Annotated in this window: 58 protein-coding genes (2 of these 58 only partly in view); 32 read left to right on the top strand and 26 right to left on the bottom strand. The window is 72.9% G+C overall.

What is annotated here, in order from left to right:
* Window positions 1–1164 carry the 3' portion of a PP2C family protein-serine/threonine phosphatase gene (locus ACZ68P_RS12860; protein WP_471005440.1) on the top strand. Its footprint begins 129 nt before the window's first position, so only the last 1164 of its 1293 coding nucleotides appear in the window; the start codon falls outside the window, past its left edge; it ends in the stop codon at window positions 1162–1164.
* On the opposite strand, the gene ACZ68P_RS12855 is transcribed toward ACZ68P_RS12860, so the two are convergent.
* Complete coding sequence (locus ACZ68P_RS12855) at window positions 1092–2057, bottom strand: pirin family protein (protein ID WP_471005437.1); 966 nt, start codon at window positions 2055–2057, stop codon at window positions 1092–1094. The genes ACZ68P_RS12860 and ACZ68P_RS12855 overlap by 73 nt on opposite strands.
* 139 nt (window positions 2058–2196) lie before the next feature.
* Here ACZ68P_RS12855 and ACZ68P_RS12850 point away from each other — a divergent pair, with 139 nt between their 5' ends.
* The 3 genes from ACZ68P_RS12850 (at window position 2197) to ACZ68P_RS12840 (ending at window position 3838) form a co-directional block, all read left to right on the top strand.
* Window positions 2197–2541: a tetratricopeptide repeat protein gene (locus ACZ68P_RS12850; protein WP_471005435.1), complete on the top strand. Its 345-nt coding sequence runs from the start codon at window positions 2197–2199 to the stop codon at window positions 2539–2541.
* Between the two features lie 78 nt (window positions 2542–2619).
* A complete protein-coding gene (locus ACZ68P_RS12845; RefSeq protein WP_471005434.1) occupies window positions 2620–3072 on the top strand; it encodes a DUF6153 family protein in 453 nt (150 codons plus the stop codon).
* 109 nt (window positions 3073–3181) lie between these two features.
* Complete coding sequence (locus tag ACZ68P_RS12840; RefSeq protein WP_471005433.1) at window positions 3182–3838, top strand: DUF305 domain-containing protein; 657 nt, start codon at window positions 3182–3184, stop codon at window positions 3836–3838.
* Window positions 3839–3904: 66 nt separating this feature from the next.
* Here ACZ68P_RS12840 and ACZ68P_RS12835 read toward each other — a convergent pair whose 3' ends face one another.
* Window positions 3905–5566: an amidohydrolase gene (locus ACZ68P_RS12835; RefSeq protein WP_471005431.1), complete on the bottom strand. Its 1662-nt coding sequence runs from the start codon at window positions 5564–5566 to the stop codon at window positions 3905–3907.
* 128 nt (window positions 5567–5694) lie between these two features.
* The gene (locus ACZ68P_RS12830; RefSeq protein ID WP_471005429.1) at window positions 5695–7092 is read right to left on the bottom strand and encodes a purine-cytosine permease family protein; all 1398 of its coding nucleotides are present in this window, start codon (window positions 7090–7092) and stop codon (window positions 5695–5697) included.
* A 152-nt stretch (window positions 7093–7244) separates the two neighbouring features.
* Here ACZ68P_RS12830 and ACZ68P_RS12825 point away from each other — a divergent pair, with 152 nt between their 5' ends.
* Window positions 7245–7859, top strand: coding sequence for a TetR/AcrR family transcriptional regulator (locus ACZ68P_RS12825; RefSeq protein ID WP_471005427.1), 615 nt, complete (start codon window positions 7245–7247; stop codon window positions 7857–7859).
* 90 nt (window positions 7860–7949) lie between these two features.
* Here ACZ68P_RS12825 and ACZ68P_RS12820 read toward each other — a convergent pair whose 3' ends face one another.
* Window positions 7950–8870, bottom strand: a complete 921-nt coding sequence (locus ACZ68P_RS12820; RefSeq protein ID WP_471005426.1) for a 3'-5' exonuclease family protein — start codon at window positions 8868–8870, stop codon at window positions 7950–7952.
* A 13-nt stretch (window positions 8871–8883) separates the two neighbouring features.
* The gene (locus ACZ68P_RS12815; protein ID WP_471005425.1) at window positions 8884–10335 is read right to left on the bottom strand and encodes a dihydrolipoyl dehydrogenase family protein; all 1452 of its coding nucleotides are present in this window, start codon (window positions 10333–10335) and stop codon (window positions 8884–8886) included.
* Between the two features lie 171 nt (window positions 10336–10506).
* Between ACZ68P_RS12815 and trxA the strand changes: the two genes are divergently transcribed.
* Complete coding sequence (gene trxA, locus ACZ68P_RS12810; RefSeq protein ID WP_391134125.1) at window positions 10507–10869, top strand: thioredoxin; 363 nt, start codon at window positions 10507–10509, stop codon at window positions 10867–10869.
* A 102-nt stretch (window positions 10870–10971) separates the two neighbouring features.
* Here the strand turns inward: trxA and ACZ68P_RS12805 are convergent, their stop codons facing one another.
* The 3 genes from ACZ68P_RS12805 to ACZ68P_RS12795 form a co-directional block, all read right to left on the bottom strand.
* Window positions 10972–12159, bottom strand: coding sequence for a thiolase family protein (locus tag ACZ68P_RS12805; protein WP_471005423.1), 1188 nt, complete (start codon window positions 12157–12159; stop codon window positions 10972–10974).
* A 184-nt stretch (window positions 12160–12343) separates the two neighbouring features.
* Window positions 12344–12613, bottom strand: coding sequence for a hypothetical protein (locus ACZ68P_RS12800; RefSeq protein WP_471005421.1), 270 nt, complete (start codon window positions 12611–12613; stop codon window positions 12344–12346).
* A gap of 234 nt (window positions 12614–12847) precedes the next feature.
* Window positions 12848–13870 (bottom strand): LacI family DNA-binding transcriptional regulator, encoded by a 1023-nt coding sequence (locus ACZ68P_RS12795; protein ID WP_471005420.1) that lies wholly within the window; start codon window positions 13868–13870, stop codon window positions 12848–12850.
* Between the two features lie 281 nt (window positions 13871–14151).
* Between ACZ68P_RS12795 and ACZ68P_RS12790 the strand changes: the two genes are divergently transcribed.
* The 3 genes from ACZ68P_RS12790 (at window position 14152) to ACZ68P_RS12780 (ending at window position 16616) form a co-directional block, all read left to right on the top strand.
* Window positions 14152–14859, top strand: coding sequence for an alpha/beta fold hydrolase (locus ACZ68P_RS12790; RefSeq protein WP_471005623.1), 708 nt, complete (start codon window positions 14152–14154; stop codon window positions 14857–14859).
* Between the two features lie 14 nt (window positions 14860–14873).
* Window positions 14874–15092 carry a hypothetical protein gene (locus tag ACZ68P_RS12785; protein WP_365716109.1) on the top strand — a complete coding sequence of 73 codons (219 nt, stop codon included), beginning with the start codon at window positions 14874–14876 and terminating at the stop codon, window positions 15090–15092.
* Window positions 15093–15173: 81 nt separating this feature from the next.
* A complete protein-coding gene (locus ACZ68P_RS12780; RefSeq protein ID WP_471005417.1) occupies window positions 15174–16616 on the top strand; it encodes a flotillin family protein in 1443 nt (480 codons plus the stop codon).
* A gap of 90 nt (window positions 16617–16706) precedes the next feature.
* Here ACZ68P_RS12780 and ACZ68P_RS12775 read toward each other — a convergent pair whose 3' ends face one another.
* The 3 genes from ACZ68P_RS12775 to ACZ68P_RS12765 form a co-directional block, all read right to left on the bottom strand.
* Window positions 16707–16877: a hypothetical protein gene (locus tag ACZ68P_RS12775; RefSeq protein WP_471005415.1), complete on the bottom strand. Its 171-nt coding sequence runs from the start codon at window positions 16875–16877 to the stop codon at window positions 16707–16709.
* A gap of 77 nt (window positions 16878–16954) precedes the next feature.
* The gene (locus tag ACZ68P_RS12770; RefSeq protein ID WP_471005412.1) at window positions 16955–18133 is read right to left on the bottom strand and encodes a glycosyl hydrolase family 18 protein; all 1179 of its coding nucleotides are present in this window, start codon (window positions 18131–18133) and stop codon (window positions 16955–16957) included.
* Between the two features lie 145 nt (window positions 18134–18278).
* On the bottom strand, window positions 18279–19103 hold the full coding sequence (locus ACZ68P_RS12765) for a TIGR02452 family protein (protein ID WP_471005411.1): 825 nt from the start codon (window positions 19101–19103) through the stop codon (window positions 18279–18281).
* A 134-nt stretch (window positions 19104–19237) separates the two neighbouring features.
* Here ACZ68P_RS12765 and egtA point away from each other — a divergent pair, with 134 nt between their 5' ends.
* Genes egtA through egtD form a run of 4 tightly spaced genes read left to right on the top strand, consistent with a single transcriptional unit; the run spans window position 19238 to window position 23542 of the window.
* The gene (gene egtA, locus ACZ68P_RS12760) at window positions 19238–20500 is read left to right on the top strand and encodes an ergothioneine biosynthesis glutamate--cysteine ligase EgtA (RefSeq protein ID WP_471005410.1); all 1263 of its coding nucleotides are present in this window, start codon (window positions 19238–19240) and stop codon (window positions 20498–20500) included.
* Window positions 20497–21813 (top strand): ergothioneine biosynthesis protein EgtB, encoded by a 1317-nt coding sequence (gene egtB, locus ACZ68P_RS12755; protein WP_471005408.1) that lies wholly within the window; start codon window positions 20497–20499, stop codon window positions 21811–21813. Before egtA ends, egtB begins: the two co-directional genes overlap by 4 nt.
* Window positions 21813–22580 carry an ergothioneine biosynthesis protein EgtC gene (egtC, locus tag ACZ68P_RS12750; RefSeq protein WP_471005406.1) on the top strand — a complete coding sequence of 256 codons (768 nt, stop codon included), beginning with the start codon at window positions 21813–21815 and terminating at the stop codon, window positions 22578–22580. The genes egtB and egtC overlap by 1 nt, the downstream gene beginning before the upstream one ends.
* Window positions 22577–23542 (top strand): L-histidine N(alpha)-methyltransferase, encoded by a 966-nt coding sequence (egtD, locus tag ACZ68P_RS12745; protein WP_471005404.1) that lies wholly within the window; start codon window positions 22577–22579, stop codon window positions 23540–23542. Before egtC ends, egtD begins: the two co-directional genes overlap by 4 nt.
* Here egtD and ACZ68P_RS12740 read toward each other — a convergent pair.
* The 8 genes from ACZ68P_RS12740 to ACZ68P_RS12705 all read right to left on the bottom strand — a co-directional run bounded on the left by ACZ68P_RS12740 (window position 23437) and on the right by ACZ68P_RS12705 (window position 32787).
* Window positions 23437–24318: a lysophospholipid acyltransferase family protein gene (locus ACZ68P_RS12740; RefSeq protein WP_471005403.1), complete on the bottom strand. Its 882-nt coding sequence runs from the start codon at window positions 24316–24318 to the stop codon at window positions 23437–23439. The two genes, egtD and ACZ68P_RS12740, sit on opposite strands and share 106 nt — an antisense overlap.
* Window positions 24315–25190, bottom strand: coding sequence for a GNAT family N-acetyltransferase (locus ACZ68P_RS12735; protein ID WP_471005401.1), 876 nt, complete (start codon window positions 25188–25190; stop codon window positions 24315–24317). The genes ACZ68P_RS12740 and ACZ68P_RS12735 overlap by 4 nt, the downstream gene beginning before the upstream one ends.
* A 139-nt stretch (window positions 25191–25329) precedes the next feature.
* Entirely contained in the window at window positions 25330–26577 is a 1248-nt protein-coding gene (locus ACZ68P_RS12730) for an extracellular solute-binding protein (RefSeq protein WP_471005399.1), read from the bottom strand.
* A gap of 259 nt (window positions 26578–26836) precedes the next feature.
* Window positions 26837–28279: a cellulose binding domain-containing protein gene (locus ACZ68P_RS12725; RefSeq protein WP_471005397.1), complete on the bottom strand. Its 1443-nt coding sequence runs from the start codon at window positions 28277–28279 to the stop codon at window positions 26837–26839.
* On the bottom strand, window positions 28276–29781 hold the full coding sequence (locus tag ACZ68P_RS12720; protein ID WP_471005394.1) for a beta-N-acetylhexosaminidase: 1506 nt from the start codon (window positions 29779–29781) through the stop codon (window positions 28276–28278). Before ACZ68P_RS12720 ends, ACZ68P_RS12725 begins: the two co-directional genes overlap by 4 nt.
* Window positions 29782–29789: 8 nt before the next feature.
* Window positions 29790–30623, bottom strand: a complete 834-nt coding sequence (locus ACZ68P_RS12715) for a carbohydrate ABC transporter permease (protein ID WP_471005392.1) — start codon at window positions 30621–30623, stop codon at window positions 29790–29792.
* The gene (locus ACZ68P_RS12710; protein WP_471005390.1) at window positions 30620–31519 is read right to left on the bottom strand and encodes a carbohydrate ABC transporter permease; all 900 of its coding nucleotides are present in this window, start codon (window positions 31517–31519) and stop codon (window positions 30620–30622) included. Before ACZ68P_RS12710 ends, ACZ68P_RS12715 begins: the two co-directional genes overlap by 4 nt.
* A complete protein-coding gene (locus tag ACZ68P_RS12705) occupies window positions 31516–32787 on the bottom strand; it encodes an extracellular solute-binding protein (protein ID WP_471005389.1) in 1272 nt (423 codons plus the stop codon). The genes ACZ68P_RS12710 and ACZ68P_RS12705 overlap by 4 nt, the downstream gene beginning before the upstream one ends.
* Window positions 32788–32961: 174 nt before the next feature.
* Between ACZ68P_RS12705 and ACZ68P_RS12700 the strand changes: the two genes are divergently transcribed.
* The 3 genes from ACZ68P_RS12700 to ACZ68P_RS12690 are packed head-to-tail and all read left to right on the top strand — an operon-like array spanning window position 32962 to window position 34792.
* Window positions 32962–33741 carry a GntR family transcriptional regulator gene (locus ACZ68P_RS12700; RefSeq protein WP_471005388.1) on the top strand — a complete coding sequence of 260 codons (780 nt, stop codon included), beginning with the start codon at window positions 32962–32964 and terminating at the stop codon, window positions 33739–33741.
* 36 nt (window positions 33742–33777) lie between these two features.
* On the top strand, window positions 33778–34545 hold the full coding sequence (locus ACZ68P_RS12695; protein ID WP_471005387.1) for a GntR family transcriptional regulator: 768 nt from the start codon (window positions 33778–33780) through the stop codon (window positions 34543–34545).
* Between the two features lie 25 nt (window positions 34546–34570).
* Complete coding sequence (locus ACZ68P_RS12690; protein WP_471005386.1) at window positions 34571–34792, top strand: dodecin; 222 nt, start codon at window positions 34571–34573, stop codon at window positions 34790–34792.
* A 299-nt stretch (window positions 34793–35091) separates the two neighbouring features.
* On the opposite strand, the gene ACZ68P_RS12685 is transcribed toward ACZ68P_RS12690, so the two are convergent.
* Complete coding sequence (locus ACZ68P_RS12685; RefSeq protein WP_471005385.1) at window positions 35092–35580, bottom strand: phosphatase domain-containing protein; 489 nt, start codon at window positions 35578–35580, stop codon at window positions 35092–35094.
* 71 nt (window positions 35581–35651) lie between these two features.
* Here ACZ68P_RS12685 and ACZ68P_RS12680 point away from each other — a divergent pair, with 71 nt between their 5' ends.
* The gene (locus tag ACZ68P_RS12680; protein WP_471005384.1) at window positions 35652–36671 is read left to right on the top strand and encodes an LLM class flavin-dependent oxidoreductase; all 1020 of its coding nucleotides are present in this window, start codon (window positions 35652–35654) and stop codon (window positions 36669–36671) included.
* A 67-nt stretch (window positions 36672–36738) separates the two neighbouring features.
* The gene (locus ACZ68P_RS12675; RefSeq protein ID WP_471005382.1) at window positions 36739–39135 is read left to right on the top strand and encodes an ATP-binding cassette domain-containing protein; all 2397 of its coding nucleotides are present in this window, start codon (window positions 36739–36741) and stop codon (window positions 39133–39135) included.
* 63 nt (window positions 39136–39198) lie between these two features.
* On the opposite strand, the gene ACZ68P_RS12670 is transcribed toward ACZ68P_RS12675, so the two are convergent.
* Entirely contained in the window at window positions 39199–39750 is a 552-nt protein-coding gene (locus ACZ68P_RS12670) for a YceI family protein (RefSeq protein WP_471005381.1), read from the bottom strand.
* 100 nt (window positions 39751–39850) lie between these two features.
* On the opposite strand from ACZ68P_RS12670, the gene ACZ68P_RS12665 reads away from it, so the two are divergent.
* Together ACZ68P_RS12665 and ACZ68P_RS12660 are read left to right on the top strand one after the other, a co-directional pair.
* Complete coding sequence (locus ACZ68P_RS12665; protein WP_471005379.1) at window positions 39851–40705, top strand: helix-turn-helix domain-containing protein; 855 nt, start codon at window positions 39851–39853, stop codon at window positions 40703–40705.
* 107 nt (window positions 40706–40812) lie between these two features.
* A complete protein-coding gene (locus ACZ68P_RS12660) occupies window positions 40813–40986 on the top strand; it encodes a CsbD family protein (protein ID WP_471005377.1) in 174 nt (57 codons plus the stop codon).
* 91 nt (window positions 40987–41077) lie between these two features.
* Here ACZ68P_RS12660 and ACZ68P_RS12655 read toward each other — a convergent pair whose 3' ends face one another.
* Window positions 41078–42205, bottom strand: coding sequence for an SRPBCC family protein (locus ACZ68P_RS12655; protein ID WP_471005375.1), 1128 nt, complete (start codon window positions 42203–42205; stop codon window positions 41078–41080).
* Window positions 42206–42208: 3 nt separating this feature from the next.
* On the bottom strand, window positions 42209–43321 hold the full coding sequence (locus tag ACZ68P_RS12650) for a histone H1-like repetitive region-containing protein (RefSeq protein WP_471005374.1): 1113 nt from the start codon (window positions 43319–43321) through the stop codon (window positions 42209–42211).
* Window positions 43322–43532: 211 nt separating this feature from the next.
* Between ACZ68P_RS12650 and ACZ68P_RS12645 the strand changes: the two genes are divergently transcribed.
* The 11 genes from ACZ68P_RS12645 to ACZ68P_RS12595 all read left to right on the top strand — a co-directional run bounded on the left by ACZ68P_RS12645 (window position 43533) and on the right by ACZ68P_RS12595 (window position 49796).
* A complete protein-coding gene (locus ACZ68P_RS12645; RefSeq protein ID WP_471005372.1) occupies window positions 43533–43898 on the top strand; it encodes a gas vesicle protein GvpO in 366 nt (121 codons plus the stop codon).
* A gap of 28 nt (window positions 43899–43926) precedes the next feature.
* The gene (locus ACZ68P_RS12640) at window positions 43927–44385 is read left to right on the top strand and encodes a gas vesicle structural protein GvpA (RefSeq protein ID WP_471005371.1); all 459 of its coding nucleotides are present in this window, start codon (window positions 43927–43929) and stop codon (window positions 44383–44385) included.
* Window positions 44386–44388: 3 nt separating this feature from the next.
* Complete coding sequence (locus tag ACZ68P_RS12635) at window positions 44389–45108, top strand: GvpL/GvpF family gas vesicle protein (protein ID WP_471005369.1); 720 nt, start codon at window positions 44389–44391, stop codon at window positions 45106–45108.
* A 37-nt stretch (window positions 45109–45145) separates the two neighbouring features.
* Window positions 45146–45394 carry a gas vesicle protein GvpG gene (locus tag ACZ68P_RS12630; protein WP_365716077.1) on the top strand — a complete coding sequence of 83 codons (249 nt, stop codon included), beginning with the start codon at window positions 45146–45148 and terminating at the stop codon, window positions 45392–45394.
* Between the two features lie 20 nt (window positions 45395–45414).
* Window positions 45415–45855: a gas vesicle protein gene (locus tag ACZ68P_RS12625; RefSeq protein WP_471005365.1), complete on the top strand. Its 441-nt coding sequence runs from the start codon at window positions 45415–45417 to the stop codon at window positions 45853–45855.
* Window positions 45852–47042 carry a GvpL/GvpF family gas vesicle protein gene (locus tag ACZ68P_RS12620; RefSeq protein WP_471005364.1) on the top strand — a complete coding sequence of 397 codons (1191 nt, stop codon included), beginning with the start codon at window positions 45852–45854 and terminating at the stop codon, window positions 47040–47042. The genes ACZ68P_RS12625 and ACZ68P_RS12620 overlap by 4 nt, the downstream gene beginning before the upstream one ends.
* Window positions 47039–47257, top strand: a complete 219-nt coding sequence (locus ACZ68P_RS12615) for a gas vesicle protein (protein WP_471005363.1) — start codon at window positions 47039–47041, stop codon at window positions 47255–47257. Before ACZ68P_RS12620 ends, ACZ68P_RS12615 begins: the two co-directional genes overlap by 4 nt.
* An 83-nt stretch (window positions 47258–47340) precedes the next feature.
* Entirely contained in the window at window positions 47341–47682 is a 342-nt protein-coding gene (locus tag ACZ68P_RS12610) for a gas vesicle protein K (protein WP_471005622.1), read from the top strand.
* Window positions 47683–47718: 36 nt separating this feature from the next.
* A complete protein-coding gene (locus ACZ68P_RS12605) occupies window positions 47719–48195 on the top strand; it encodes an SDR family oxidoreductase (protein ID WP_471005621.1) in 477 nt (158 codons plus the stop codon).
* Window positions 48196–48229: 34 nt separating this feature from the next.
* Window positions 48230–49039 carry an SDR family oxidoreductase gene (locus tag ACZ68P_RS12600; RefSeq protein WP_471005362.1) on the top strand — a complete coding sequence of 270 codons (810 nt, stop codon included), beginning with the start codon at window positions 48230–48232 and terminating at the stop codon, window positions 49037–49039.
* 136 nt (window positions 49040–49175) lie between these two features.
* A complete protein-coding gene (locus tag ACZ68P_RS12595; RefSeq protein WP_471005361.1) occupies window positions 49176–49796 on the top strand; it encodes a hypothetical protein in 621 nt (206 codons plus the stop codon).
* Window positions 49797–49922: 126 nt separating this feature from the next.
* On the opposite strand, the gene ACZ68P_RS12590 is transcribed toward ACZ68P_RS12595, so the two are convergent.
* The 3 genes from ACZ68P_RS12590 to ACZ68P_RS12580 form a co-directional block, all read right to left on the bottom strand.
* A complete protein-coding gene (locus ACZ68P_RS12590; RefSeq protein WP_471005360.1) occupies window positions 49923–50933 on the bottom strand; it encodes a DNA topoisomerase IB in 1011 nt (336 codons plus the stop codon).
* Between the two features lie 56 nt (window positions 50934–50989).
* Window positions 50990–51685 (bottom strand): type 1 glutamine amidotransferase domain-containing protein, encoded by a 696-nt coding sequence (locus tag ACZ68P_RS12585; RefSeq protein ID WP_471005359.1) that lies wholly within the window; start codon window positions 51683–51685, stop codon window positions 50990–50992.
* 530 nt (window positions 51686–52215) lie between these two features.
* On the bottom strand, window positions 52216–52761 hold the full coding sequence (locus ACZ68P_RS12580; RefSeq protein WP_471005358.1) for a DoxX family membrane protein: 546 nt from the start codon (window positions 52759–52761) through the stop codon (window positions 52216–52218).
* Between the two features lie 377 nt (window positions 52762–53138).
* Here ACZ68P_RS12580 and ACZ68P_RS12575 point away from each other — a divergent pair, with 377 nt between their 5' ends.
* Window positions 53139–53437, top strand: the 5' portion of a protein-coding gene (locus tag ACZ68P_RS12575) for a DUF350 domain-containing protein (RefSeq protein WP_471005357.1). Its footprint extends 124 nt past the window's final position; only the first 299 of its 423 coding nucleotides appear in the window; it begins with the start codon at window positions 53139–53141; its stop codon lies beyond the right edge, outside the window.

Below are 53437 nucleotides of genomic sequence, written 5' to 3'. Positions count from 1 at the left end.
TTCGTCGACCTGATCGGCGAGGAGCTCGTACGACTCACCACCGTCGACGGGGTGGAGGGCGGACCCGGGGAGTCGCGCATCGGCCTGCGCGGCAGCGTGTACGAGAAGGTGCTGCGCTCCCAGCGTCTGCACGTGGAGTCGGACGGGGACGACGACCATCTGGTGATCTCTCCCGTCACCAACCGTGGCGACTGCGTCGGCGTGCTGGAGATGACGCTGCCCAGCGCCGACGAGGCGGTGCTCCGTCAGGTGAGCGAGGCGGCACACGCACTGGCGTACATCATCGTCACCGACCGGCGCTTCACCGATCTCTACCACTGCGGTCGGCGCACCACGCCCACCAGCCTGGCCGCCGAGATCCAGCACCAGCTGCTGCCGTCCGCGGCGTGCTGCGAGGCCGCGCAGTTCGCCGTCGCCGGGGGTCTCGTACCGGCCGACGACATCGGTGGCGACACCTACGACTACGCCCTCGACCGGGACACCCTGCACGTGTCCATCACCGACGCCATGGGGCACGACACCGAGTCGGCGCTGCTGGCGACGCTCCTGCTCGGCGCGTTGCGCGGAGCGAGACGCGTCGGCTGCGACATCGCGGAACAGGCCCGGCGCGCGCACCGGGCGCTGCTCCATCACGACCGGGGGATCGCCACCGGCCAGTTGCTCCGCATCCGTCTCGACGACGGGACCGCGCAGGTGGTCAACGCCGGCCACCCGCGGCCGCTGCGGCTACGGGACGGCGTCGTGGAGGAGCTGCCGCTCTTCGCCAACCTGCCCTTCGGTGTCGCCTCTCCGGTCGACTACCGGGTACAGGAGGTGGATCTGCGCCCGGGTGACCGCCTGATCCTGCTCACCGACGGCATGCAGGAGCGCGCGGCGGCCGGGGTCGACCTCGCCGCGCTCGTCCGGGACAGTGGCGGCTTCCACCCGCGCGAGACCGTACGGACCCTGGTCACCGCGGTCCGCGACGCCTGCCGGGGACACCTGCAGGACGACGCCACCGTCCTGTGTCTGGACTGGTACGGCACCCACCGCACCAGCCGCCACACCGACGCCGACGAGGCCGAGGCCTTCGCGACCGCGCTCGACGCGGGTCAGCGCACCCTCCCGCGCGGCTTGAGCGCCACCGGCGGGAGCGCCGGGGCGGGCAGGCGGCCGCCGTCGTAGCCGTGGACCTCGCCGAAGCGGGTGCTCGTCATCCAGTCCGTGCGGGCCGCCTCGATCTCCTCGTGGGAGCGTCCGATGAAGTTCCACCACATGACGATCTCCTCCTCGAACGGCTCACCGCCCAGGAGCATCAGGCCCGCGTCGGAGGAGGCGCGCAGGGGCAGCTCCGTACGGCCGCAGCCGAGGTAGAGCATCGAGCCCGGAAGGACCGGGACGCCGTCGACGTGGGCCTCGCCCGACATCGAGAGGACCGCGTACTCGAAGTCCGGTTCGAGGGGGAGGCGGGCCTCCGCGCCCGCCTCCAGGGCCAGGTCCGCACCGACGAGGGGGCTGTAGACGGTGCCGGGGGACTCGGCGCCGTCGAGCGCGCCGAGGATCACCGTGGCCGTGACACCGGGGGCGGTGACCTGCGGCAGCGTCGCGTGGTGCTGGAAGTGCGGGTCGACGTGCCGGTGGGCGTCGGGAAGGGCGACCCAGAGCTGGGCGCCGTGCAGGAGGCGGGCGTGAGGGCGGGGGCTCTCCTCCGAGTGGGAGATGGCCCGGCCGGAGGTCATCAGGCCCAGCTCACGGGGCCGGACCGTCTGGAGGCTGCCCGTGCTGTCGCGGTGCAGCACCTCTCCTTCGTGCAGCCAGCTCACCGTCTGCAGTCCCATGTGCGGATGCGGCGGCACCTGCATGCCGGGCTCGTCCGCGATGTCGTCCGGGCCGTAGTGGTCGACGAAGGCCCACGCCCCCACCATGCGGCGGCCGAGGTTGGGGAGCAGCCGGCGGACCTCGGTGGATTCGCCGAGCTGGACGCGGCGGGGGCTGAGGAGTTCCCGTACCGGCTCGGCGACGACGAAGCCGCGGCCGCCGCAGACGTTCAGGGCGGCCTGTCGATCAAGATTGCTCATGGCGCTCAACCTATTCCTGTCGGGGTGAGGCGCGAGCTCGCCCACGCGACAATAGTAGTGGAATGTTCAACCATGTGTGGGTGTTGACGGAGGCACCTCCCCCAGGGTGACAGAGCGGGGGCCCGGCGAAGGGAACGAAGTGAGCGAGACCTATTACGAGTTCGGGACCGCCGGCGAGCGCTGGGACCGCGCCCGGCTGTTCTTCGAGGCGAAGGAGTACCTCACGGCCGCGCGCATCCTGCGCGGCCTGGTCGCCGAGCACCCCGGGCAGACGGCCCAGCGCCTGCTGCTGGCGCGCGCCTACTACCACTCGGCGCAGCTCTCGCGGGCCGAGACCGAACTCCGTGCCGTGCTCGACCGCGACCCGGTGGAGCACTACGCCCGCCTGATGCTCGGACGCACGCTGGAGCGCCAGGGACGGCCCGCGGAGGCGGCGCCCCATCTCCGGCTCGCCGCCGCGATGTCAGGGGAGGTAGCGGAGTAGCCCTCGGACAAGGGTGCGGGGCGGGCCCTCGGCCGCGTGCCCGAGAACCTTGGGTAGGGTCGGAGCGGGAGGTCGATCGTGGGCGCGCACCGGAGAGGTCGTGACGAGGGGCGAGCGGGTGGCGCCTGGGCGCACCTGCTGTTCGTCGTCCTGCTCTCGCTCGGCGTGGTCGTGATGCACACGGTGGGCCATCCCGACGGCTCGTCCGCAGGCGGCGCGACCGCCACGGTTCATGTCTCCGCCGCCGGAGCCCACGCGCCTGACGGCGCGACAGGCGCGGCGGTCCGGGAGGTCCCCACCACGACCGGGTCGCCCGCCCCTTCGCACGACTCCGGCCTGGCGATGGACATGACCACGCTCTGCGTGGCCGTCCTCGGCGCCTGGCTGATCGCGGGGCTCGTGCGGGCGGCGCTCGGCCGCCGCCGCGACGTGCCGGCCGCGCTCCTCGCCCGCCTCCGGGCCGGCCTGGGCCCGAACGCCCCGCCGCCCCGGCCTCCCGACCTCGCCCAGCTGTCCGTCCTGCGGATATAGGCCTGATCCGCCCCCGCGGGTGCCTGGTGCGCCCGCGGACGCGCCCTTCAGCCCTTTCCGCGCGTACGCAGGGGCGTACGCCGCACCGACAGCACACGAGGTGTGACACATGCGTGCCTTCACGAACCCGACCGCCCGGAAGCTCGCCGTCGCCGGCGCCGTGACCACCGCCGGGCTCCTGCTCTCCGCCTGCGGCTCCGGCGACACGTCGGCGAACGGGTCCGGTCACGGGCCGGACCACGGGAGCAAGCCCTCCGCGTCCGCCACCGCCTCCGGGGCCGACACCGCGCCCGGCGCGTTCGACGACGCCGACGTGAGGTTCGCCCGGATGATGATCCCGCACCACGAGCAGGCCCTGGAGATGGCCGGGCTGGCTCGCGGCCGGGCCCAGGACGCCGAGGTCAGGAGGCTCGTCGCCGAGATCGAGAAGGACCAGGGCCCCGAGATCCGGAAGATGAGGTCCTGGCTCGCCGCGTGGGGCGAGCCCGAGTCCACCGGCCACGACGGTCACGACGGTCAGGGCGGTCACGGGATGTCCGGGATGATGTCCGAGCAGGACATGAAGGACCTGTCGGCCGCCCGGGGCAAGGACTTCGACAGGAAGTTCGCCGAGCTGATGATCGCCCACCACGAGGGCGCGGTCGAGATGGCGAAGGCCGAGCAGAAGGACGGCCGCAACACCACGGCCAGGAAGCTCGCCGACGATGTCGTCCGCACCCAGTCCGCCGAGGTGGAGCAGCTGCGGAGGATCCTCGGCCGGCTCTGATCGGCGCCGTTCCGGGCAGGTCCCTCGCCACGCGTGGCGTGCGACCTGCCCGGTCCGCGACCGAGGTCAGTCGCGCGGTCGCGTACGGACGATCTCACCGCCCACCACGACCGTCTCGGCCACCGTGCCCGGGATCTCCTCCGGGTCCACGCGGAGGATGTCGCGGGACAGGACCACGAAGTCGGCGAGCTTGCCCACGGTCAGCGAACCGCGCTCGTCCTCCAGGAAGTTGGCGTAGGCCGAACCCATCGTGTACCCCTCGACGGCGGTGGCGACGTCGATCGTCTCCTCCGGCGTCCAGGGCTCCCCGCCGCCCGTCAGCGGGCGGCGGGTGACGGCGGTGTAGATGCCGACCATGGGATCCATCTCGGCGACGTTCCAGTCGCTGGAGAGCGCCAGCACCGCTCCCGCGGCGTGCAGGCTGCGCAGGGGCCACGCCTTGTGCCAGCGGTCGGGGCCGATGTTCTCGGCCCAGTCCTTTCCGGGGCCGGCGATGTCGGGCGCGGCGTGGCGGGGCTGCATGCAGGCGACGACGCCGAGCGCGGCGAAGCGCGGGGTGTCGGCCGGGTCGAGGCATTCCACGTGCACGACCTGGTGCCGGGCGTCACGCGGCCCGTTCACCTCCCGGGCGCGGGCGACGGCGTCGAGGACCGTGCGGATGCCGCGGTCGCCGGTGGCGTGGACGAAGCACTGGAATCCGCGGGCGTCGAGGCGGGTGAGCAGTTCGGCGAACTCCTCCGCCGGATAGAAGGTGTCGCCGCGGTGCCGGCCGCAGCCGGCGTACGGCTCCAGGAGCGCGGCCGTGCGCGGTTCGACGACGTCGTCGATGTACAGCTTGAGCGGGCCCACGCGCAGCCGGTCGTCGGCGTGGGTCCGTGCCGCGGCGGCGAACGCGTCGAGGTCCGCCTCGGTGGTGCCGCGCGGGTGGAAGAGCGCGGCGACGATCCGGGAGCGGAGCCTGCCCTCGGCGCGGGCCCGCTCGAAGAGGGCGAGGTCGTCGAGGGAGTTCTGGGGTTCGACGACGGTCGTGATGCCGTAGCCGATCGCGTCGTCGAGGCTCTTCGCGAGCCGGCCGTACTGGCGGTCGGGCGCCGCCCACGGCACGCCGAGCTCGCGCAGGGCGCGGTGGCCGTCCCGCGAGAGGCCCTTCACGGCGAAGTCCTTGACGAATCCCGTGGGTTCGCCGGTGTCCGGGTCGGTGGCGGCCTCGCCGAACGGAAGACTCGTACGGTCCCGGCCGACACCGAGCCGGCGCAGGGCCGCGGTGTTGAGCCAGGCGGTGTGCACGTCGTAGCTGAGGACGAGGGCGGGGGTGTCTCCGGTGACCGGGTCGAGGTCGGCGGCGGTGGGCATCCGGCCGCCGGGGATCGCGGAGTAGTCGAAGGCCTCGGCCTCGATCCACTCGGCGTCCGGGTGGGCCGCCCGCCAGGCGGTGATCCGCTCGTGGATCGCGTCGAGGGTACGGGCTCCGGCGAGCTGGACGCAGGCGTCGTCGGAACCGAGGCGCACGTGGTTGTGCGCGTCGATGAAGCCGGGCAGGACCAGACGGCCGCCCGCGTCCAGGATCCGGGTGTCGGGCCCGACCCAGGCGGCGGCCTCGGCGTCGTCACCGATCCAGACGATCCGCCCGTCGCGTACGGCCATGGCCTCGGCCTCGGGCAGGGCGGGGTCGACGGTGTGGATCCGGGCGCGGGTGAGGACGAGATCCACGGGGGTGGGGGTGTACATGGGGGTGAACTCCGGGTGCGGTGCTGACGCGTGTAGGGGTCGTGTGGGTGCGGGTGTGGGTGAAGTACGAGGGAGGGACCGGACCTAGGGAGGGCGTCACAGCCCAGGCGAGACCTTCCGGACACGACCTAGGGCCGGGCGGGTGCGACGGTGCGGCGCGCCAGGAGGACATAGACCAGCGCGGAGACCGCGGCACCGAGAAGGGTGAGGTCGGCCCCGCCGAGCGGTGCGACGAGCGGGCCGGTCCACAGCTCGGAGTCGCAGGTGAGCGCCGCGAAGAGCATGCCGGAGAGCAGGGCCGCCATCCCCGCGGGATGCCAGCCGGCGCGGTACCAGTAGGTCCCCCGCTCGCCGGCGTGCAGCGACGCGGAGTCGTAGTGGCAGCGGCGCAGCACCATGTCGGCGAGGAAGACACCGCCCCAGGGGGCGAAGACGATGATCAGGAGGGAGAGGAAGGCGAGGAGCGAGGTGGTGAAGTCGGTGAGGAAGAGGGCGCCGAGCGAGCCGAGGGCGGTGACTGCGGCGCTGATCACGATGGCGCGGGCACGGCTCCACGGGATCCCGAGGACCTGGAGGTTCAGGCTGGAGGAGTAGAGCGTGATGATCGAGTTGGTGACCGATCCACCGAGGACGAGGGCGAGGAAGAGCGGCTGGAACCAGCTCGGGAGCAGCCCTTCGGCGCCCGCGACCGCGTCCGTCATGTCGGTCTGGGTGGCGGCGGCGACCCCGGCCACGCCGAGGGCCACCGAGGAGAGGAAGCCACCGAGGGCGCCGCTCCAGGTGAGGGCCTTGAGCGAGGTGGTGCGGGGCAGGTAGCGGGTGTAGTCGGCGGGCATCGGGAGGTACGAGAAGGGGCCGGCGAGCATGACGACGAAGGCGAGGCTCCAGCCGGCGGCGCCGGGTCCGGCGGCCGGGGCGGCCGTGTCGGAGCCGGGGAGGACGAAGACGAGCAGCGCGGCGAAACCGGCGGCGAGGGCGTAGGCCATCCAGCGTTCGGCGAACTGGACGGTGGCGTGGCCCCACAGGGCGACGGCGAAGGTCATGGTCAGCGTGATCGCGAGCGCGAGGGCGCGGGGAAGGCCGCCGCCCCAGCCGAGGTCGGCGAGGAACGCCTCGAGCGCGAGGGTGCCGACGACCGTGTTGACGATGGTGTAGCCGATGCTGACGACCCAGTTGAGCAGGCCCGCCGGCCAGTTGCCGCGCACGCCGAAGGCGGCGCGGGAGATGACGAGGGTCGCGGTGCCGGTGCGGACCCCGCCGAGTCCTGCCGCGCTGATCGCGAAGAAGGCGAGGCCGCCCACGACGACGACGGCGGTGGCCTGCCAGAAGGAGAGGCCGAACGCGACGGCGAGGGCGCCGTTGATCACGTAGGTGAAGGTGAGGTTCGACCCGAACCAGAGCCAGAAGAGGTCCTTGGCACCTCCGTGCCGCTCGGCGTCGGGGATGGGGTCGATGCCGTGGCCCTCGACCTGGAAGACCTCGTCGCGGCCGACGACGGCCGTTCTGTCCTGTAGTGCCCTGTCCACTCTCGGCTCCCACCACTCCACAGACCTTGAATGCCGTTCTAGAAGATAGAACGCCATTCAAGATGTGTGAGAGGTGCCGGTCGCGTCAAGACCCCGGGGACCTGCGGTTAGAGTCGTGACCGTCAGGAAGCGGCGCGGCGGAGGCGGAGCGGGTGGCAGGGGCGGCACGACGGCGCGACGGGCACATCACCCAGGAACGGATGCTCGAAGAGGCCATGGCGGCCATCGCCGAGGACGGTCTGGCGGCGCTCACCATGTCGGCGCTCGCCGAACGGCTGGGGACGAGCGGCGGCCACATCCTGTACTACTTCGGCAGCAAGGACCTGCTGCTGCTGGCGGCGCTGCGCTGGAGCGAGGCGGCGCTCGCGGAGGAGCGCCGGTCGCTGCTGACCCGCAGGATGACGGCGGAGCGCAAGCTTGACCTCTTCCTCCGGCTCTACCTTCCGCGCGGGCCCCGTGATCCGCGCTGGACGCTGTGGATCGAGCTCTGGGCCCGGGCGTCGGCCAACACGGCCCTGGGCGAGGCTCAGCGGGAACTGGACCTCGGCTGGCAGGAGGACCTGGAGACGCTGCTCGCCAAGGGAGTGACGCAGGGGCGCTTCGCCCCGATGGACGCCTCCGAGGTGACCGGGCGGGCGTCCGAACTCCTCGCGCTTCTCGACGGGTTGAGCACCCGGGTCGTCCTCGGCCAGGAGGGGGGCCGCGACAGTCGCCCCGCCCTGGAGGCGGCGCGGGCGGCGACCGCCCGGCTGGTGCCGAAGGCCTGACGCCTCGCCGGTTCCGGTGCACGGCGGTCCGGTACACCGGCTCCGGCGTTTCGGGCCCCGGGCCGCAAGGCGGTCGGCCCGCAGGGGAGTTCACCCCGTCGGCGGCTCCTCCCACGGCAGGGGTTCCACCGGTGTCATGGGCCAGTCCGGGGCGCTCTGGCGGTGGCGCGACGACTCGGCGTTCCAGATGGTCTGTTCGGCGTGGAGCACCGGCCGGGACAGCCGGGCGACGGCGGGGTAGCAGGCGCCGACGGCCTGGGCGAGGGCGAGGGTGGCCTCGGCGTCGGAGGCGGCGTCGCCCGGGTGCGCGTGCGGGATGCCGTACCAGCGGGTGACCGCCTCCAGGGAGCGGCGGCCGGGGCGGTAGCGGTCGGCGTGGCGGTCCAGGACGAGGGGGTCGCAGACCGGGGCCACCCCACCGGGCAGCCGCTCCGTGAGCGGCCGCACGCCGTGGCGCAGGAGTTCGGCGTGGAGCAGGGACAGGACGTGGGGGGCGAACCAGACGACCAGCAGCTCCCCCGACGCCAGGTGCGCGGCGAGCAGGTCCGCCACCTCGGCGAGGGCCGGCGCGGCCGGGGCGCCCTCGGCGCGGGCCCGTTCGACGGTCATGCCATGTCCCTTGCCGGGCGCCACGGAGAGGAGATCGGATCCTGGATCCAGTATCCAGTCGCGGGCCGTCCCGTCACTGGTCCGTACGGATGCCGTGAGGACGCGGTCGACGGCCGCCCGGTTGCCGGTGGTCGCGATGTCCAGGGCCATGAGGCGGCGGCGGTGCCAGCCGGGGTGCGGGAGGCGGGCCGGTGGCCCCGGCTCCGGCACGTGTGCGCCGTGGTAGACCTTCCAGCCGCCCGTCCGGGCGCGCCGGAGCACGCCCGAACCGGCCTCGACCACCGCCCCGCAGACCGCGCACGGGGCGTCGTAGTCGTTGACGGGCCCGGCCGCCCCGGCCCCGGCGAGCGCGGGGTCCCCGGGCGCGGCGTTCCCGGCGCCGGGGCCGGCACCCTCCGTCACGGTCTTCCCCCGCTCATGACGTGCCGGTGCCGTCCCGGTACGCCTCCAGGAGCCGCAGCCATGCCTCGCTGAGCGTCGGGTAGGCGGGGACGGCGTGCCAGAGGCGCGCGATCGGGACCTCTGCCGCCACGGCGATCGTCGCCGAGTGCAGGAGTTCGCCGATGCCCGGCCCGACGAGGGTGACGCCGAGGACGGTCTCGCGTTCGACGTCGACGACCATACGGGCGTGACCCCGGTAGCCGTCCGCGTAGAGGCCGGCGCCGGCGACGCCCGAGAGGTCCAGGTCGACGGCACGGACGCGGTGTCCGGCGCGCCGGGCCTCGTCGAGCGAGAGGCCGACCGCCGCGGCCTCCGGGTCGGTGAAGACGACCTGCGGTACGGCGGCGTGGTCGGCGGTGGCCGCGTGCGCGCCCCAGGGGTCGTTCTCCGGGAGGGAGTCGCCCGCGGCGCGCGCGGCGATCGCCGCGCCCGCGATCCGGGCCTGGTACTTGCCCTGGTGGGTCATGAGCGCACGGCGATTGACGTCGCCGACGGCGTAGAGCCAGTCGTGGCCGGTGACCCGGAGGCTGTCGTCGACGTCGAGCCAGGAGCCGGGTTCCAGGCCGAGGGACTCCAGGCCGATGTCGTCGGTGCGCGGGGCGCGGCCCGTCGCGAAGAGGACCTCGTCGCCCTCGACGTGGTCGCCGCCCTCCAGGACGACGGTGACCGGCCCCGTACCCCCGTCGCGCACCACGGCGGACACGGAGACGCCGGTCCGGATGTCGGCCCCGCGTTCTGTGAGGGCGTCGGCGACGTGCTCGCCGACGAACGGTTCCATCCGGCCCAGCAGGCCCCCGCCGCGTACCAGCACCGTGACGTGCGAACCCAGCGCCTGCCAGGCGGTGGCCATCTCCGCGGCCACCACTCCCCCGCCCACGACGACGAGACGGTCCGGGACGCGGTGCGCGCTGGTGGCCTCGCGGCTGGTCCAGGGCCGGGCGCCCGCCAGGCCCGGCAGGTCGGGCAGCGCGGCGCGGCTGCCGGTGCACACGGCGACGGCGTGCCGGGCGGTGAGGAGGTGACGTTCGCCCTCGGGCCCGTCGACGGAGACCTTGCGGACACCGGTCAGCCGGCCGTGACCGCGCGCCAGGCGCGCGCCGGTCGAGTCGAGCCAGCCGACGGCCCCGTCGTCCTTCCAGTCCGAGACGTAGTAGTCGCGGTGGGCGAGCACGGCCGCGGCGTCCAGGGGCCCTTGGACCATCTGGCGGAGTCCCGGCACCTTACGGGCGTCGGAACGGGCGATCGCCGGGCGGAGCAGCGCCTTGCTGGGCATGCACGCCCAGTACGAGCACTCGCCGCCGACCAGCTCGCTCTCCACCACCGCCACGCTCAGTCCGGCCGCCCTGGCCCGGTCCACCACGTTCTCGCCGACCGGCCCCGCTCCCAGGACCACCACGTCGTACTCGTGCTCCACCGCTCGTGTCATGGCCCCAGTCTGGTGGCAGGGGTGCGGCGAGGCCACACAGGTGTGCGCCGTGGCCACACGGGAAGGTGCCGCCGTGCGGTCCCGGAATAGCGGGGCTCGGTACGCCGTTGTGCGGGTCGAGTCCCCAGGGGACCGTAAGGACACCGCCAGGAGACCGGAGAGGCAGGAAGTATGAGCACTGTTGAGCTCACCAAGGAAAACTTCGACCAGATCGTGAGTGACAACGACTTCGTTCTGATCGACTTCTGGGCTTCCTGGTGTGGTCCGTGCCGCCAGTTCGCGCCGGTCTTCGAGGCCGCGTCCGAGCGCCACGAGGACCTGGTGTTCGCCAAGGTGGACACCGAGGCGCAGCAGGAGCTGGCCGCCGCCTTCGAGATCCGGTCGATCCCCACGCTGATGATCGTGCGTGACAACGTGGCCGTGTTCGCCCAGCCCGGCGCGCTGCCCGAGGCCGCGCTGGAGGACGTGATCGGTCAGGCGCGCAAGCTCGACATGGACGAGGTGCGCAAGTCCATCGAGGAAGCCAAGCAGTAGGCACGGACGGACACGAAGGGGCGGTACGGGAGTGGTCCCGTACCGCCCCTTCGGCTGTCGCCGGTCCGTCACCGCCGCGCACGTGGGCGGCGGTGACGGGTCTCAGCGTTCCAGGACCAGCGCCAGGCCCTGGCCGACGCCGATGCAGAGCGCGGCGAGGCCCGTGCCCGTGCCGGCCGCCGCGAGCTGATGGGCCACCGAGCCGGCGAGCCGGGCTCCGGAGGCTCCCAGGGGGTGGCCGATCGCGATGGCGCCACCGCGCGGATTGACGATCGCGGGGTCCAGTTCCGGCCACTCGGCGAGGCAGCCGAGGGACTGGGCGGCGAAGGCCTCGTTCAGCTCGAAGGTGGTCAGGTCGGCGAAGGAGCGGCCGGCCTTGCCGAGCGCCCGTCCCACCGCCTCGACCGGCCCCAGGCCGAAGAGCTGCGGTTCGATGCCGGTGACGGCCGAGGCTCGGATCCTGGCGAGCGGCTCGCGGCCGGTCTCCCGCAGCCCCTCCTCGTCGACGAGGAGCAGGGCCGCGGCGCCGTCGTTGAGCGGCGAGGCGTTGCCCGCGGTGACCGTGCCCCCGTCGGGGCGGAAGGAGGGCTTCAGCCGGCCCAGGGCCTCCAGCGAGGTGGCGTCGCGGATGCACTCGTCACGGGCCAGGTCCACGCCCGCGTAGGGGACGACCTCGTCGTCGTGGAGTCCCTTCGCCCACGCCTCGGCCGCCTTCCGGTGGCTGGCGAGCGCGAACGCGTCCTGCGCCTCGCGGGTGATGCCGTGCTTGTCGGCGATCAGCTCGGCGCCCTCGCCGAGCGAGACGGTCCACTCCGCGGGCATCCGGGGGTTGGTCATGCGCCAGCCCAGCGTCGTGGAGTGGAGCTGCTGGTGCCCGGCCGGGAAGGCTCGCTCGGGCTTCTGGAGGACCCAGGGCGCCCGGGACATGGACTCGACACCGCCCGCGACGACCACGGAGGCGTCGCCGAGGGCGATGGCGCGGGCGGCCTGGATCACGGCCTCCAGGCCGGAACCGCAGAGCCGGTTGACGGTGACGCCGGGCACGGAGGTGGGGAGGCCCGCGAGCAGGACGGCCATGCGGGCCACGTCGCGGTTGTCCTCGCCGGCGCCGTTCGCGTCGCCGAAGTAGACGTCGTCGACGCGGGCGGGATCGAGGTCGGGAGCGCGGCCGATCAGCTCCCGGACGACATGGGCGGCCAGGTCGTCGGGGCGCACGGAGGAGAGGGCGCCTCCGAACTTGCCGATCGGGGTGCGGACGGCGTCGACGATGTAGACGTCGCGGATGCTCATCGGTTCTCTCCCACGGGGACCTTCGACCGGAACGGTTCGCCTGGTGAACTTTCCTTCATGATGGTGCGGCCCGAGTCTGTGCCGGACGGCGCGTCCTGTCAACGGCCCGAGCGGTGGTGGATGGCGTATACAACCGTCGTACGGGAGGGGGCGCCGGGCCGCCGTACGGGAGAGGCGGCCGGCCTCAGGGTCCGGGCGCGTGCCGGATGAGGGCCGTCAGGCCGTAGTCCAGCTCACGTCCGTCGACCAGCAGGGCCTCCACCGTGCGGGTCTCCGGGTCGATCTCGGCGGTCAGGCCGTGGCCCTCGTAGCGCGGATAGCCCGACGAGCCCTGCCGGCCGGTGGCCTCGACCACCGCCGAGCGGACCGCGCTGTCCTCCACGGAGGCGCCTCCGCGGTCCTCCACGTGCTCGGGGACGAGCAGGATCTCGAAACGCTGCGGAACTTTGCTCATGTGTCCGACGCTAGACGCTCGACGCGGCTCACGCCGGACGGCCGGGACGGGGGGCGCCGGGGCGCCCTGCCGGACGACCGCCCGCGCCGGACGGCCCGGGCGCGGGGGCCGGGGCGGACCCTCACTCGCTCCGGTGCCGGCCGGGCGTCGGCATCGACCCGCAGGCCCTCCGGCCTCAGCCGGACCCCCGCAGGCCGGCCGGGCGTCGGCATGGACCCCCGGGATCCTCCGGCCTCAGCTGGACTCCCGCCGGACCACCCGTGACGTCATCAGGTCGTGCGCCCGCGGCATCGACTCCGGGTCACGCACCGCCCGGTCGACGAGCTCGGCCAGGTGCCTGCCGATCACCATGTCGATCTGGACCGTGCTCAGCCGGGGACGCAGCAACCGCCCGAGGAGGAGGTCGTCCGAACCGATCACCGCCGTCTCGCCCGGGATGTCGATCCCCGCGTCCTGCAGGGCCCGCATCAGCAGCATCGCGTACTCGTCGTTGTACGCGAAGACACCGTCCAGGCCCTTCTCGCGCCAGGCCGCCGCCAGCTCGTTCGCGGACTCCTCGTCGTAGCTCAGGGGCAGGGGCTCGACGGTGGCGCCGGTCCCCTGCGCCGCCTGGCGGACGCCTTCCAGCCGCGGACCGGAGAACATCTCCAGGCCGGGCTCCTGGGGGACCACCACGCCGATCCGGCGGCTGCCCCGGGCGACGAGGTGCTCACCCGCCACCCTCCCCACCCGCGCCTGGTCCATCACCAGCGCGTGCGTGCCCTCCAGCCGCTGCGAGCCGACGGTGATCACCGCCTTGGCGCCGGAGCGCTTGAGGATCTCCACGCCCTGCGGGGTCAGCCGGACCTCGCCGAGGGAGACGACGGCGACCGGCCGCAGCTCGGCCCAGGCGCGGGCGGCCTCGTCGCCGTCGAGGCCGAGGCTGCCGTACTGCACCACCGTGTAGTCGAGCCGGCGCAACGCCCACTGGAGCTCGTTGAAGAACCGGTTGTACAGCGGTCCGACGGGCACCTGCGCCGTGGGCAGCAGGACCATCCGGCTGTGGCCCGCGCGCAGGCTGCGGGCCGCCGCGTGCGGTACGTACCCCAGCTCCTCGGCGGCCTCCCGGACCCGGCGGCGGGTCGGTTCGCTGATCCGCACGGCGGCGGTGTTGTTCAGCACGTACGACACGGTGGCTCTGGACACGCCCGCCAGCCGCGCGACATCGGCGCTGGTCGGTACGGGACGTTCGGCGGACTGTCTCGGTGACTGGCTCATCGCTCCGGCATCTTTCCAGACCGATCAGGACGAAGGTCTGGCGGAGGGGCGGATTCGGGTGCCGCCCGGCACTGACACGCGACACTGACGCGAGTCAGCTCGCGCGTTCCGGGCCCGCGCCGCGGATCGACGCCCCCGTCGGCCCGCTGTCCGTCCCGGCGAGTGGCGGATACCCGGCCCTCGTTCCCGACGCGGCCGTACTGTCGGTACCCGGCGCACGCGCCGTGCGCCCGACCCGTATGGTGCCGAGAGCGGCGGCACCCGTTCCGAGAGGCATGAACGTGCGGCTCCACACCACGACATGGGGATCCGGTGACCGGATCGCGCTGCTGATCCACGGCATCATGGCCGACCACCGCACCTGGCGCCGGGTCGGGCCCGCGCTCGCCGCGCGCGGCTACCGGGTGACGGCCGTGGATCTGCGCGGCCACGGGGCGAGCGACCGTGCCACCGGCGCCGAGGGGTACACCCCGCGGGACCACGCCGACGATCTGGTGGACACCCTGCCCCGCGGGGCGGAGCTGGCCATCGGGCACTCGCTCGGCGGTCTCGCCCTCGCCCTCGCCGTGGAGCGGCTCGCCCCGCGCCGGGCGGTGTACTCCGACCCGGCCTGGCACCTCCCGTCCGGGACGGACGGGTACCGCCCCGAGCTGTTCACCCGGGCCAAGGCCCTCACGCGGGAGCACATACGCCAGTTCAACCCCCGCTGGGCGGAGGAGGATCTGGACATCGAGGCCGACACCATCCGCCTGTGGGACGAGCGGACGGCCCACGGCCTCGTGGACTTCGCCGGACGTGATGCCTGGCCGGTGCGACCCCATGTCCCCTCACTGATCACGCTCGCCGATCCGAGCATGCTGGTGTCCCCCGACAGCGCCCGGATGCTCAAGGAGCGCGGCTTCGAACTCCGTACCGTCCTCGGTGCCGGCCACACCATCCACCGGGACGATTTCGAGGGGTTCATGACCGCTCTGGAGGGGTGGATCTGACGTACCTTTTGGTCATGGACGACGTCTCGATGGTGGGAATGCTCGGCCGGGTCACCGGCACCGTCGGGCCCGGCCTCGTCGGCGAGGTGATCGTCCGCATCCGGGGTGGGGCCGAGCACTTCCTCGCCTATCCGGCCGTGGGCGAGGCCCGGATCGAGACCGGGACGGTCGTGACTGTCGTGGAACATCTCCCTCCACGCACCGTCTATGTCACAGCCGCGTACGGCGGTTGACCGATCCATTGAGCGCCGGGCGCCCTGGGCGCACACTCCCTTCACCGGATCCGCGCGGCTCCGGTGAAGGGGGAGCTGACCATGGACATCGGCATCCTGGCGGGCGTCGCGTTCGGCGCCGTCATCGTCCTCATCACACTGTTCAAACTGATGTGGCGCGTCGCGGAACCCAACGAGGCACTGATCATCTCCGGCTCCAACCACCGGATGGAGGGGCTCGGGGAGGGCATGGGGTTCCGGATCGTCACGGGGCGCGGCACCCTCGTGGTGCCGGGCGTCCAGGCGGTACGCAAGCTGTCGCTCGACCTCAACGAGACCCAGCTGTCCGTCGAATGCGTGACGCACCAGGGCATTCCGCTCAAGGTCCGCGGCGTGGTGATCTTCAAGGTCGGTGACGACTTCGTGTCGATCGCCAACGCGGCCCGCCGCTTCCTCGATCAGCAGAAGCTGATGTCGGAGCGGGTGCACATCGTCTTCGCCGGTCATCTCCGCGCCATCGTGGGCGGGTTGACGGTCGAGGACATGATCCGCGACCGCGAGAAGCTGACCGGGCAGGCGCGTTCGGCCTGTGGCACCGAGATGGAGAAGCTCGGTCTGATCGTGGACTCGCTACAGATCCACGAGATCGAGGACCCGACCGGATACATCAAGAACCTGGCCGCGCCGCACGCGGCCGCGGTGCAGCGCGATGCGCGGATCGCGCAGGCGGAGGCCAACCGGCGGGCGACCGAGGCCGAGCAGCAGGCCGCCGCCCGGATGTCCGAGGCCACCCGGGACAGCGAGATCCTGCAGGCCGGCTACCAGGCCGAACGGGACCAGGCGTCGGCCAAGGCGCGGCAGGCCGGGCCGCTGGCCGAGGCCGGAGCACGCCAGGAGGTCGTCGTCCAGGAGACCCGGGTGGCCGAGCTGGAGGGCCACCGCAAGGAGCAGCAGCTGCAGGCGGAGGTCCGCAAGCCGGCCGACGCCATGGCGTACGAGACCAGGACGCTGGCCGAGGCCGAGCGCGACGCCCGGATCTCGGCTGCCCAGGCGGAGGCGAAGGAGACCGAGCTGGCGAGCGCGGCGCGGGCGACGGCGACGCGGCTGACGGGTGAGGCCGAGGCGGCGGCGCAGCACGCACGGGGCCTGGCGGTCGCGGAGGCGGCACGCGCGAAGGGTCTGGCCGAGGCCGAGTCGATCAAGGCGAGGGCCGCGGCGCTCGCGGAGAACCAGGAGGCGGTGGTGGCCCAGCAGCTGGCCGAGAGGTGGCCCGAGATCGTCGAGGCGGGTGCGTCGGCCTTCGGCAACGTGGACCAGATGGTCCTCCTGAACGGCGCCGACGGGATGGGCGAGATGTTCGCCAAGGCGCTGACCATGGGCGGGACGGGGCTGGGTCTGGCCCGTCAGCTGCTGTCGACGATGAACCCCGGCGCGACGCCGGCGGCGGACGGGCGGGGCGGCGCGTCGCCGGCCCCGGTCGCCGCCGGGACCGCGCCCGCGCCGCGGAGCGAGGCGATCGAGGTCGTCGACGACGGCGGGCGGTAGGCGGGCAGCGGGGCCCGGCGCCCTGACGGCGCCGGGCCCCGGTCGCGTCCCCGTCCTGTGCTCAGGGCGGGGCCGTCGTCGTCCGGAAGGTCAGTTGTGACCGAACTTCCGTTCCTTCCGGTGGGAGGACCGCTCCACGAGCGGGCGTGAGGACTCGCTCGCGGCGGAGGTGCCGGGCTGCTCCTTCGCCGCCACGGCCGTCTTCTGTTCGTGTCCGCCCGTACGGGCTCCATGGTTCACCCGGGTCTGCTTCTTGCCCACGATCGTGCCTCCTGTGACTCCTGGAGCGGGACGCTGGGGCCGTTCTCAGACTCGCACGCGGGTACGGGGGGCGCATGTCAGGGTGCGGCCGCGCCCTCGGCCAGGACGCCCCAGAGGTCGGGGTCCTCGAAGTTGAGGGCCCACAGGGCGGTGTTCACGACGCCGTGGCGGCGCAGGACGGGCAGATGGACGGCGACGCCCCGCGCGTCCTGGTACCAGACCTCGTGGCGGAGACCGCCCCACTCGTAGGTGAAGTACGGGGTGCCGGAGACGGGATCGAGCCGGTAGGGGGCGTTGTGGGCGCGGCGCAGCGCGTCGGCCTCCTTCCAGGTCACGTGCGCGGTCTTCCCCTCTCCGGCGGTGACCCAGTCCCAGCCGTAGGCGGGCAGCGCGAGCTCGATGCGCTCGGGCGGCACGAGGGAGGTGGCGGTCCGCAGCACCTCGTCGTACCAGGCGGTGCTCGCGAGAGGGCCGGGGGCTCCGCCCGCGTAGTGCAGGTTGTAGGCCATGACGCGGACGCGGTCGGCCGCCTTCCCCAGGGCGGCGTAGTCCCAGACGCGGCCCGTCGTGGTGGTCTGGGGGCTGACCGTGACGACGCACTGCTTGGCGAGCGCGTGCAGCCGGGCGCAGACCTCCGTGACCAGCGACGCGTACGCCTTCCGTACGGCGGGGTAGGCGGCGTCACCGGTGGTGGCGATGGTCTCGTAGTCCAGGTCCAGGCCGTCGTAGTCGCCGCTTTCGGCGACGGCGACGAGGGCGTCGACGTGCGTGGCGCGCCGGGCGGGGTCGGTGAGGATCCCGGCGAGGACGCCGGAGGGCAGGGTCTCCATGACCGTGGGAACGACCTTGATGCCGGCGCGGTGCAGGCCGTCCACGACGAGGCGCTCGCCCGCGCCGGGGTGGGGGTCGATCCGGTCGGCGGCCTTCGTCTCGTACCAGAAGGGGCTGACCGTGTGCAGTTGGTCGGCGTGGCGGAGGGCGGCGAGGTAGGCGGCCTCCTGGTCCCAGTAGGGCAGCCAGGCGGAGACGGTGCGCGGCGGCTGATCCTCGCCCGCGGCGGGCCCGCCGGGGGTGGCGGACGGCAGCGGTTCCCGTGCGGGGGCCGGTGCCGGGGTCGCCCATGCCGGGCGCGGCGGGCCGGCCGGGAGGACGGACAGGAGGCACGCCAGCAGCCCGGTCACCAGGACGGCTGAACGGAGGCGCTTCGTACGGGCGGGGGTCGCCGGGTCGTGTCGGTGAGGTCTCGCCTGGGCCATGGCCCGAGCCTCGCCCCACCGCCCGCGCACCGCCCCGTGGGTGGCCCATCCGGGTCTGGGGGTGTCTTGTCGATCTTGCCGGGGACACGGCGGCGGTGGCCGCCGCACCGGACCACCCGGCCCGTGATCCGGTGGTCCCGTCCGGTCAGGCGCCCGCGAAGGTCCGCTGGAAGGCTCCCAGCGTCGTCCGGCCGGCCGTACGGTCGAGGATCGCGAAGACCGCCTCGTCGAAATGACGGGCGAACCGCCCCTCGCCGGTGAGCAGCGCCCGGAACGCGCCCGCCACCTCGGCGGGGTCGTTCTGGAAGACGCCGCACCCCCAGGCGCCCAGCACCAGCCTGCGGTAGCCGCCCGCGACGGCCGTCTCCAGGACACGTTCGGCGCGGGCGGCGAGGGCCGCCGGGACGCGGTCGGCGAGCTGCGGGGCCTGGCGGCGGATGACGCCCGCGTTCGGTGCGGGAGAGGTGAGGAAGCCGACGGTGAACGGTTCGTCCAGCAGCGCGCCGCGGTCGTCGCGGAAGACGGGGACGCCCGGCGAGAGGATGACCCGGTCGGTGTAGAACGCGTCCCGCTCGGCGCGGTGGTGGGCGTAGTACTCGGGGACGCGCAGGAGCGTGGTGTAGAGGGCGGAGGCCCGGCAGACGGCCTCCTCCTGGGCCTGGGCGCCGTTGAGGTAGCCGCCGCCGGGGTTGCGGGCGGAGGCGAAGTTCAGGACGGCGACCGGCTCGGCGCGGGCGGCGGTCAGGCGGCGGGCGGCGGCGAGGCTGCTCTCGTCGGTGACCTCGACGGTGGTGTCGCGGTCGGTGCCGGGGGTGACGGGGACGGGGTCGGGGCCGTACAACCGGGTGCCTTCCACCGCCGCCGTCAGCTCCGCCTCGATGGACACCCGGCGGCCGTCGGGGGCCCGGTAGTGACCCGCCTCGACGATCTCCTCGGTCTCTGTCGCGATCCCCCGCAGTCGTGCGCTCATGCCCGCAAGGTTGATCGACTTCGCGCCGCGGGAGCAAGGGGTTTTACCGCCCGGGGCCGGAGGGGCGGTCTTGCACGCCCGCCGGTGGTGCCTTTAGGTGGAATCAGCGGCTCCCCACCACAGGAGGAATCGACATGTCGTCGAGCGGTATACCGCCGGACGGTCCGCTTCTGACCGAGGACGAGGCAGAGGATCTGCTGCGATGTATCTGCTTCAAGACGGGCCCGCCCCGCACGGTCGGGGTGGAGGTGGAATGGCTCGTCCACGAGCTGCGTGACCCGCGGCTCCCCGTCCCGCCCCGGCGGCTGGCCTCGGCCGTCGACACCGTCCGGACCGTGCCGCTGGCATCGTCCCTGACCTTCGAACCCGGCGGCCAGCTGGAGCTCAGCTCGCCGCCCGCCGCCTCCCTCATGGAGTGCGTCGACACCCTCTCGGCCGATCTGGACGCGGTGCGCGACGCGCTCGGCCCTCTCGGTCTCTCCCTCAGCGGTTACGGCGTCGACCCCTGGCAGGCTCCGCGCGAGCGGGTCCTGCGCGAGCCGCGCTACGACGCGATGGAGGCCGCCCTCGACCGTACGGGTCCGGCCGGCCGGGCCATGATGTGCGAGTCGGCGTCGGTCCAGGTCTGCCTGGACGCCGGCCACCCGGAGCCGGGCCCCCTCGGCTACCACCGGCGCTGGCAGCTGGCCCACCTCCTCGGCGCGGTGCTGGTCGCCGCGTTCGCCAACTCCGCCGTCCACGGGGGGCGCCCCACCGGATGGCGTTCGACCCGGCAGGCCCTGTGGACCGATCTGGACCCGGCGCGCGCGCTCGCCCCGGTCCCGGTGGACGGGGAGCCGCGCGCGGCCTGGGCCAGGCACGTGCTCGACACCCCGGTGATGTGCGTACGGGGCGACGAGGCACCGTGGCACGTGCCGAGCGGGCTGACGTTCCGGCAGTGGCTGCGCACCGGGCGGCCCCGGCCGGTGCGCGAGGAGGACCTGCGCTACCACCTGACGACGCTCTTCCCGCCGGTACGGCCGCGCGGCCATCTGGAGCTGCGCATGATCGACGCGCAGCCGGGACGCGACGGCTGGATCGTGCCGGTGGCCGTGACCACCGCCCTGTTCGACGACCCGGAGGCCGCCGAGACCGTCTACCGGGCCGTCAAGCCGCTCGCGGAGTACGCGGGATCCGCCGCGGCGCCGCGCAATCCGCTGTGGCGGGCGGCGGCCCGCGACGGGCTGGCGGACCCCTGGCTGCACGCCGCCGCCCTGGTGGCGTTCCCGGCCGCCTTGGAGGCGCTCCCCCGGATGGGGGCGAGCGAGTCCGTCCAGCGGGCGGTGTCCGCGTTCCACGAGCGCTATGTGATCCCCGGTGGCTGCCCGGCCGACGACCTGCGGAAGGTGGCGTCATGACCGTGACCGACGACCCGACGGCCCTGCGACGGCGGGCGCTCGACGCGCTCACCACGGCGCGCGAGCGCACCGCGCTGCTCACCTCCTGTGTCGAGGACGACGAGCTCACCGCCCAGCACTCCCCCTTGATGTCGCCCCTGGTGTGGGACCTGGCGCACATCGGCAACCAGGAGGAGCAGTGGCTGTGGCGGGCGGTCGCGGGCCGTGACGCGCTGCGGCCGGAGATCGACTCCATCTACGACGCGTTCGAGCACCCCCGCTCCAGCCGGCCGACCCTGCCCCTGCTGCCGCCGCGCGAGGCGCGCGCGTACGCCTCCGACGTACGGGGACGGGTCCTGGACGTCCTGGCGCGTACACCGCTGGAGGGCCGTCCGCTGGTGGAGGCCGCCTTCGCCTTCGGGATGATCGCCCAGCACGAGCAGCAGCACGACGAGACCATGCTGATCACCCATCAACTGCGCACGGGGCCGGCCGCGCTGACCGCCCCTCCCCCGCCGGCGTCGCCGCACGGACCGCTGCCCGTCGAAGTCCTCGTCCCGGGCGGCCCGTTCACGATGGGCACCTCCGACGAGCCCTGGGCGCTGGACAACGAGCGTCCGGCGCACACGAGGGTCGTCCCGGCGTACTACATCGACACCGTGCCGGTCACCAACGGCGCCTACATGGCGTTCATCGCGGACGGCGGCTACACCGACGCACGGTGGTGGCAGGCGGAGGGCTGGGACCAGATCCGGCAGCACGACATCCGGGCACCGCTGTTCTGGCGGCGCTCCGGGGGCCAGTGGCTGCGCCGTCGCTTCGGCGTGACGGAGCCCGTCCCCGAGGACGAGCCGGTGGTCCACGTCAGCTGGTACGAGGCGGACGCCTACGCCCGCTGGGCGGGGCGCAGGCTCCCGACCGAGGCCGAGTGGGAGAAGGCGGCCCGCCACGACCCGGCGACCGGACGTTCGCGGCGCTACCCCTGGGGCGACGCCGACCCGGCCCCGGCGCACGCCAACCTGGGCCAGCGGCATCTGCGGCCGGCGCCGGCGGGCAGCTATCCGGAGGGCGCCTCACCGCTCGGCGTACGGCAGCTGATCGGGGACGTCTGGGAGTGGACGGCCGGCGACTTCCTGCCGTATCCCGGCTTCACGGCCTTCCCGTACAAGGAGTACTCCGAGGTCTTCTTCGGTCCGGCGCACAAGGTGCTGCGGGGTGGTTCGTTCGCCGTCGACGCGGTGGCCTGCCGGGGGACGTTCCGCAACTGGGACCTGCCGGTGCGCCGGCAGATCTTCTCCGGCTTCCGTACCGCGCGGGACGCGGAGGTGCTCTGATGTGCCGTCATGTCGCCTATCTCGGCGACCCCGTGGCGATCGGCGAGCTGGTGCTCGCGCCGGAGCACTCGCTGAGCCGGCAGGCGTGGGAACCGCGCACCCAGAGCAGCGGGGTGGTGAACGCGGACGGGTTCGGGGTGGGCTGGTACGCCGAGGGGGACCCGGTCCCCGCGCGCTACCGCCGGGCGGTGCCGATCTGGGCCGACACCTCCTTCACCGATCTGGCGCGCGTGGTGCGCACCGGTGCCTTCCTCGCCGCCGTCCGGGGTGCCACCCGGCCCGGCGCCGACGGCGAGGCGGCGGCGGCTCCGTTCGGCGCCGGGCCGTGGCTGTTCAGCCACAACGGGGCGGTCGAGGGCTGGCCGGACGCGACGGCCGCGCAGGCCGCGGCGCTGTCGCCCCGGGAGTGGCTCCGGCTTGAGGCGCGGACCGACTCGGCGTTCGTGTGGGCCCTCGTGCTGCACCGGCTGCGGGCCGGGGACCCGCCCGAGCAGGCGCTCGGCGACACCGTCCGGGAGGCCGCCGGCGCGGCGCCCGCCTCACGGCTGAACCTGCTGCTCACCGACGGGACGCGGATCGCCGCGACGGCCTGGGGGAACACGCTCTACTCCCTGACCGGCCCCGACCTGAACGGCTCGCCGCGCACGGTCGTGGCCTCGGAGCCGTACGACGACGACCCGCTCTGGCGCGAGGTGCCCGACCGCACGCTGCTGACCGCCACCCGTACCGAAGTCACCCTCACCCCGCTCAAGGAGCCCTCTCTGTGAGCCCGTTCCAGCTGACCCGCACCCTTCCCGAGGACGCCACCGAGGCCGACCTGCGCGCCGACGTGCTGCACGGACTGACCCGCACCCCGAAGGAGCTGCCGCCGAAGTGGTTCTACGACGCCCGCGGCAGTGAGCTGTTCGAGGAGATCACCCGGCTGCCCGAGTACTACCCGACCCGCGCGGAGCGGGAGATCCTGGTCGACCGCGCGTCCGAGATCGCGGCGGCGACCGGGGCGCGGACCCTGGTGGAGCTGGGGTCGGGCTCCTCGGAGAAGACCCGGTTCCTGATCGACGCGCTGCTGCCCGGCCTGGAGAGCTATGTGCCGGTGGACGTGAGCGAGTCGGCGCTGACGGGCGCCGCCGAGGCGCTGCTCGCCGAGCGGCCCGGACTCCACATCCACGCCCTGGTCGCCGACTTCACCCGCGGTCTGGCGCTTCCGGGGACGCCCGGGCCCCGTCTGGTGGCGTTCCTGGGAGGCACGATCGGCAATCTCCTGCCGGCCGAGCGGTCGGTGTTCCTGCGGTCGGTGCGGGCGATGATGTCCCCCGGCGACGCCCTGCTGCTCGGCACCGACCTGGTGAAGGACGAGGCGACGCTGGTCGCCGCGTACGACGACGCGGCCGGGGTGACGGCGGCGTTCAACAAGAACGTGCTGTCCGTGATCGCCCGCGAGCTGGACGCGGACGTGCGGCCGGAGGACTTCGACCACGTGGCGCTCTGGAACCGGGAGCGGGAGTGGATCGAGATGCGGCTGCGCGCGCGGCAGGCGGTGACGGTGAAGATCCCGGAGCTGGATCTGGTGGTGCCGTTCGAGGCGGGCGAGGAGGTCCGGACGGAGGTGTCGGCGAAGTTCCGTCAGACGGGCGTACGCGAGGAGCTGGCGGCGGCCGGCCTGGAGCCGACCCACTGGTGGACGGACGGGGAGGGCCGGTTCGCGCTGTCGTTGGCGACGGCGCGCTGAGCGGCGCGGGCGAGGTCCCGGCGGTTCGGATACTGGACGTCGGATATCGGATCCGATATCCGTATCTCCGCGGTGAGACCGCGGGCCGTCGCGATCCGCCACAGCGAGGCGGCCAGCGGGTCCTCGCCCACGAAGGCGGCCGGTCCGGCGGGGCGGTAGTCCAGCCGGACCGGCCGTACGGGGGCGCCCGCGTCCAGGGCGGCCTGGAAGGCGGCCGGACGGAACGTGCCTTCGGCCCGGCCGCACCAGGTCGACCCTTCCGGGAAGACGACCACACGCCCGCCGTCGGCGAGGATTCCGGCCATCTCGCGCACGGTACCGGGCAGGGCCCGCAGCCGGTCGCGGTCGATGAAGAGGGTGCCGCCCCGGGCCGCGAGCGGTCCGAGCACGGGCCAGGCCCGGACCTCGCGCTTGGCGAGCATGCGCCCGGGAAGGACGGTGGCGACGAGCGGGATGTCCAGCCAGGAGATGTGGTTGGCGACCACCAGCATCGGGCCGGTGGCGGGCACCGGCCCGCCGGTGACCCGGACGCGGACGCCGAAAGCCCGCACCACCGTCCGGCACCACTGTCGGGTGAGCCGGTGGCGGACGCCGGGAGGCAGGGGTCCGGCGAGGGGGGCGAGCAGGATGCCGGCGAGTACCACGGCGAGGGCCGACGCCAGCCTCAGGACGGCCCTGACGGCCCCCACGGTGACGCAGCCGGGGCCTCGGTGCGCGGCGCACCGGCCGGGGGTGCAGGGCGCGGAGGGCAGCCAGGGGGACGGGGCCGTGTTCACCGCGCCGGCGCGAGGGAGAGGAAGTGGCGCAGGTAGCGGGGGTTGGTGTTGCGCAGCGAGAGCAGGACGTAGAGGTCGGCGACGTCGAAGTCCGGGTCGTGGGCGGGGGCCCCGCACACCCAGGCGCCGAGCCGGAGGTAGCCGCGCAGCAGCGGCGGGAGCTCCGTGCGGCCCCGGGGGCGGGTGACGCCGTCGGGGGTCCAGAGGCGGTGGGGCGTGACCCAGTACTCCTCGGGGGCCAGGTGCTTGGTCCTGACGGTGTCCCAGGTGGCGGCGGCCAGCGTGCCGCCGTCGGCGAGCGGTATCGAGCAGCAGCCTGCCAGCCAGTTGTGGCCGGTGTTCGTCATGTAGCGGGCGAGTCCGGCCCAGACGAGCGCGATGACGGCGCCGTTGCGGTGGGCGGGGTGCACGCAGGAGCGGCCGACCTCGACGAGGTCGTCGCGCAGGGGGGCGAGCCGGCCGAGGTCGAACTCGCCCTCGGAGTAGAGGCGGCCGGCGATCCGGGCGCGCTCGGGCGGCAGGATGCGGTAGGTGCCGACGACCTCGCCGGTCGCCTCCTCGCGTACCAGCAGGTGGTCGCAGTAGGCGTCGAAGGCGTCGGTGTCCAGACCGGGTTCGGGGCCGTCGAGGCGGGCGCCCAGCTCCCCGGCGAAGACCTGGTGACGCAGCCGCTGGGCGGCGCGGACCTCCTCCTGGTCGCGGGCGAGGCCGACCACGTAGCGGGGCGGTCCGGCGGGCGCCGGGCCCTGTGCGGAGCCGGTGCCGGAGCCGGTGTCGGTGCTCGGAACGGAGAGGCCGGCCGGGACGGGCACGGCGGGGGCACCGACCGCCGGGGCGACGGCGACGGCTGCTGCGGGCGACGGTGCGGGCATGGCGGGCTCCTGCGGTGGACGGAAGGGGGACGGTGAGGGCCGGGCCGCGCGGGGCGGTGGTCCGGCTCCTCACTTCTCCCGTGACCGGCTGGATTCGACGTGTCCGTTCGGGGGCTCGCGGGTGTGGAGGCGCTGAATGCTATTCGGCGAGCGCCTGGGTGATCTGTTCCGAGGCATGCTTCGCCGCCGCCTTCGGATCGTCGCCGAGGAGGACCGCCGACATGTAGGGCTTGATCGGATTGGCGGCCTCGACGTCGGCCCATTGGGGGGAGTTGGGGGTGGCCCGGCCGCGGGCCGCTCCGACGGCCATGACGGCGGTGGCCTCCTGGCCCTCGACGACGGAGGAGAGCGTGGTCTTGTTGGGCACGTAGTTCATGGCCCGGGCGAGTTCGGCCTGCCACTTCTCGCCGGCCAGGGCCTTCACGACGTCGAGGGCGGCGGTCCGCTCGGGGGCGTTCTCCGGGATGATGAGGTCGGATCCGCCGGTGAAGACCGCGCAGGGCTGCCCGGCCTTCTTGCCGGGTATCGGGAAGAAGCCGAGCTTGTCCTTCAGTCCCGGGTTCGCCTTGGTGATGGCCGAGACGGCGCTGGGGGTGGCGATGATCTGGGCGACGTCGCCCTTGGCGAAGACCTCGGCCTGGGGCGGGGTCTGCTCGTCCGCGTTCTTCGGGCCCGAGCCGAGGGACTGCAGGTCCTTGTAGAAGTCCATGCCGCGCAGCGCCGCCGGGCTGTCCAGGGCACCGGCCCACTCGCCGCCCTTGTCGACGGCGAGTTCGCCGCCCTCGTCCCAGATGAAGCCGGCCAGCGTGTACCAGTCCTGGCCGGCGAGGTAGATGCCCTGGGAGCCGTCCCGGTTGAGCTTGCCGGTGTCGTCGAGCCACTCCTCACGGGTGGCGGGCGGCTCGGTGATGCCGGCCGCCGCGAAGAGGTCCTTGTGGTAGATCACGACCCGGTTGGCCGCGTACCAGGGGATGCCGTACTGGGATCCCCCGATGCGGCCGGGCTCGGCGAGGCCGGGCAGCCACTTCTCGCCGCCGAGGTCGCGCACGGACTCCAGGGTCAGGTCGTAGAGCTTGTCGGTGTCCGCGTACTGGGCGACCTGGGTGTTGCCGACCTCGATGACGTCCGGGCCGCCGCCGCCCTGGAGGGCCTCGGTGACCTTCTTGCCGATGCCGGTCCACTCCTGGATCGTGAATCTCAGTCTCACGCCCTGGTGCTCGGACTCGTAGGCGGCGGTGAAGCGCTCGAGGAAGTCCTCGCTGACGCTGTCCCGCATCAGCCAGACGCTCACCGTGCGGTCCTGGTCGCCGCCGGGCATGAGCCCGCAGCCCGCGAGCGTGAGGGCGGTCGCGGCGGCCAGCGGGCAGGCGAGAGAGCGGTTCTTCACGTAGGTCACCTTCTGCGTTCCATGACATGGAGTGCGGCATGGGGAGCTGACCCGTCGTGGGGGGACGAACGCGGTGTTCGCGCGGGTATGGCCTGGATTCTGGTCTGGACCAACCAGGCGGTCAAGTCCTGGACGATCCCGCTCCGGGCGGGTACGCCGGACACTCCCCAGGAGAGACGGGCGGGTTCCGGCCCCCGGGAAGGTCCGCCCCGGGCCGCTCCGCGTCCGCCGACGCGGAGCGGCCCGGGCCGGTGACGGCCTACGGAACGGCCGGCACGGAGTCCTCGAAGGTGGTGCCCGCCGACCGGTAGGCGGCGACCTTGGCGGCGACCTGTGCCGGGGTCAGCACCTGGTCCTTCACGTGCAGGACGTAGTCGACCTTCTGGTCGTAGGCGCGCGGGGTGGTCGAGGTCTGGCCCGCCAGGTCGATCAGCCACTGGTTGAAGTTGATCGACATCGGGCGTTCGGGGAGGTAGCGGGCGTCGTGCCGGCCGAACTCCCGGCCGTCCACGTAGTAGACGATCGCCTGGTTGTCGATGGTCACCACGAGGTCGTGCCAGCCGGCGTAGCTCGTCCGGTCCTCGGAGTGCTGGTTGACCGCCTCCCAGGGATCGGGCCGGTAGGTCTCCCAGGAGGTCGTGTAGAGGATGTTGGCGGGCTCGCCCCAGCCGCCGTTGGGCAGGTACTCGAAGTCGTACTCGGCGTAGTCGTCCGCCATCGGCGCCTTGAGGTCGTTGATGGTGAAGAAGGTCTGGACGATACGGTCGCCGTCCGGGCCGGAGAGCGGCGCGTCGGAGAAGCGGACCCGCGCCGCGTAGGTGCCGTTCCTGAACTTCGAGGAGCGGGTGAGGATCTCGGTGTGGCGGGTCGACTCGCCGGTGCCCGCCGTCGACGTCCTCAGGTTCATGAGGGAGTTGGCGCCCTCCTTGGCGAAGGTGACGTTCTCCGGGGCCCAGGTGGCCCCGGGCACCCCGGGGCCGCCGGAGTTGGAGCGCACGCTCCAGCCGTGGGCGGCGATCGCCGGGTCGGTGTGGGCGGTGTAGTCGAAGTCGTCGAAGAGCGCGGCGCCGGTCGGCGGCGTGGTCGGGTCGGTCGGGGTGGGGGTCGGGTCCGTCGGGTCCGGGGTCGGCTGGTTGCCGGCGGGGGCGGTGCCCCAGACGTGCGCCCCGCCGACGGTGGCGGTCACCTTCGACCAGTTCGCGTACGTCGTCTGGGCGGGGCCGAAGGAGTAGTCGTCGCTCTGGTTCAGCGGCTGCCAGTTGGAGCGGTGGAAGCGCAGCTGCATGTCCCCGGTGTCCGCGCCGGGCGCCAGGGTGCCGGCCCCCGCGGTGAAGCCGACCTCGAGGTAGCGGTCGGCGGTGGCGGTCGGGTTCGCCAGGGTGCCGAAGGTGCCGGTGAGGTGGGCGCAGCCCTTCACGGCCCAGGAGCAGGCGTAGGTGTACGAGGCTCCCGCCTCGGCCTTGAAGTAGTAGCGCACCTTCACCTGGCTCAGGGCCACGGCGGACGAGCCGGTGTTGACCACCTTGAACCAGGGTTCGGCCTGGTCGCTTCCGGTGGCGCTCTGGCGGTACTGCACGGTGACGGGTTCGCCGGCCGCGGCGGCCGGGAGGGCGGTCAGGACGGTGGCGCCGAGGCCGGTGACGGTGGCGGCGGCGAGCGCGGCGCGGATCCGCAGGCTCCTGCCGTTCGTCGGGTGGCTCATGGGAGTTCCCTTCCTTGGACGGTGGGGGTGGGGGAAAGGCGGCGCGGCACCCCGAGGGTGTCGAGCCGGGTCAGGTGGTGACGCAGGCGGTCCCGGAAGCCGGACCAGTCGTGCCGGCCGCTCCAGGCCGTCTCCGCCAGGGCGCAGAGCCGGGGGAAGGTGAGGTACTCGGCGTGCGCGGCGGTGGGGACGTACTCCGTCCACAGCTGCGCCTGGGTGCCGAGCACCCGGGCCGTCTCCTCGGGGCTCCAGTCCCGGGGCGCCGGGTCGGTGCCGTGGACGGCGCGCAGGTCGACCACGGCACCGGGCTGGCCGGGGGGCTCGTCGAGGCGGGCCGACTGGGGGTAGTCGAGGTAGGTGGTGCGGTGGGGGGCCATGACCACCCGGTGGCCGCGCCGGGCGGCGGTGCGTCCGTGCGCGGTGTCGCGCCAGGGCATCACGGTGAAGTACGCGGGGAGGTCGGCGCCGGTCTCCGTCCAGCCGACGGGGTGGCGTCCGGCGTCGACGAGGTGGCGGCCGATCCGGTCCATGAACCAGCCGTGCAGGGCGTCCGGTCCCGCGAGCCCTTCGTCGGCGGCGCGGCGGCGGGCCGCCGGGGAGGCGTGCCATTCGGCGGTGGGGCACTCCTCGCCGCCGACGTGGACGTGGGGCGAGGGGAAGACGTCCATGACCTCGTCCAGGACGGTGCGGCAGAAGTCGAGGACCTCGTCGTGGACGCCGAGCACGGTGTCGCACACCCCCCACCGGTCCCAGACGTCGAGGGGGCGGTCCGGCCGGTTGCCGAGGTGGGGATAGGCGGCCAGGGCGGCCCGCACATGGCCGGGCATCTCGATCTCGGGGACGACGGTGACGCCCCGCCCGGCCGCGTGGCGCACCAGGTCGGCGAGTTCGCCGCGGGTGTAGGCGCCGCCGTGGGGCAGGCCCCCGATCTCGGTGAGCCGGGGATAGGTCGCGACCGGCATGCGCCAGCCCTGGTCGTCGGTGAGGTGGAGGTGGAGGACGTTGAGCTTGTGGAGGGCGAGGAGGTCGACGTAGCGCCGCAGGAAGGCCACGGGGCGGAAGTGCCGGGAGACGTCGAGCATGGCCCCCCGCCAGGGGAAGCGGGGGCGGTCGGTGATCTGCACACAGGGGACGGACCACTCGACGCCGGGGACGGGACCGTCGGAGAGCGCTTCCGCGGGGAGGAGCTGACGGAGTGTCTGGACACCGGCGAACAGCCCCTCCGGGCGGGCGGCGCGCAGCAGGACGCCTCCGCTGCCCACGGTGAGGCCGTAGCCCTCGTCGCCGAGTCCGGTGAGCGCGGGGTCGAGGGCGAGGACGACCGTTCCGTCCGGCCGTTGGGGAAGCGGCAGTCCGGTGGCGGGGCGGAGCAGGGTGCGCAGCAGCGTGGCGGCCGCTTCGGCGCCGGGGGCGGGCTTCACCGCCGTGGCCGGTCCGAAGACGAAGCGGCCGGGGAGCGGGGTGAGCTGGGAGGGCTGGGGGATCAGTCGGGGCATGGGCATGGGGCTCGCTATCCCTTCACGGCTCCGCCGGTCATGCCGGCGGCGACCCGACCCTGCAGGACCAGGAAGAGGACGAGGACGGGCAGGGCGAAGAGGGTGGAGGCGGCCATGGTGGCGCCCCAGTCGGTGCCGAAGACGTTGGAGAAGGAGGAGAGCCAGACGGGCAGGGTGCGGTCGTCCTGGTTCTTGATGATGAGCATGTTGGCGAAGGCGAACTCGTTCCAGGCGGTGATGAAGCCGAACAGCGAGGTGGCGAGCAGGCCGGGGGCGAGGAGGGGGAAGGTGACGCGCCGGAAGGCGGCGGCGCGGGTGCAGCCGTCGACCTGGGCGGCCTCTTCGAGTTCGGCGGGGATGCCGGCCAGGAAGGAGCGCAGGGTGACCACGGTGAAGGGCAGGGTGATCATGAAGTAGATCAGGGTCAGGGTCGCGAGCCGGTCGAGCAGGTCCGCGTCCCGTGCGATGACGTACATCGGGATCAACAGCGCTTCCCAGGGCGCCACCTGGGCGATGAAGACCATGAGGACGAAGGCGCGTCGGCCGCGCCAGCGCATCCGCGCCACGGCGAACGCGGCGCCGAGGGCCACCACCAGGGCGAGCAGGACGCAGCCGACGGTGACGAGGAGGCTGTTGCGCCAGAAGATCCAGAAGCCGTCGGCCCGTACGGCGTGGGAGAAGTGTTCGAGGGTGAGGGAGGTGGGCAGCAGGACGGGGGTCTCGGCCTGGATGTCGGCGGTGGGCTTGAAGGCCGTGAGGACCATCCAGTAGACGGGGAAGACGGCCAGGACGAAGACGATCGACGCGGCGGTGTTCAGGGGCAGGCGGCGCAGCGCTCGCGGGGTCACCGGTCGGCCTCCTGTCGGAGCAGCTGGCGGAAGTAGGCGAGGAGGACCGCGACCAGGAGGAGCACGGTGAGCGTGGAGACGGCGGAGCCGAGGTCGTAGCGGTGCAGGGACTGGGCGACCCGGTAGGCGTAGACGGGCAGGGTGGTCGTCGCCTCCCCCGGCCCTCCCTTGGTGACCGCCCAGATCTGGGCGAAGCACCGGAAGACCCAGATCACTTCGAGGCAGAGCACGAGCGCGAAGATCGGCCGCAGGAGGGGCAGGGTGACCGAGCGGAAGGTCCGCCAGGCGCCGGCCCCGTCGAGGCGGGCCGACTCGTACAGCTCCTCGGGGACGGTCAGCAGGGCCGCGTGCAGGGTGATGGCGACGAAGGGCACCGACTGCCAGACGACGAGCAGCACGAGGACGGTGAACGCGGCGGTGCCGTCGGCGAGCCAGGAGTAGCCCTCGAAGGACGTGAACCCGAGGCGGACGAGCGCCCAGTTGACCACGCCGAGCCGTGAGGCGAAGAGCCACTGGAAGACGGTGGTGGTGGCGATGACCGGGCTGGCCCAGGCGAGGACGAGTCCGCTGGTCACCAGGATCCGCATGCGTCGGCCGAGCCGCTGTGTCATCAGGGCGACCAGCGTGCCGATCACCATGATGAGCACGACGTTGATCAGGGTCCACCAGACGGTGCGCCGGACGACGTCCCAGAACTCGGGGTCGGTGAGCACCGTCCGGTAGTTGTCGAGGCCCACGAAGGGGGCGTCGCCGCGGATGAGCTCGCCCATGCCGTAGTGCTGGAGGGAGATCAGCAGGTTGCGGACGAGGGGGTAGCCCAGGAGCAGGACGCCGCCGACGACGGTGGGTGCGACGAGGAGGTAGGGCCAGAGGGTCCGCCCTCGCGGCCGCCTCACGAGCCGAGGGTCTTGGTGATGCTCTCCGACGCGGTCCTGGCGGCCCGTGCCGGATCGGTGCCGGTGAGGACGGCGGTCATGTACTGCTTGACGGGGTTGGTGGCCTCGACGGCGGCCCAGTTCGGGGAGTTGGGCGTCGCGCGGCCCTGGGCGGCTCCGGCGGCCATCGCCGCCGTGCCCTCGTCGTCCTGGATGACGCGGGCGAGCGAGGTGCGGTTGGGGACGTAGCTCATGGTCCTGGCCATGTCCGTCTGCCACGTCTCGCCGGCCAGCGCCTTGACGACCTGGTAGGCGGCGTCGGGATGGGTCGACGCCTCGGGGACGATGAGGTCGGAGCCGCCGGTGAAGACCGCGCCGGGCTTGCCGGCCGTCTTGCCGGGGATGGGGAAGAACCCGAGCTTGCCCTTGAGCGCCGGGTTGGCCTCTTCGACGATCTTCGCGCCGCCGGGTACGGCGATGATCTGGGCGACGTCGCCCTTGGCGAACACGTCGGCCTGCGGGGGTTTCGCCTCGTCCGAGTCCTTGGGGCCCTTGCCGAGGGCCTGGAGCCGGCGGTAGAAGTCCATGCCGGCGAGGGCCTCGGGGGTGTCGAGCGCCCCCTTCCAGCCCGCCCCGTCCCGGACGGCGAGGTCGCCGCCCTCCTCCCAGACGAAGCCGGAGAGGGCGTACCAGTTCTGGCCAGGGAGGTAGATGCCCTGGGTGGTGCCCGTGTCGAGCTTCTCGGTGACGGCGAGCCACTCGGCCTGGGATCTGGGCGGGGTGGTGACGCCGGCCTTCGCGAAGTGGTCCTTGTGGTAGATCACGACCCGGTTGGCGGCGTACCAGGGGATGCCGTACTGCTTGCCGTCGACCTTGCCGGGTTCGGCGAGGCCGGGCAGCCAGTCGGCGCCGTTCAGCTCGGCGACCTTGTCGCTGAGATCGCGGACGCCGCCGCTCGCCGCGTACTGCGCGACCTGGGTGTTGCCGACCTCGATGACGTCGGGGGCGTCCTTGCTGGCGAGGGCGGCGGTGACCTTCTCGCCGATGCCGTCCCACTCCTGGATCTGGATGTCCAGGTCGATGTTCTTGTTCCGTGCTTCGAAGTCGGTGCGGAACCGTTCGAGGAAGGCGTCGGTGACGCTGTCCTTCATGATCCACACGGTGACCTTCTCCGGCCCGCCGGAGGCCGCCGGGTCGTCCGCCGAGCCGCAGGCCGCGGCGGTGGCCGTGACGGTGAGAGCAAGGGTCGTCGCGAGGGCGACGCGGCCGGCGAGGGAACGAGTCTTCACGAGCACCTCGATGAATGGTTGACCAATTGGTCAAGTGGTCAGCTGCGTGACCCGAAGGTGGCATGGACCAATTGAGCCGTCAACCCCTTGAAAAACGTGTGGTGTTCACCAAGACGAGGCTCAACAGAGCGGACTAGTATGCGCTTTACCAGTTGACCAGTCAGGGAGAGTGGCATGAAGGACGGCTCCTCCAGCGGGGTGCTGAAGAGGGAGCGGGTACGGGAGCACCTGCTGGGCCTGATCGAGGCGGGCGGCCCCGGCGACCCGATCCCCTCCGAGCGCACGCTCTGCGCCTCGCTCGGCGTCTCGCGCCCCACCCTGCGCGGGGCGGTGGACGAACTCGTCGCCACGGGACTGCTCGTCCGCGAGCACGGCCGCGGCATGTTCGTCGCCCCGGCGAAAATCACCCAGCAACTTGCCCCGGAAGAGACGGCCTTCGCCGTCCCGCGCGCCTCGGGCAGCTGGTCCAGCACCGTCCTGGAATCCGCGACCATCCAGGCCGGTGCCCGCATCGGCCGCAGGCTGCGCCTCTCACCCGCCGCCGCGCTGCTCTACGTCGCCCGCCTCCGCCTGGTCGACGGCTCCCCGATGGCCATCGAGCACCTGCACATCCCGGCCGACCTGGTCTCGGCCGCGCTCACCCCGGAGGAGCTGGAGTCGGGGGATCTCTACGACCACCTGCGGGAGCATCACCGGATCCACGTTCAGGAGGCGACCCAGTCCATCGAGCCCACCGTCGTCAGCGAGGCGGAGGCGGCCGTCCTCGACGTCCCCGTCCTCTCCCCCGCCCTGCTGATCGAACGCCTCACCCTCGACACCTCGGGCCGCCCCGTCGAGTACGTCCACTCCGTCTACCGGGGCGACCGCTACCGCTTCGTCTCCCGGCTCGACTTCACCCGCGACGGCCTCGTGACCTCCTCCACCCAGGGGGACGCCTACGGACCGGCATACTGACCCGCGTCGGGGACGGCGGGGCCGGGGAGGCGGGCGATGGAGCTCAAGCGGGAACGGGTACGGGAGCATCTGCTGACCGTGATCGACGGCCGCCGTCCGGGCGACGCCATCCCCTCCGAACGCACGCTGTGCGCCTCGCTCGGCGTCTCCCGCCCCACCCTGCGCGCGGCCGTCGACGAACTCGTCGCCACGGGCCTGCTCGTCCGCGAGCACGGCCGCGGCATGTTCGTCGCCCCGGCGAAGATCACCCAGGAGCTGGTGGCGGGGAACCACACGGTGGGCGCTCCCCCGAGCCGGGGCAGCTGGACGAGCACGGTCCTCTCCCTGCGCACGGTACGGGCGGGCGCGCGCGTCGGCCGCAAGCTGAAGGTCTCCCCGGCGGCGGAGCTGGCGTACGTGACCCGGCTGCGCCACGCCGACGGCGCTCCGATCGCGCTGGAGCACCTGCACGTCCCGGCCGAACTGGTCCCCGGACTGACCGCGGCCGACATGGAGGACGGCTTCTACGCCCATCTGCGGGAGAAGCGGGGCATCCGGCCGGCGCACGCGGTCCAGTCGATCGAGCCGACCGTGCTGAGCGAGGAGGAGGCCGCGGTCCTCGATGTTCCCGTCCTCTCGCCCGCGCTGCTCTTCGACCGGATCACCTCGGGGACGGACGGCCGGCCGGTGGAGTACGTCCGCTCGCTCTACCGGGGCGACCGCTACCGCATCGTCACCCGCCTCGCCCTGGGGGACGCCACGTCCGATCACCCGGGGCCCGGCGACGTGTCGCGGAGCGGGGCGTGGTGGGGCACGGTGGAGTGACCCCACGGAGAGGAGTTCGGCCCCCATGTCGAACCACACCTATCGCGTCACCGAGATCGTCGGCACCTCCACGGAGGGGGTCGACCAGGCCATCCGCAACGGCATCGAGCGCGCCGGGCAGACGCTGCGGTCTCTCGACTGGTTCGAGGTGACGCAGGTCCGCGGTCACCTCGTCGACGGGGCGATCGAGCACTACCAGGTGGGCCTGAAGGTCGGCTTCCGCCTGGAGGACGACACCGAGGCGTGAGGGGGACGCCCGCGGGTCGGGTGCGGCCGGGAGGCCGGCCGGGGTCCGGTGAGGCGCGGGCGGTCCGCCGAGGAGCGGCGGGTGCGCTCACTTTGGGCCGGGTGCGGGCGGGGGCGGCGAGGAGCGGCCGGTGCGCTCGCCTTCGGCCGGGCGCGGCCCGCGGTCCGGTGAGGCGCGGGCGGTGCCCTCACCTCCGACCAGGTCGAGCCGGGCGTTCCGTGAGGCGCCTGCGGGTGCGGGCGCCTCGGCGACGGGTCCGGGCAGCAGGGGCCGACGGGATCCGCCCCCGGGCGGCCCGGTCAGGTGCGGCCTTCCCGCTCCTGGGCCTCCTTCAGCTCCGCCGACGGGTCGGCCCAGAGGGCGCGGACGACGCGGAAGCCCGCGCGTTCGGCCGCCTCGCAGACCAGCTCGTCGTCGTCGACGAGCATCCGGACCTCGCGGTCGCGGCCGAGCCGCCGCAGGATCTCCAGCTTGGTCAGACGCGCCGGGCGCCGGTCGCTGTCACGCCGCATGTGGATCGGCCCCTCCGGCAGCTCCTGGGCGGCCAGCCACGCGACCGTGTCCTTGCGGCAGCGCTCGGGACGCCCGGTGAGGTAGACGATCTCGCACTCCTCGGCGGCCTTCCGGCACAGCGCCACGCCCTGTTCCAGTGGCGGGTCCTCGGGCGCCGCGGCGAAGAAGCCGGCCCAGTCGCGGGGCCGGCTCTCCAGGAAGTGCTGGCGGTGAGCCGTGCCGGAGAGCGTGTTGTCGAGGTCGAAGACGGCCAGGGGCCTGGAGTTGCCTGTCACACCGGCCACCCTAGGGCGTGTCCGGAACGGCCCGGCGGGAATCCTCGCGGCGAGGAGGCGTTGAAGCGGGCGTGACCACTTCACTCGACGGCGTGCGCCTCTCCGTTCTCGACCGCTCCCGGACCCGGGAGGGCGAGGACGGCGGCGAGGCGCTGCGCGCCACCGTCCGCCTGGCGCGGGAGGCGGAAGCCCTCGGCTACCACCGCTTCTGGGTGTCCGAGCACCACAGCGTGCCGGGGGTGGCGGGCTCGGCGCCCACCGTCCTGGCCGCCGCCGTGGCCGGTGCGACCTCGCGGATCCGGGTGGGGACGGGCGGGGTGATGCTCCCCAACCACCAGCCGATGGTCGTCGCCGAACAGTTCGGCGTCCTGGAGTCCCTCTTCCCCGGCCGGATCGACATGGGTCTCGGGCGCTCGGTCGGCTTCACGGACGGGATCCGGCGGGCGCTGGGACGGGACAAGGACGACGCCGAGCGGTTCGGGGAGCAGCTCGACGAACTGCTCGACTGGTTCACGGGGGCCCAGACCACCCACCCCCAGGTGCACGCACGGCCCGCCGAAGGGCTGAAGGTCCCGCCGTTCGTCCTGGCGACCGGCGGGGGCGCCTCGATCGCCGCGGAGGCGGGCCTGCCGCTGGTCGTCGGCGATCTGCGCGGCCGGGAGCGGCTGCTGGCGGCCGTCGACACCTATCGGTCCCACTTTCGGCCCTCCGCGTGGGCGGACGAGCCGTACGTCGTCGTCGCGGGCACGGTGGTGGTGGCCGCGACCGAGGAGGAGGCCCGGCGGCTGCTGGTCCCGGAGGCCTGGTCCGCCGCGTACTCCCGCACGCGGGGCGTCTTTCCGCCGCTGTCGCCGGTGGAGCGGATCGAGGAGACGGCGATGACCGACAGGCAGCGCGACTTCTTCGAGTCCGGGCTCAGGGGGCACGTCCACGGCACGGAGGAGCAGGTCCGGGAGGAGCTCGCAGAGGTGGTGAAGGAGACCGGCGCGCAGGAGGTGCTGGTGACGACCAGTACGTACGACCGGGGGGCGCTGCACGACTCGTACCGCCGGCTCGCCCGCCTGGCGGGCCTGACCAGGGCGGACACCTAGGAGGGTGCCTTGTCGATCAGCCGCCGCGACCCCGGCAGGATCGGAAGCAGGCCCCTAGGATCGGAGGATGCCCGACTCGTCCCAGGCCGCTCCGGATCCGTACGTCCGCGTGCGGGGCGCACGTGAACACAATCTCGCCGGCGTCGACGTCGACATCCCGCGCGACGCGATCACCGTCTTCACGGGCGTGTCCGGCTCCGGCAAGTCCTCGCTCGCCTTCGGGACGATCTACGCCGAGGCGCAGCGACGCTACTTCGAGTCGGTCGCGCCCTACGCCCGGCGGCTGATCCACCAGGTGGGCGCTCCGAAGGTGGGCGAGATCACCGGTCTTCCGCCCGCGGTCTCGCTGGAGCAGCGCCGGTCCTCGCCGAACGCCCGGTCCTCCGTCGGCACGGTGACCACCCTGTCGAACTCCTTGCGGATGCTGTTCTCCCGCGCGGGCAGCTACCCCCCGGGGGCCGCGCGCCTGGACTCGGACGCGTTCTCGCCGAACACCGCCGTGGGAGCGTGCCCCGAGTGCTACGGCCTCGGCCTGGTCCACCGCACCAGCGAGGAGCTGCTGGTGCCCGACCCCGAGCTGTCGATCCGCGACGGGGCGATCGCCGCCTGGCCGGGGGCCTGGCAGGGCAAGAACCTGCGCGACGTACTGGACACCCTCGGTCACGACATCGACCGGCCGTGGCGCGAGCTGGCCGCCGAGGACCGGGAGTGGATCCTCTTCACCGACGAGCAGCCGGTCGTCACGGTTCATCCGGTACGGGAGGCGGGGCGCATCCAACGCCCGTACCAAGGGACGTACATGAGCGCCCGGCGCTATGTGATGCACACGTTCGCCGACTCGAAGAGCGCGACGCTGCGCGCCAGGGCGGAGCGGTTCCTGAGCGCCGCGCCCTGCCCGGCGTGCGGGGGGAGCAGGCTACGGCCGGAGGCGCTCGCGGTGACCTTCGTGGGACGGACGATCGCCGAACTGGCCGCCCTTCCGCTCACCGCCCTGGCCGCGCTCCTGGCCGAGTCGGCCGACGCCGGGACCGGAGCCGGGGCCAAGGGGAGCGGGACCGGTTCCGGGGCCGAGCCCGGGCACGTCCTCGTCGCGGACCTCCTCGCACGGATCCGGACGGTGACCGAGCTGGGCCTGGGGTATCTGAGCCTGGACCGCACGGCACCGTCCCTGTCCAGCGGCGAGCTGCAACGGCTGCGCCTCGCGACCCAATTGCGGTCGGGCCTGTTCGGAGTGGTGTACGTCCTCGACGAACCGTCGGCGGGTCTGCACCCGGCCGACACGGAGGCGCTCCTGGAGGTCCTCGACCGGCTCAAGGCGGCCGGGAACTCGGTCTTCGTGGTCGAGCACCACCTCGACGTCGTACGGCACGCCGACTGGCTCGTCGACGTCGGCCCCCGTGCCGGCGTGCACGGCGGCAGGGTCCTGCACTGCGGCCCGCCGCAGGGGCTGGCCCGGGTCGAGGAGTCGGCGACCCGCCGGTTCCTGTTCGACCGGGTTCCGCCGGCCGAGCGGGCGGTGCGGGTCCCGCGCGGGCAGCTGCGGACCGGGCCGGTCACCCGGCACAACCTCACCGGTCTGGACGTCTCCTTCCCGGTCGGGGTGCTGACGGCGGTGACCGGCGTCTCGGGGTCGGGAAAGTCGACACTGGTGGGCGCCCTGTCGGAGGAGATCGCCGGTGTCGGACGCCTGGTGACGGTCGACCAGAAGCCGATCGGACGGACGCCTCGCTCCAACCTCGCCACGTACACGGGCCTGTTCGACGTCGTGCGCAAGCTCTTCACGGCCACCGAGGAGGCCGGGCGACGGGGGTACAAAGCGGGGAGGTTCTCCTTCAACGTCCCCGGGGGCCGCTGTGAGACCTGCCAGGGCGAGGGCTTCGTCTCGGTAGAGCTGCTCTTCCTGCCGAGCACGTACGCCCCCTGCCCGGACTGCCACGGGGCGCGCTACAACCCGGAGACCCTGGAGGTGCGGCTGCGCGGGCACACCATCGCCGAGGTCCTCGACCTGACGGTCGAGGCCGCCGCCGGGTTCTTCGCCGGCACGCCTGCCGCGGAGCGGAGCCTGCGGACCCTTCTCGACGTCGGCCTGGGCTATCTGCGGCTCGGCCAGCCCGCGACCGAGCTGTCCGGGGGCGAGGCACAGCGGATCAAGCTCGCGGCGGAACTGCAAAGGCCCCGGCGCGGTCACACCCTCTACGTCCTGGACGAGCCGACGACCGGCCTCCACCCGGCCGACGTCGAGGTCCTGATGCGCCAGCTCCACGGACTGGTCGACGCCGGCCACACGGTCGTCGTGGTGGAGCACGACATGGACGTGGTGGCCACGGCGGACTGGGTGATCGACCTGGGTCCCGGCGGTGGCGGCGAGGGCGGCCGGATCGTGGCCGAGGGCCCGCCCGCCGAGGTGGCGCGGGCGACGGCCGGCCGGACCGCCCGGTATCTGGCGGCCCGGCTCGACTCCTGATCCCGCGCTCCTCGTCGCCGGCCGGTGCGCCCGCTCGGGCCCGGCGCACCGAGGGGCGGAGGGTCACCGGGGTTCGACGAACTGGACCTCCAGGTCGACCTTGACGACGTCGCCGAGGAAGCCGGGCGCGAAGTCGAGGCCGAAGTCGCTGCGGCGGAACTCACCGGTGGCGTCGAACCCGGCGTGCCTGCTGCCGTCCACGGGGACGTCCACGACGCCGCCGAACTCCACGTCGAAGGTGATCGGCCGGGTGACCTCGCCGATGGTCAGCTCGCCCGCCAGCGTCCACTCCTCGCCCGCCCCGCTGATGCGGGTCGAACGGAACGTCATCGTCGGCCGCTTCTCCACGTCGAGGAGGTCGGAGGCGCGGACGTGCGCGTCGCGGTCCGCGTTGCCGGTGTCGATCGAGGCGAGCGCGACGGTCGCGGTGATCGAGGAGTCCTCCGGCGAGTCGCCGACGACCAGCTCCGCCTGGAGGTCGTTGAAGCGGCCGCGGACCTTGGAGATGCCGAGGTGGCGGATGGTGAAGCCGACGGAGGAGTGCAGCGGGTCGAAGGCCCAGCGGCCGGAGACGAGCGGGAGCGCAGTGGTGGTGTTCTGCGATTCGGTGGTCATGGCTCCACGCTGCCGCCCGGCGGCGACGGGAGGAAGGCCCGGCCGAGGCTGGTAGTGACAGGGCCACCCTCCGCGCCCGCCCCGCTCGTACGATCAGGCGGTGAGCGACAACGAACTGGGGGCGTTCCTGCGCGCCCGCCGCGAGGTGCTGACCCCGGCCGAGGCCGGACTGCCGACCGGGCCGCGGCGGCGCACGCCGGGTCTGCGGCGGGCGGAGCTGGCGATGCTCGCCGGGATCAGCGTCGAATACCTGGCCCGGCTTGAACAGGGGCGGGACCGCAACCCCTCGCCGCAGGTCCTGGGCGCGCTCAGCGACGCCCTGCGCCTCCCGCTGGACGCCCGCCTCCACCTGCGGCGCCTCGTGAAGTCGGGGGGCGGGCAGCACATGTGCTCGATGGTGCCGAGCCCGGCGCGCGGGGTGCGGCCGCCGGTGCGGGCCCTGCTCGACCGGCTCGGGCCGACGCCGGCGGCGGTGGTGAACGTCCTGGGCGAGATCGTCGCGCACACGGAGGGGTACGCGCGGCTCACGGGCCCGCTGGGGCTGCTCGACGGCGATCCGCCGAGCCTGCTCCGGTACCTCTTCACCGATCCCCGGGCCCGTGTGGCGTACCCGGACTGGGACCGGGTCGCCGACCAGCAGGTGGCCGCGCTGTACTACGGGCTCACGGGGTCCGATCCGCACGTGGCGGAGCTGGCGCGGGAGTTGACGATCACCGCCGGGGCGGCGTTCTCGGACCGGCTGAAGGCCGCGGGGCTGCTGCGGGCCCGGTCGGGGAGGGAACGTCTGGCCCATCCCGAGGTCGGCGAGCTGTGCCTGGAGTACGAAGTGCTGGAACTGTCGGAGGCGGACGGGCAGCACATGGTGGTGCACCTCCCCGCCGACGAGCGGACCTCCACGGCACTCGACCGTCTGGTGGGGCGCCGTCCCGGCACGCTGCGGGCGGTCGGCGGCTGATCAGCCCTCTCCACCTTTTGCCCGTTTTGCCCGAAAGGTATGTTTATATGCGCTCGGGGTAGGGGTGCGGTAGACACAACGGGGCCGAGGGTGCAGAGGTGAGAGGCATGGGCGCAGGCAAGAAGACCAAGAACGCGGCGAAGACGACCAAAGGCAAGATGAAGGAGAAGACCGGCAGGGCCGTCGGGAACGAGACCCTGGAGATGAAGGGTCAGCGCGAGCAGATGGCCGGCGACGCCAAGCAGGCCGCCGCCAAGGCGAAGGACGCGCTGAAGCACTGACGGTCGCGGCTCGCGTCCGCTGCGGCGACGCGATCGGCACAAAGGGTCGGCAGGTCATCCCTGCCGACCCTTCCGCACGCCCGGCGCGGAGCTACCCGCGCCTGCGGCGCCGCGGGGCGGTGTCCTCCTCGTCCTCGTCCTCGTCCTCGTCCTCGTCCTCGTCCTCGTCTTCTTCCTCTTCCTCGTCCTCTTCCTCCTCCTCGCCTTCGCCCTCGTCCTCCGGGTACTCGTCCTCGTATCCGTCTTCTTCCTCGCCCTCCGCGCCCTCTCCCTCGGGCTCCTCGTCGTACTCGGGGCTCTCCTGATCCTCGTCCTCGTACTCGTCCGTCTCTTCCTCCGGGTACTCGCCCTCCTCGCCCTCGTCCTCACCCTCGCCCTGCTCCTGCTCTTGTTCCTGCTCCTCCTCCTCGATGGCGTCCTCATGACTCCGGACCACTTCGCCGTCCCTGATCTCACCGCGCCAGCCGTCGGGTTCGTCGGTGGTGAGGGAGACGTACCGCTGGAAGTTCTTGAAGTCCAGACGGAGGCGACGGCCCTGCGCACGCCACAGGTTGCCGGTCTTCTCGAAGAAGCCTGAGGGGAGGTACTCGACGACGAGGACGACCCGGGTCAGCGACGGCGCCAGCTCATGGAACGAGACGCAGCCGCGCGTGGTCCCCTTGGCCCCCTCGGAGGTCCATACGATGCGGTCGTCGGGCACCTGCTCCTGGGTGGTCGCCTTCCAGCCACGGGTTGAAGGACCGACCTTCACCTTCCAGTCGCTCTTGTTGTCGTCGTCGCGCGACGCGTCGCGCACACCCTTGGCGAAGCTGCTGAACTTCTCGTACTGCGTCCAGTGGTCGTACACGGTCCGCAGCGGCAGTCCGACGTCGAGCACCTCGACGATGTTGACGGCCTTCCCGCCGCTCTTACGGCCCTTACCCTTGCCCCCGCCCTTGAACAGTCCGGTGACCTTGTCCTTCATGTCACCCAGCTTCTGTCCCGCCATGGCCTTCAGCGGCGAGTCGCCCTTCATCATCCGTCCACCGATTCCGGCGACGTCCGACAGCTTCCCCCCGTTCTCGGCCACGTCGGTCAGCTGGTGCGTGAGATCCCCCAGTTTGTCGGTCGCCTTGCCCGCCAGCTGCTCCGCCTGGGTCGAGAGGTATCCGGTCAGTTCGCCGAGCAGCCGGTCCACGCCCGACGTACCCTTGCCGCCGTCTCGGTCTGTCGTTGCCATGGCCTACCTCCGCCCTGACGGCTTGCGGGCCGCCGTCTTCTTGGCGGCTGTCTTTCGGGCCGGGCCCCGGCCCGTGGCCTTCTTGGCCGGCGCCTTCTTCGCCGGCGCCTTCCTGGCGGGCGCCTTCTTCGCCGGAGCCTTCTTGGCGGCCGTCTTCTTCGCGGGCGCCTTCTTCTCCGCCGTCTTCTTCGCGGCCGTCTTCTTCGCGGCGGACGTGCGTGACGTCGTCCCGCCGGCCGCCTTCTTACTCGGCGCCTTGGCCGCGGTCTTCTTGGCGGCGGGCTTGGAGGCCGCGCTCTTCCTGGCGGGCGCCTCCTTCGCCGCGGGCTTGCGGCTCGCCGGCTTCTTCGCCGGCGCCTTCTCGGCTGCGGACTGCCGTGCGGCGCGCGGCCGTTGGCCGGAGCCGGCGGCGGCCTTACCCGTGTCCTTGCGGGTGGACGAGCGGGCGCGTCGGCGCAGCGGAGGGGCCTCTTCTTCCTCTTCCTCTTCCTCTTCTTCCTCCTCGTCCTCTTCCTCCTCACCTCGCGGCGCTTCCGGCTCCTCTTCCTCCTCTTCCTCCTCTTCCTCTTCTTCCTCCTCGTCCTCTTCCTCCTCGCCTCGCGGCGCTTCCGGCTCCTCTTCCTCCTCTTCCTCCTCTTCCTCCTCGTCCTCGTAGGGCTCCTCTTCCTCCTCCTCTTCGCCCTCCGGGCCCCGGTCCTCGTCCTCACCCTCGTCCTCGGCGGCGTAGCCCTCCGCTTCCTCGTCCTCGTAGGGCTCTTCTTCCTCTTCCTCTTCCGCGTCCTCGTCCTCACGGCCCCCATCGGGGCGGGTGAGCTCCAGAGTGCGCTCGTGCAGTGAGTCCGCGAAGTCGGCGAGCTTGCGGTTGGCCGCCGCGGTCACGGCCTTCTTGCCGGCTTCCAGGGCTTCGCCGCGCAGCTGGTCACCGAGGTCGGCGAACTGCGGCATCTCCTTCACTCTGGAGAGGCCTTCCTTCATCAGCTGCCCGGGCTCGAGCCCGAAGCGGCGGCCGGCGAGATAAGTCGCCGCGGTGAAGGCCAGACGTCCTTTCTTGGTGCGTCCGAGGAGGTAACCCCCGGCCACCGCGGCCGCGAGCGCGATCTTGTTCATGTCCTGCATGAGCTCATCCCCTTCGCCAGGGCGTCGGCGGGCCCTCTGGCACCGCCCGCTGGGACCGTCCTCACCGGTGGCCCACGGGCGCTTCGCGCAGCGGCGGCGAAACGGTCCCGCTCGGGCTGCCGTCACTCAGCAGCTACCCCCACCACAAGACTTATGTCCCTAATAAGTGACATTCTAGGTTCTAGAGTGCCTTTCCCCCATGGGAGTGCATATGGCTGCAGAAACGCCTCGCTCACGACGGGTCCCCCCGCGGGGCGACGACGAAGAGCAGCACAGGAAGCCGTCCCGGCGCAGTACACCCCGGCGCCGTGCGGGCGTCCCGAACGCCGCCTCCGCCATGCGCTCGGCGGCCGTACAGCTCTCCGAGCTGCTGGGTAGACCGCCCGACTCGGTGTCCTCACTCAAGCCGACGGACGAGGGCTGGGAGGCGCAGGTGGAGGTGATGGAGCTGGAGCGCGTCCCGGACAGCACCAGCGTCATGGCCAGCTACCGCGTCGCCCTGGACGAGGAGGGGGAGCTGATCTCCTACGAACGCACCCGTCGCTACAGCCGAGGAACGATCGACCGGTCGGCCTGAGACAGAGCCGGCCGCGGAAGGAGGCGCCATGACCATGGTGCCGCAGAGCGGCAGCACCGTATCCAGAGGCGGAGGCGGCAGCAGCAGCCTCTACGACGTCCTCGAGCTCATTCTCGATCGTGGTCTGGTCATCGACGTCTTCATCCGGGTCTCTTTGGTGGGCATCGAGATCCTGAAGATCGACGCACGGATCGTGGTCGCCAGTGTCGACACCTACCTGCGCTTCGCCGAGGCCTGCAACCGGCTCGACCTCGAAGCCGGCCGCAAGGCGCCCGCCCAACTGCCCGAGGTGGTCGGCGGGATGATGGAAGGCGGCGCCCGCGGCAAGTCCAAGGGTGCGCTCAGCGGCGCCGTCGAAGCCGTCTCCGACTCCCTGACCGGCGGCTCGTCCAAGGCACGGGACGCCGAGGAGGAAGAGGTCGAGGAAGAGGCCCCCGCCCGGAAGCGGCGCCCCGCCCGACGACCGGTACGGCGAGAGAAGGAGTGACCGATGGCGCTGTACGTGTACTCGATCACCGCCACGAGTCATTCCAGGCGCCTGGACGGGATGACGGGAGTGGGTTCCCACGCGGCCCCGCTCAGAAGCGTCACCGTCGGGGAGCTCAGCGCCGTCGTCAGTGACGTCACGGAGGAGGTGCGCCCCAAACGCCGGGACCTCGCCGCGCACCAGGAGGTGCAGGATCGCCTGATGGCCTACGGCACCGTCCTCCCCCTGCAGTTCGGCTACATCGCGCCCGACGAGGACGCCGTACGACAGGCCCTCGAGGAGAACGCCGCCGCCTACCTCGCCACGCTGGAGCGCCTTGAAGGCTGCGCCGAACACCATGTGAGGGCCTCTCAGCAGGACGAGGAGCCCCTCCTGCGCCAGATCCTGGAGGACTCGCCCGAGGCCCGGGACCTCAACGCCCGGATCCGGTCCGGTGATCAGGACCCGCAGCTGCCCATGGCCCTCGGCGAGCTCGTCGCCCGCGAGGTCGAGGTGCGTCAGCAGACCCTGGCGGACGGCCTCGTCCAGGCGCTGCTCCCCTTCGCGCGGGAACACCTCTCCCGCCCGCCGTCGGGCAGCGAGTTCCTCAACCTCTCCCTCCTGGTGCCTCAGGACCGCGAGAACGACCTCCTGACGGCCGAGGGCAATCTGGCCCGCGAGATCGACGGCGGCGTCGACCTCCGCTTCCACGGGCCCCTGCCCCCCTACAGCTTCGTGCAGTGACCGCCGGCCGTCGCCGGAGAAAGGGAGGAGGACCGCCATGGGACTGCTCACCCGGCTGCTGACGCTGCCCGTCGAACCGGTGCGGGCCGTGATGTGGACCGCACAGCGCGTGGTCGACGCGGCCGAGGACGAGTACTACGACCCCGCGCCCGTCTGGCGTGAGCTCGCGGAGCTCGAACGCCTGCTGGTGAACGGGGAGATCGACCAGGAGACGTTCGACCTCCGCGAGGACGAACTGCTCGACCGCCTGGCGGAGATCGACGAATTCCGGCAGCGACTGCCGTGACCAGGAGATGAGGCGCCACCGTGACCGATCCCCTACCGAGCCGACCCGGCTCCTTCACGTCCCGGGCCGCCGCGCCGTACGGCCAGAACACCTCGTCCAGCCTTGCCGACATCCTGGAACGTGTCCTGGACAAGGGCATCGTGATCGCCGGCGACATCCGCATCAACCTGCTCGACATCGAACTTCTCACGATCAAGCTCCGCATCCTGATCGCCTCGGTGGACAAGGCGAAGGAGATGGGGATCGACTGGTGGGAGTACGACCCCTCGCTCTCCAGCCGCCACACCGGCAGCCCGCTGGAGCAGGAGAACCGGCGCCTGCGCGCCGAGCTGGAGTCCCTCCGGCGCGACGCGGTCGGCGAGGGAGAGGCCGGCGGTCGCGCCGCCGGCGCGCTGTACGACCTGCCCACCGACCACCCGGACGACGAGGCGGGCGGTCCCGGCGGACGGCGGCGCCCATGACGAGCACCGCCGAGGAGACCCTGACCTACGTGTACGCCGTCGTCCGCCGGGCGCAGGCACCGCACGAGGCCCTCGCGGGCGTCACCGGGGTCCTCGGGGCGCCCGTCCGGCTCCTGTACGAGCCGGCCCCTTCGAAGGCGACGGGCGACCCGCTCTCGGGCGGCCACGGACCGGCGGAGGGGATCCTGGACGAGGCCCTCGTGGACGACACCGACGAGACCGACGCGTCCGGCATGACGGGCGTTGCCGGTACCGGCCGGGCGGAGTCGATCCCGGACGAGGCCCTCGTGGACGACACCGACGAGACCGGCGCGTCGGACCGTCCGGGGTCCGTCGTCTTCGTCGTCAGCCCCGTGCCGCGCCGTGACTTCGACGAGGCGGCGCTGAAGGACCACTTCGAGGACCTGGAGTGGCTCGAAAGCGTCGCGCGCGCCCATCACGACGTCGTCCAGGCCCTCGCCGCCCACGCGACCGTCCTGCCCCTGCGGATGGCCACCGTCTATCAGGACGACGGCCGGGCCGGGCAGGCGCTCGCCAGGCGGCGCGAGGCGTTCGCCGAGCGGCTGGCCCGGCTGGAGGCCCACACCGAGTTCGGGGTGAAGATGTACCTCCTGCGGTCCGGCACGCCCCGGCCCGGCGCCGAGCCCGCCGCGCAGACGCCGGCGCAGTCCCCCGGCAAGGCCTACCTCCAGCGCCGCAAGGCCCAGCACCACGCCCAGGAGGCCGCCTACGACCAGGCACGACGCGCGGCGGAGGCCATCGAGGCCGCGGCGGCAGCGCACGCCTCCCAGCGCGTGCGCCACGCGGTGCAGCGCGGAGCGCTGACCGGTCCCGAGGAGAACGTCCTCAACGACGCCTACCTGGTGCCGGACGCGCTGACGGAGGCGTTTCGCACGGCGGTGGCGCGAGCGGCCCGGGACTTCCCGGAGGTCCGCGTCGACGTGACGGGGCCGTGGGCCCCCTACTCCTTCGTCACGCCGCCCGACGAGGCCGACGAGGCCGAAGGCCCGCCCGACGAGACGGGGTACCCGCCCCAAGAGGCCCCCGGGGCCGAGGCCCCGGGCCCGTCCGGGGAGCCCGTCTCCCCGCCAGGCGTCCGCCACGAGCCCCTCGGGTCACCCGACCGGCCCGGCTCCTCGCCAGGCGCCCCCCACGAGGCCCCCGACACCCGGCGGTCCGCGTCATGACCCTTCCCGAGCGCGGTGAACCGCTCCCCGAACGCCAGGTCGCCCTCATCGACCTGCTCGACCGGCTGCTCACCGGCGGGGTGGTGATCACCGGCGACATCGTCCTGTCCATCGCCGACATCGATCTCGTCCGGATCTCCCTGCGCGCGCTCATCGTCTCGGTCGGCTCCGAGACGGGGCCGCCCACGGCCGTGCGGGACGGTGGACCGCCGTGAACGGGGAACCGTCGGGCCGGGACGGCGCGGAGGTGCCGCCCACCGCGAGCGCGCCACCGCGCCTGCGGGCGGTGGGCGACGCCATGTCCCAGGCCTTCCGGCTCGTCCAGGCGCCCCCGACGGCCCACGGGGAGCGTCCACGGCCCGCGCACCGGCTGTACACGGACCGGGACTCCGTCGAGGAGGACCTCCTGAAGCTCGTCCTCACCCTCGTGGAGCTCCTCCGTCAGCTCATCGAGCGCCAGGCCCTGCGGCGCGTCGACGCCGGCGACCTCACCGACGAGCAGGAGGAGGAGCTCGGCGCGACCCTCCTGGCCCTGCACGACCGTCTGGCCGAGCTGTGCGTCGAGCACGGCTTCACCCTCGACGACCTCAACCTCGACCTCGGGCCGCTCGGGCACCTGCTCCCCCGCGAGCCCTCGTGACCCCGCGTACCCCTCCGCCGTCGTCTAGCGGTCGACATCCTGGTCAACAACGCCGCCATCGACGTCACGAAGGCAGTGGAGCAGCTGTCGGCGGAGGAGATGACCCGGGTCATCACCACCAATCTGCTCGGGCCGATGTACCTGTGCCGGGAGGGCTACGGGCGCATGGTGGCCAGGGGCGGGGGACACATCGTCAACATCCTGTCGACCGCGGCCATCCGTACCTGGACGGAGGCCGGCCCGTACGCGGCGGGGAAGACCGGGCTGCGGACGTTCACCCACACGCTGTTCAAGGAGGCGCAGCGCGACTGCCCCGGTATCGGCGTCACGGGGGTCGTCGCCGGCGGGATGGAGACCGCGTTCATCCTGGACCGTTTCCCCGACGCCGACGTGTCGCTGTTGCAGAGCCCCGAGATCGTGGCGGACACCGTGATGTACGCGTTGTCGGTGCCTCCGGGCAGTGCGATCGCCGAGGTTGTGGTCGTCCCTCGCCGGGAACCCTCATGGCCGTGACCGACCGAGATCTCTCCGCGGAGGAGGCAGAGCCATGGCCGACACACTCGGCTTCGAGCCCCGGACAGCGATCGTTACCGGTGCGGACTCCGGTATCGGTCGTGCCGTGGCCGTACGGCTGGCGGAAGCCGGCCTGGACATCGGGATCACCTGGCACACCGACGAGAAGGGCGCGGCGGCCACGGCCGAGGAGGTGCGCGCCAAGGGCCGTCGGGCCGCCACCGCGCGGCTGGACCTGACCCGGCTGCCGGAGGCGGCCGATGTGGTCGATCTGCTCGCGGAGGAGCTGGGCCGGGTCGACGTCCTGGTCAACAACGCGGGAACGGGCACGGCGACGCCGTTCCTCGATCTCGATCTCGCCACCGTCCGCACCGTCCTGGACGTGGACCTGGTCGGGCCCCTCCTGTGCTCGCAGCGTGCGGCGCGCCGCATGATCGGCCAGGGTGGCGGCGGCCGGATCGTCAACGTGACGTCGGTGCACGAGCATCAGCCCCGTGTCGGCGCCGGCCCGTACTGCGCGGCCAAGGGCGGTCTCGGCCTGCTCACCCAGGTGATGGCGCTGGAGCTGGCGGAGCACGGCATCACGGTGAACTCGGTCGCCCCGGGCGAGATCGCCACGCCGATGACGGGCCAGGAGGACGAGGACGTCCTGAGGGCGTCCCGGCCGGGGATCCCGCTCGGCCGTCCGGGGGACGCCCGCGAGGTGGCTGCGGTGGTGGCGCTGCTGGCGGGGCGGGAGTCGTCGTACGTGACCGGCGCGTCGTGGACGGTGGACGGCGGGATGCTGCGGATGGGGCCGATGGCGGGCTCGCACCTGGACAGCGACGACTGGCGGCGGCCCTGACGCCGGCATGTCTGGGCGGGCCGACAACGGGTACGCGCGGCTCGACCGGCGGACGAGCCCGACGGATGGCCCGGCGGGCCGTCGGCGCGGGCCGCGGCGCGGCCCGTCACGCAGGCCACGCGAGCGAGGAGGCCCCTTGATCAACGCGGTGACGAAGACGGTGAAGCGGGCGCGCAGCGGCTCCGCGAGGGGCTCGGGGCCCACGCTCCTGGGGGTCTATCTCAACGACCACCTGGCGGGCGCGTCCGCGGGGGCTCAGCTCGTGCGCCGGATGACGCGGGCGCACCACGGCAGGGCCTTCGAGCCGCAGTTGGCGGAGCTGACCGTGGAGGTCCGGGAGGATCTGCACACCCTGCGCCGGTTCATGGACGCGCTCGGTGTGCGCCGGCTGCGTTCGAGGAGGGCGGCGGGGTGGCTGGCGGAGCGGGTCGGCCGGCTCAAGTTCAACGGCCGGGTCCTGTCCCGGTCCCCGCTCAGCGATGTGCTCGAACTGGAGGCGATGCGGCTCGCGGTGGAGGCGAAGGCGGATTGCTGGCGTTCCCTGCGCGGGCTGGCCCGGACGGACGCCCGTCTCGATCCCGATCGTCTGGACGAGCTGATCCAGCGTGCCCGGCGGCAGTCCCAGTCGCTGGAGGCCATGCGCACGACGGCCGCGACGCACGTCCTGTCCGCGGACGTGCGGGCGGACGCGGCCGAGACGCGCCCGGCGGTCGCGGGCACGGCCGGGGGCGGCACGGCCGGCGCCTCCCGCTTCTGAGGACACCGCGCCGACGGGCCTTGCCCCGGCCCCGCGGCCCTCTCCTTGCCCCGCGGTCCTCCCCTTGTCGCGCAGTCCTCTCCTTCGGGAAGCGTGCCTGGTTCCGGGGCCCCGGCCTGGGCCCGCTCAGCGCAGCAGGCGCAGGACCGCCCGCTCCACCGCCCCTTGGGTGGCGGGCCGGCCGAACGCCCCGTCCTCGCCGAGGCGTTCCAGTGCGGCCGCGATGGTGTCCCCGTCCTCGTAGCGCTCGACGATGGTCGGGTCGATGTACGAACCGCGGCAGACGGCGGGGGTGTTGCCGAGGTAGCCGCTGACCTCCCGGACGGCCCGGTTCACCGCTCTGGTCCGCGCGGTACGTGACTCTCCCGCCACCTCCTCGGAGACGGCGAGGGCGAAGGCGGCGAGGACGGTGGCGTGCCAGGTACGGAAGTCCTTGGCGGTGATGTCGCTGCCGGAGCGCTCGCGGAGGTAGGCGTTCAGTTCGTCGGCGTGGACGTCGTGCCACGCGCCTCGGTCCCAGTAGGCGAACAGCTGCTCTCCGCCGCCGCGTCGGCGGAGCAGCGCGCTCAGGACCCGGTGGGTGGGCTCGTCGACCAGGGCGCGGGTCTGGTGACGGCCGGACTTGGCGGGGTAGCTCAGGCAGACTTCGCCTCCGACGCAGCGCGCGTGTTCGCGCCGCAGGGTGATGAGTCCGTAGGAGTCGTTGTCGCGCCGGTAGCTCTCGTTGCCGACCCGGAAGAAGCCGAGGTCGAGGAGGCGTGCCGCGCAGGCGAGGACGCGCTCGCGGCACAGGCCGCGCCGGGCCAGGTCGGCGGCGACGGCTTCGCGGAGCCGGGGCAGGTTGCGGGCCACGGTGCGGACGTGGTCGTGCTTCACCTGCTCCTGCCGGCGCCGGAACTCCTCGTGGTAGAGGTACTGGCGGCGGCCTGCGGCGTCCGTGCCGATGGCCTGGGTGTGCCCGTTGGGCCAGGGGCAGATCCACACGTCCTGCCATGCCGGAGGGATGACCAGCGCCTTGACGCGCTCCGTGTCCTTCTTCGTCAGGAGGTGGCCGTCGGCGTCCAGATAGCGGAAGCCACGGCCGTGGCGGACGCGCCGCCACCCCGGGCGGTCGGGATCGCTCGTTCTCAGTCGCACGTCTTCCCTGTGCCCGTTATCGCCCGTTTCTCACTGCTGCGGAGTCTCCGCCGGGGTCAGGCCAGCTTCTTGACGATCTCGGCGGCGAGGGGCCCCGAGGAGGACGGGTTCTGGCCGGTGTACAGATTGCGGTCGACAATCACGTGCGGGGCCCACGGCTCGGCCGTCCGGACGTCGAGCCCGGCCTCGGTGAGGCGGGTCTCCAGCAGCCACGCGGCCTTGTCGGCGAGGCCGGCCTGGGTCTCCTCGGCGTTGGTGAACGCGGTGACCCTGTAGTCGGCGAAGGCGTTGACGCCCTCGTCGTCGGTGGCGGCGAGGAGCGCGGCCGGGCCGTGGCAGACGACCGCGAGCGGCTTTCCCGAAGCGAGGGCGTCGGTCAGGAGCCGACCGGAGGTCCGGTCGACGGCGAGGTCCTCCATCGGGCCGTGGCCGCCGGGGTAGTAGACGGCCGCGTAGTCGTCGAGGTCGACGGCGTCGAGCGGGATCGGGTTCTTCAGCTCGGTCATGGAGGCGAGGGTGCGGGCGACGCGGTCGGCCTTCTCCTGGCCGCCGTTGGCGTCGGCGGTCAGGCTCCCCTGGTCCACGGGCGGAACGACGCCACCGGGGGTGGCGACGACGATCTCGTGGCCGGCGGCCGTGAACGCCTCGTAGGGGGCGACGGCCTCCTCGGCCCAGAATCCGGTGGGGTGCCGGGTTCCGTCGGCGAGCGTCCAGTGGTCGGCGCCGGTCATCACGAAAAGAATCTTCGACATGGAGTCTCCGAGGAGGGGTGGGCCCGGTCGGTGGGAGGGCCGTGGCGGGAGTCGGGATCGTCGGCGCGGTGAGGACACCGTGCACGAGGGCGCGCGTGCCTCGTCGCCCGGGCGGCACGTGACGGACAGGGCCCAAAGACCGTCCGCGCCGGCCGCCCCGCGGAGCGCCGCAGGCTTCCATGGGGATCCCGACGGCTGTCGTGGGAGTCCCGACGACGACCAGGACAGGGGCGGGGGCCGGACGGACGGAGGGTCAAGGCACCTCGCGGGGGCCGTGGTCGAGGCCGCACGGTCAGGACACTTCGCGGGGCCGGTACCGAGGCCGTGGTCGAGACCGTAAGGACGAGGAGCCCGGAGCGGCTCGCCGAGGCCGGTACCGAGACTGCACGGACGAGGAACCGAGGCATTTCACCGGGCCGGTGCCGACACCGCACGCCGGGCCGGTGCCGAGGCCGCACGGACGATGGCTCAAGGCACCTCGCCGCGTCAGTACGCGCCGGGCCGGTGCCGAGGCCGCACGGAACGGAGGGTCAGGGCGCCTCGTCCGGGTCCGGTTCGGCCTCCGAGCGGGCGGACTGGATCTGCTCGCGGCGGCCGACGACGGCGGCCGCGGCGAGGGCGCTGCCGAGGAAGGCGACGGCGACGACCCAGGGACGGTCGACGACGTGTCCGGTGGCGTGGTCGAGGGAGTAGCGGCCCGCGCCGGCGATGCCGATGGCGGCGGCGGTGAAGCCGAGGAAGGCGGGGTATTCATAGCCGCCGCTCTGGGCGAAGAAGCCGGCCGGAGCGTGGACGGCGACCGCGCCGGCCATGGCGCCGGCCGCGGCGGCGCCGGCGGCGGGGGTGGCGAGTCCGAGCGCGAGCAGGGCTCCGCCGCCCGCCTCGCCGATGCCCGCCGCGATCGCGCTCTCGCGTCCCGGCGAGAAGCCCATGGCCTCCATTGCGTGCGTGGTGCCCTCGACGCCACCACCGCCGAACCAGCCGAACAGCTTCTGGGTTCCGTGTGCGGCGAGGACGGCGCCGGTGCCGACCCGCAGGACGAGCAGCCCGAGGTCACGTCGGTTGAGGCAGGTCATAGAGGTCTCCCGGTCGCTGGGTTCGGGGGCGTACGGCGTGCCCTCCCTGACCCACTCTCGCCGCCTGAGGCACGGGGGCCTGAGTCTTATTGCGCCGGATGGGGTACGCCGCCCCGCGGGCACCCGCCCCAAGCGCCAGGCATCGACCGCCCGCACCCGCCCCGAATGCGTACCGCTCGTTCTCCCCCCCCCGGCTTCTCCGCCAAGTCCCTACCGTTCCGTCCCCACCACCCGGCCCCCTTGGACCCCGTCCGGACGCCCCCGTGCCCCCGGCCCCGCCCCTACCGCCCGGGCCGGTTCCTCAAGTCGTGCGCTACATTTTGCCGGTCCACCGCCCCTCGATCATCGCGATCACTTCCGTTCGGAGCCGGCATCCCATGAGCGACATCGTCAACGGCCTCGGCCGGGCCACCGCCTACGGCGCCCTGGGTGTGGTGCTGTTGATCCTCGGCATCGTCCTGGTCGACCTCCTGACGCCGGGGAAGCTCGGCCGGCAGATCTGGGAGGAGCGCAACCGCAACGCCGCGATGCTGCTCAGCTCGGCGCTGCTCGGCATAGGCGGGATCGTCTTCACCTCGATCTGGACGACCTACGACGACTTCGGCAAGGGCCTCGCCTCCACGGCCGCCTTCGGTCTGCTGGGTCTCGTCATGATGGCCGTGGCCTTCCTGGTGGT

Source organism: Streptomyces sp. NPDC036822, from assembly GCF_055609145.1.
Note: the sequence above shows the minus strand (reverse complement) of the source record. Positions and strands in the feature narration are given on the sequence as shown.

Excerpts from the sequence above, each read along its gene's own strand:
- ACZ68P_RS12855 (WP_471005437.1), bottom strand. The coding sequence starts at position 2,057 with ATGAGCAATCTTGATCGACAGGCCGCCCTGAACGTCTGCGGCGGCCGC.
- ACZ68P_RS12840 (WP_471005433.1), top strand. The coding sequence starts at position 3,182 with ATGCGTGCCTTCACGAACCCGACCGCCCGGAAGCTCGCCGTCGCCGGC.
- ACZ68P_RS12835 (WP_471005431.1), bottom strand. The coding sequence starts at position 5,566 with ATGTACACCCCCACCCCCGTGGATCTCGTCCTCACCCGCGCCCGGATC.
- ACZ68P_RS12815 (WP_471005425.1), bottom strand. The coding sequence starts at position 10,335 with ATGACACGAGCGGTGGAGCACGAGTACGACGTGGTGGTCCTGGGAGCG.
- trxA (WP_391134125.1), top strand. The coding sequence starts at position 10,507 with ATGAGCACTGTTGAGCTCACCAAGGAAAACTTCGACCAGATCGTGAGT.
- ACZ68P_RS12805 (WP_471005423.1), bottom strand. The coding sequence starts at position 12,159 with ATGAGCATCCGCGACGTCTACATCGTCGACGCCGTCCGCACCCCGATC.
- ACZ68P_RS12800 (WP_471005421.1), bottom strand. The coding sequence starts at position 12,613 with ATGAGCAAAGTTCCGCAGCGTTTCGAGATCCTGCTCGTCCCCGAGCAC.
- ACZ68P_RS12795 (WP_471005420.1), bottom strand. The coding sequence starts at position 13,870 with ATGAGCCAGTCACCGAGACAGTCCGCCGAACGTCCCGTACCGACCAGC.
- ACZ68P_RS12785 (WP_365716109.1), top strand. The coding sequence starts at position 14,874 with ATGGACGACGTCTCGATGGTGGGAATGCTCGGCCGGGTCACCGGCACC.
- ACZ68P_RS12780 (WP_471005417.1), top strand. The coding sequence starts at position 15,174 with ATGGACATCGGCATCCTGGCGGGCGTCGCGTTCGGCGCCGTCATCGTC.
- ACZ68P_RS12770 (WP_471005412.1), bottom strand. The coding sequence starts at position 18,133 with ATGGCCCAGGCGAGACCTCACCGACACGACCCGGCGACCCCCGCCCGT.
- ACZ68P_RS12765 (WP_471005411.1), bottom strand. The coding sequence starts at position 19,103 with ATGAGCGCACGACTGCGGGGGATCGCGACAGAGACCGAGGAGATCGTC.
- egtA (WP_471005410.1), top strand. The coding sequence starts at position 19,238 with ATGTCGTCGAGCGGTATACCGCCGGACGGTCCGCTTCTGACCGAGGAC.
- egtB (WP_471005408.1), top strand. The coding sequence starts at position 20,497 with ATGACCGTGACCGACGACCCGACGGCCCTGCGACGGCGGGCGCTCGAC.
- egtC (WP_471005406.1), top strand. The coding sequence starts at position 21,813 with ATGTGCCGTCATGTCGCCTATCTCGGCGACCCCGTGGCGATCGGCGAG.
- ACZ68P_RS12735 (WP_471005401.1), bottom strand. The coding sequence starts at position 25,190 with ATGCCCGCACCGTCGCCCGCAGCAGCCGTCGCCGTCGCCCCGGCGGTC.
- ACZ68P_RS12725 (WP_471005397.1), bottom strand. The coding sequence starts at position 28,279 with ATGAGCCACCCGACGAACGGCAGGAGCCTGCGGATCCGCGCCGCGCTC.
- ACZ68P_RS12720 (WP_471005394.1), bottom strand. The coding sequence starts at position 29,781 with ATGCCCATGCCCCGACTGATCCCCCAGCCCTCCCAGCTCACCCCGCTC.
- ACZ68P_RS12700 (WP_471005388.1), top strand. The coding sequence starts at position 32,962 with ATGAAGGACGGCTCCTCCAGCGGGGTGCTGAAGAGGGAGCGGGTACGG.
- ACZ68P_RS12695 (WP_471005387.1), top strand. The coding sequence starts at position 33,778 with ATGGAGCTCAAGCGGGAACGGGTACGGGAGCATCTGCTGACCGTGATC.
- ACZ68P_RS12690 (WP_471005386.1), top strand. The coding sequence starts at position 34,571 with ATGTCGAACCACACCTATCGCGTCACCGAGATCGTCGGCACCTCCACG.
- ACZ68P_RS12675 (WP_471005382.1), top strand. The coding sequence starts at position 36,739 with ATGCCCGACTCGTCCCAGGCCGCTCCGGATCCGTACGTCCGCGTGCGG.
- ACZ68P_RS12670 (WP_471005381.1), bottom strand. The coding sequence starts at position 39,750 with ATGACCACCGAATCGCAGAACACCACCACTGCGCTCCCGCTCGTCTCC.
- ACZ68P_RS12660 (WP_471005377.1), top strand. The coding sequence starts at position 40,813 with ATGGGCGCAGGCAAGAAGACCAAGAACGCGGCGAAGACGACCAAAGGC.
- ACZ68P_RS12655 (WP_471005375.1), bottom strand. The coding sequence starts at position 42,205 with ATGGCAACGACAGACCGAGACGGCGGCAAGGGTACGTCGGGCGTGGAC.
- ACZ68P_RS12650 (WP_471005374.1), bottom strand. The coding sequence starts at position 43,321 with ATGCAGGACATGAACAAGATCGCGCTCGCGGCCGCGGTGGCCGGGGGT.
- ACZ68P_RS12645 (WP_471005372.1), top strand. The coding sequence starts at position 43,533 with ATGGCTGCAGAAACGCCTCGCTCACGACGGGTCCCCCCGCGGGGCGAC.
- ACZ68P_RS12640 (WP_471005371.1), top strand. The coding sequence starts at position 43,927 with ATGACCATGGTGCCGCAGAGCGGCAGCACCGTATCCAGAGGCGGAGGC.
- ACZ68P_RS12635 (WP_471005369.1), top strand. The coding sequence starts at position 44,389 with ATGGCGCTGTACGTGTACTCGATCACCGCCACGAGTCATTCCAGGCGC.
- ACZ68P_RS12630 (WP_365716077.1), top strand. The coding sequence starts at position 45,146 with ATGGGACTGCTCACCCGGCTGCTGACGCTGCCCGTCGAACCGGTGCGG.
- ACZ68P_RS12620 (WP_471005364.1), top strand. The coding sequence starts at position 45,852 with ATGACGAGCACCGCCGAGGAGACCCTGACCTACGTGTACGCCGTCGTC.
- ACZ68P_RS12615 (WP_471005363.1), top strand. The coding sequence starts at position 47,039 with ATGACCCTTCCCGAGCGCGGTGAACCGCTCCCCGAACGCCAGGTCGCC.
- ACZ68P_RS12610 (WP_471005622.1), top strand. The coding sequence starts at position 47,341 with ATGTCCCAGGCCTTCCGGCTCGTCCAGGCGCCCCCGACGGCCCACGGG.
- ACZ68P_RS12600 (WP_471005362.1), top strand. The coding sequence starts at position 48,230 with ATGGCCGACACACTCGGCTTCGAGCCCCGGACAGCGATCGTTACCGGT.
- ACZ68P_RS12585 (WP_471005359.1), bottom strand. The coding sequence starts at position 51,685 with ATGTCGAAGATTCTTTTCGTGATGACCGGCGCCGACCACTGGACGCTC.
- ACZ68P_RS12580 (WP_471005358.1), bottom strand. The coding sequence starts at position 52,761 with ATGACCTGCCTCAACCGACGTGACCTCGGGCTGCTCGTCCTGCGGGTC.